This window comes from Rhizobium sp. SRI_017, from assembly GCF_057586295.1.
The window spans coordinates 1-57,671 of sequence record NZ_JBYCZP010000002.1 but is presented as its reverse complement, the minus strand read 5'-3'; the positions used below and the strand labels follow the sequence as shown (position 1 = coordinate 57,671).

The window sequence follows — 57,671 nt, the reverse complement described above, 5'->3', positions numbered from 1 at the left end:
GTCGAAAACAATAATGACCGTCTCGGCAAAACGCACGGCGCGCAGCGCATCGGCGACGGAGAGCTTCTCAAGCTTCTCCACGACACGGGCGCGTTTGCGCATCCCGGCGGTGTCGAACATCTTGATCGTGCGGCCCTTCCATTCCCATTCAACGGAAATGGAGTCGCGCGTGATACCTGCCTCGGGACCGGTCAGAAGCCGATCCTCGCCGATGAACCGGTTGATCAGCGTCGACTTGCCGGCATTCGGGCGGCCGACGACGGCGATACGGAGCGGCTTGGTGTCGTCATACACCGGCTCGAAATCCTCGTCGGCAATCTCTTCATCGGTCTGAGGAACATCGACATCGGTCTCGGCGACGTCTTCATCACCGAATGCCTTTTCCTCGCCGATGGCCGCGACGATCGCATCGCGGAGGTCAATCATGCCCTGGCCGTGTTCCGCCGAAATCGGGCAGGGTTCGCCAAGCCCGAGCGAATAGGCATCGTAGAAACCGGCATCGGAGCCGCGTGCCTCGGACTTGTTGGCCACGAGCACGACAGGCTTGCCGCGACGGCGCAACATCTCGGCCAGCGTGTTGTCGAGCGGCGTCAGCCCGAATTTGGCATCGACAAGGAACAGCGACAGGTCGGCTTGGTCGATCGCGGCTTCGGTCTGCGCGCGCATGCGTCCCTGCAGCGAATCTTCATGCGCCTCTTCAAGGCCGGCAGTGTCGATTATTTGGAAGCGTAGATCGACGAGCTTGGCGTCGCCCGGACGCCGATCACGGGTCACGCCCGGCAGGTCGTCGACCAGCGCCAGCTTCTTGCCGACAAGGCGGTTGAAAAGCGTGGATTTGCCGACATTCGGCCGACCGACAATGGCAACTGTAAACGTCATGTCGCTCTCCAGGCCGCCTGACGGATCAGGTCAGCTTTCCGCTGGCGGTGATCAGGGAGAGGATCATGCGCGCCCGCGTCTTCGCGCCGGCTGGCGCATCATTGTCTTCGGTGATCTGCTGCATCCATTCCTTGGCCTTGGCGTAGTTACCGGCCTTGTAGGCAGCGAGGCCCAGGACTTCGCGCGCACTGTGGCGCACCTGCGAGGAAGCAGCAGCGAGTTCCTCGACCTGGGCCGCGACCTCGTCATAGCTTGCGGTATCGACCATCAGCCAGCCCGCGCGGATCTTGGCCACATTACGCATCGCCTTCGGCACGCCAGCGTCCTGCCCGATGGCGAGGAAGTCGGCGATGGCGGCCTTGGCGTCACCCTTCTCGACCTTGAGCGTCGCAAGCCGCATGCGCGCAAGCACGGGGTAAGATCCGAAGCCGTCCTTGGACAATTGCTCGAACTGCTTGGCTGCCTCGTCGACCTGCTTGTCGTTTGCTGCTTTGATCGCGGTCAGAAAGCGGTCGCCGGATGCGGACGATTCACGCGCCTGCCACCATTCGAACAGCGACGAGCCCGCGACGCCGAGCACGATGAGGACAGCCACAGCGATGATCAACGGACGAAACCGCTTCCAGGCATTCTGGAGCTGCTCGGAACGCAGTTCCTCATTGACCTCGCGGATGAAGGTATCGTCGTTGTTGTTCATTACCATGGCAGTGTCCGTAGAAGCGGCCGATCTCGTGGAAAGGCGCTTCTAACCTATTTTACCGGCAAAGTAAGGGGGGCGGCCGAGATTCTGAAGGACTGCCGGAGACGGTCAGTCCTGCCGCACGGAGCTATTGTGCAGACGCTGCCACCTGGTCGGCACTTTCAATGCCGGTCCAGTGGCGGATCCTGTCTTCGAGCCGCTCCGGGCTGATCGGTTTGGTGATGTAATCGTCCATGCCTGAGGCGAGGCACATTTCGCGATCACCGTCGAGCGCATGCGCCGTGACACCGACGATCGGGACATGTTCGCCGGTCTCCGCCTCCAGCCGCCGAATTTCCTGGGCGGCCTGCAGGCCGTTCATGACTGGCATGGAAATGTCCATAACGATGATCGAAGGCCGCGCCTGCTGCCAGGCTTCGACCGCCTCCGCGCCATTGCCGACGATGCGGTAGCTGATCCCCGCCGCATCGAGGATCTGGCTGAAGACGATGCGGTTGACGTCATTGTCTTCGGCCACGAGCACATCGCCGGTCATCGCTTCCCCAAAACGCGGCGTGGGCGGGGCAACAGGTTTCGGCGGCGGTGGTGGCGCCGGCGGCGGGATGGCCGGCTGTTCCGGTGTTGTCGCCTTCGCCACATGCATCGGCATTGCCGTTCGGCTCGGACCCGCCGGCGCTCCAGACCTGACTTTATTGCCGCGGATCACCTCGATGACTGTATCGCGGAGGATTGCCGAACGGGCAGGCTTCATCAGATGGGCCTGGACCTTGAGATCGGTGAGATTCTCCTCGGAGTCGACAATATCGACCGAGGTGAGGAAAATAATCGCCGTGCAATCATTGGCGGGATTGGCCCGAATGCGCCGCGCCACTTCGGCACCGTTTAACCCTGGCATCTGGCTGTCGAGAATGATGAGATCGAGCGCCAGGTCATGGCCGCGCGCGACGTCGAGGATCGCAAGACCCGTCTCGCCGTCCGGCGCCGCGACGCCCTCGAATCCCCATTCGGTGATTTGCTCGAGCAGGATCGTGCGATTAATCTCATTGTCGTCGATGACAAGAATGCGCGCACCTTCGACACGGATGGGCAACGGCTTGCGGCGGCTGCTGACGGTGGCGACCTGGAGCGGCAGGCTGACCGTGAAGATCGAGCCGACCCCTTCGGTGCTCTTGACCGAGATCGCGCCGCCCTGGAGGTTCGCCAGACGCTGCGAGATCGCCAGCCCCAATCCCGTGCCCTCGTGACGGCGTGTCGATGAACTATCCACCTGCGAGAACTGCTTGAAGATTGCATCGACCTTGTCGGCAGGAATACCGATACCGGTATCCTCGACGATCACATCGAGCTGCACAGTGCCGTCGTCGCAGGGGCAGGCTGTCAGTGTCGTGACGACATGGCCGCTCTCGGTGAACTTTACGGCATTGCCGAGTAGGTTGGTGACGACCTGCCGGAAGCGGCCGGCGTCGCCATTAACCATGGTGGGCACCTCGCCGATGCGGCGGATGATCAGCTCTATATCCTTCTCCGCCGCGCGTGATGCCAGCAGGGTCGCCACGTCCTCCACCGCTTCGAGCGGGTCGAAGGGTGCGAGCTTGAGCTGCATCTGGCCTGCATCGAGACGCGAGAAGTCAAGAATGTCGTTGATGATCGTGAGCAGCGCCGTGCCCGACTTCATGATGATTTCGGTAAACGTCTTCTGGCGCGTATCGAGATTGGATTTCGAGAGCAGTTCCGCCATGCCGAGAATGCCGTTCATCGGCGTCCGGATCTCGTGGCTCATATTGGCGAGGAATTCCGATTTCGCCCGATCTGCCGTCTCAGCCTTCGAGACGAGCTTCTTCAGCTCGTCCTGGCGTTGGACAACGTCGGTCTTGTCACTGCAGATGATGACCGTTTGACCATTGTCCCGCGCCCGCATGTCGAGATGGATCCAGCGGCCACCCTCAAGCGGGAAATCGTAGGACAGGTCCCGGCGATTTTCGACCGCATCCCGAAAGCGGCCCATGCTCTCTTCGGTCTGTGCCGGATCGAAATCCGCCTGCTGCGCGAGCGTCGCGAGATAGGAAGCTTCCCAACTCTGGTTCGGCTCGCAGGTATCCTGCGGGATGTTGAGCAGCAGGGAGAGGCTGCGGTTGGTCAATACGACCTCGTGGCCCTCGAGCACCATGAGACCCTCAGGCATCGTATCGGTCGCGCTCAGGACCAGGCGGTAGGCGCGATCGGCTTCCTCGTGCGCCTTGAGAACTTCGCGGTCGCGCTTGCGCAACTCCGTGAGGTCGACATAACAGAGCAGCGACTTGCCGCCTTCGAGCGGCACGCCGGAGAAGAGCAGCACCTTGCCATCGGTAAGCAGACTCTCGCGGGTATAGGGCTCGCGACTCAGGATTTCGCCAATGCGCCGCTCGTAATATTCCTCGAAACTCGCATTGACCGGGTTCTGATTGGCATCGAACGTGTTCTTGAGCAGTTCTCGGAAGGAGCGGCCAATGATCTCGCCCTCCCAATCCACCTGCGCATTGCCCCAGACCTTGGTCCTGTAGGCTTCGTTCATGAATTCGATGTTGAGGTTCCGGTCGAGCACGATCAGGCCGACATCCATCGACGACATGATGTCCTCGAGATCGCGGCGCATCGACTCGGCCCGCGCATTGGCTTCCTGCAATTGCATCTCGCGCTGCCGCATCGGCGTCACATCGACGATGGTGCCGACCACATACGGGTTCCCCTGCTGGCTGACGATGCGGCTCGCGCTGACGATCGTCGAGGCGATGCGGCCGCCCGCGACCGGAAGGTCTTCCTCGGTCTCAATCTCCTTGCCGGTCAACAGTGTCTCGCGGTTGATCTCCCGTGCCATGATGCCCTCGGCGCCGAAGAGATCAATCTCGTCCAGACCGATAATTTCCTCCTGGCTCCGACCGATGAGATTGGCGTAGGCCTGGTTGGCAAAATAGAGCCGTTGGTCCTGGCCGCGCACGAAGGTGGCCACCGGCAGCCGGTTGAGCAGTTCGCGGAACAGGCCGACCTCATCGATGTGCCGTTTGAGCTGGTCCTCCTGCTCCTTCATCTCGGTAACATCGACGCGCAGGCCGACAAAGACACCGTTTGCGAGCCGTCGATTGATGCACTGCAGCCACTTCCCGTCCGAGAGCGGCATCAAGTCCATGCTATAGGGCAATTGCTGGAGCATCACGCGTTCGGCGATCCAGGGATCGCGCGTGCCGACGTTAAGCTCGGGATCATCAGGCTGGCGTCGGATATTGTCGTCGGCGATCCGGCTCAGCACCTCCTCGATACTCATGCCGATTCGAAGTTGACCGATCAGCGGTGAATAGAGTTCGTCGAGCTTGCGGTTGTAATAGGTGAGGCGGTTGTCGCTGTCATAGACGCAGATGCCGGCAACCATGTTGTCGATGATATACTCGGCAAGTTCTCCGGACAGGGCGCTGCCCTTTGGCCCCGGCTGCACTTGACGAACGTCCGGGGTCCCGCTGGCCGCACGCACGACCGATTGCGGGTTGAAGACGCCATAGACAAAGCTCTGCGCATCGGCGAGCGTGAACCGCTCGAGCTCGACGCTGAACCGTCCACCTCCGAAGGGATCGGAGTGGATCGTACGCTGATCCTCCCCGAAAACCAGACAGGCGCGCTCCTTGTCTTCGAGGTCCATAAGAGCCTCGACCTCGGCATATTCGTCGCGGCCGGTCCCAATCAGGTCGCCAGGCGCAAGATTCAGCAGGCGCGCATAGGCGTCATTGACCGCGACGTAAACCAGCTCGCTGTTCTTGATATAGGCAGGCCGATCCAAATCGGCGATTCGGTCGCAGATCTTGTCCAGCAATGGATCCCGATAATAGATCACTGACGTCCCGAACCTTCGAGTTCCCGGCCGTAGCAGCAGTAGCACTCGCCTCTTGAAGATTTCGTTAACCATGGCACACCAAACATTGGCCCAGGCTTGCCTGCCGCAAGGAGGACAAGATCTTTTCTCCGCGCGTCACACAAATTGGGAAATTGTCGTTTTGGCAGGTGCAGTCACGACCCAGATTTGCTACTATTATGTCTATACAAATCAGCGGACAGGAAGCACATGAGCGTCGAGGGAACACAGGCCGCAATCATTCACGAGGAAAATTCTGGCGATGGTACACGGCGCAGGCGCCCCGGTGGGCGCGGCGGAGATCGCGTTCGCAAGTCCAACAGCTCCTCCTATCTCAATCTGAAGAATACGCGCGTCAAGACCGAGCTCCTGTCGGAAGACCAGCTCGAAGCGATCCACAACGCCTCGCTGACCGTGCTCGAAGAAATCGGCATGGACATCATGCTGCCGGAAGCGCGCGAGCGCATGAAGGCCGCCGGCGCGAAAGTCACTGAAGGCACCGATCGCGTCCGCTTCGATCGCGGCCTGATCATGGAGATGATTGCGAGCGTTCCCAAGCAGTTCACGCTGCATTCGCGCAATCCGATGCGCAATGTCGAGATGGGAGGCAACAACCTCGTTTTCGCGCAGGTCGCCTCAGCCCCATTCTGCTCCGACCTGCATGGCGGCCGCCGCACGGGCAACCAAAAGGACTATCGCGACTTCCTGCGCCTCGCCCAGTCTTTTGACATCATTCATGCCACGGGTGGTTACCCGGTGGAACCGGTCGATATCCACGCCTCGGTGCGCCATCTCGACTGCATTTCCGATCTCATCAAGCTGACCGACAAGCCGTTCCACGCCTATTCGCTCGGCAAGCAGCGCAACACCGACGCGATCGAGATGACCCGCATCGGCCGCGGCATCACCATGGAGCAGATGGAGCGCGAATGCTCGCTCTTCACCATCATCAACTCGTCGTCGCCGCTCCGCCTCGATGGCCCGATGCTGCAGGGTATCATCGAAATGTCATCGACCAATCAGGCCGTGATTCTGACCCCGTTCACGCTGGCGGGTGCCATGGCGCCGGTAACGGTGGCTGGCGCGCTGGTACAGCAGAATGCCGAAGCGCTCTGCGGCATCGCCTTTACCCAGATGGTGCGCAAGGGCGCCCCTGCCGGCTATGGCGGCTTCACCTCCAACGTCGACATGAAAACGGGCGCGCCGGCCTTCGGTACCCCAGAATATATGAAGGCGGTGATCGCCGGCGGCCAGCTCGCCCGCAAATACGGCTTCCCCTACCGCACCTCCAACACCAATGCAGCCAATACGATCGACGCGCAGGCAGCCTATGAGTCCGTCTTCTCACTCTGGGGCGTGGTTGAAGGCGGCGGCAATTTCGTCATGCACTCGGCCGGTTGGACCGAAGGCGGCCTGACAGCTTCCTTCGAGAAGTTCATCCTCGATGTCGATCTCCTGCAGATGGTGGCCGAGTTCCTCAAGCCGCTCGACGTTTCAGAGGATGCGCTGGCGCTCGATGCGATCCGCGATGTCGGCCCCGGCGGCCACTTCTTCGGCACCGCGCACACGCTCGCCCGTTACGAGACTGCCTTCTACTCGCCGCTGATCTCTGACTGGCGCAACAACGAGACCTGGGTAGAGGCCGGCAGCCCGACGGCCTTCGAGCGCGCCAACAAGATCTACCAGGAGACGCTCGCCCACTATGAGCGCCCGCCCATCGACCCCGCTGTCGAGGAAGAACTCGACGCCTTCGTCGCCAAGCGCAAGGAAGAAGGCGGCGTGCCTACCGACTTCTAATCGGCATCATAGGTAACAGCCATCGAAAGCGCCATCCGGACCAAATCTGGGTGGCGTTTTTGTTTTCGAGAAGCTCACGCCATACTGACAAAATCTGGCACCATCTCGCAGTATGTTCATTGTCACGAGATGAGGAGGTGACATGAAGCTCACGGGAAGTTGTCATTGCGGTGCCACGAAGTTCGAAGTCGCCGCGGCGCCCTCAAGCGTTACGCGTTGCACATGCTCCATCTGCTCCAAGCTGGGCGCCCTCTGGGCCTATTACAAACCGGAGGACTTCAAGCTGCAGGAGCGGCCGAGTTGTGAAACGACCTATCGCTGGAATACCAAGGCGGTCGCGTTCAAGTCCTGCTCTGCCTGCGGGTGCAGTACATATGCCGAGACGTTCGGCTGGGCGACCGGCGATGGCGCCAAGCCGATGATCTCCGTCAATGCCCTGCTGTTCGACGATTTCGATCTCGGCGCGGTGCCTGTTGACGTCATCGACGGCAAGAACCAGTGGTAATGCATTTCGCATATGCGAAAGTAACATCTTGACTTTCCGCCGCAAATGAACGACATGAGCCGCAGCTTTCCCCTCCAGGGCGCCGCGTGAGCTGCCCGGACGACTATTGTTTCGTGTTAAGAGGCAGAAGCGCGGTAAAGATCGGCCCGATTGAATTCGAGCCATGGGCGCCGGGAAGCATTTCCAGAAACTAGCAAGTTCCCAAATCACGCGGGGTTCTTGGGCCAGACGAACCGGTAGAGCAATGTCGCTTTACAGGGTGAGCCGTTTGGCACCCCGAAAGGCATACATAAATTGACCAGCTTTGAAACGCTCGGCCTCTCGCAATATCTCATGAATACGCTCGCGGCGAACAGCTTCGAGATCCCCACCCCGATCCAGGCACTCGCCATTCCGCACCTCCTTGAAGGCCGCGACCTGATCGGCCTCGCCCAGACCGGCACCGGCAAGACCTTCGGCTTTGGCCTCCCCATCATCCACCGCCTGATCAAGGAAGGCGCCCGGCCGGAACCCAAGGCTGCACGCGCCCTGATCCTCGCGCCGACCCGCGAACTCGTGAACCAGATCGCCGAAAGCCTGAAGGTCTTCACCAAGAAGTCGCCGCTCAAGATCACCACCGTCGTTGGTGGCTCTTCGCTGAACAAGCAGGCCCAGATCCTCGAAAAGGGCGTTGACATTCTCGTCGCGACACCCGGCCGCCTGCTCGACCTCTGCAACCGCCGCGCCCTGACGCTGACGGCCACCCGCTACCTGGTGCTCGACGAAGCCGACCAGATGCTGGATCTCGGCTTCATCCATGATCTCAAGAAGATCGTGCAGATGGTGCCGAAGCGCCGCCAGACCATGCTGTTCTCGGCCACCATGCCGGAAGCGATCGCCGAACTCGGTGCGAACTACCTGAACGATCCGGTCGAAGTCTCCGTCACGCCGCCCGGCAAGACGGCCGACAACGTGGCCCAGCAGGTCCATTTCGTCGAAGGCCGCGACCATAAGGCCCAGCTCCTCAAGGAACTGCTCCGCAAGGAGAAGGACGCGCTGTCGCTGGTCTTCGCCAAGACCAAGCATGGTGCCGAGAAGCTGATGAAGCATCTCGACCATTCGGGCTTCTCCACCGCCTCGATCCACGGCAACAAGAGCCAGGGCCAGCGTGACCGCGCGCTCAAGGCATTCCGTGACGGAGAGATCCGTATCCTCGTCGCCACCGACGTCGCCGCCCGCGGCATCGACGTCCCCGGCGTCACGCATGTCTTCAATTTCGACCTGCCGCATGTTCCGGAATCCTATGTCCACCGCATCGGCCGCACGGCGCGCGCCGGCCGCGAAGGCATCGCGATCGCCTTCTGCGGACCCGAGGACGTCAAGCTGCTCTATGACATCGAAAAGCTGATCGGCACGCCGATCCCGGTCATGAGCGGCGAGCGTCCCGACTGGCAGGGCAACAAGAAGAAGGCGGCACCCGCTGGTGGCGCTGGTCATCGCGGTCGCCGGCCGACTGGCCACGAGGTGCCCTATGTGAGAAGCGAAGCTTCGAGCGAAGCCGGTGCTGCCGGGCCTGTTGTCAAGGACAGCCGCAATGAGCGCCGCGACGATCGTCGTCCCCGGCGTGACAACGAGGAGCGCCGTCCCCGTCCTGCATCCTCATTCTCCGAGGTCGAGGAACTGAACGGTGGCGAATTCCGCCCGGTCCGCGGCGAGGCCCGCCGTGATGGCAACCGCGAACGCTTCCCGGGCGATAGCCGCACCGGGACCGGCGAGCGTCAGCCCCGCAACGAAAATCGTGGTGAAGAGCGCCGCGCAGGCCGTCCGGAGCGTGCCGAAGGCGCCAAGCGCCAAGGTCAGCGTCCAGGTCAGCCCCAAGGGCAGAAGCCGGGTCCCAAGCCGATCCAGAACCGGCATTCGCCCGCGCGTCACGCAGGCTTTGCCGGCGACGCCAACATCGCAGCAACCGGCGGCGAGCGCGCTCCAGCGCAGGACAACCGTGGCCCGCGCAAGCCCAATGGCGGCAAGAAGCGCTGGCACGGCGGTGGCAACCGCGCAGACAATGGCGGCGGCAATCGCGGCGGCCAGAGTGGTGAGGGCCGTGCCCAGCAGGGCAATCGCCGCGGCTGAAGTCGGGCGTAGATAGAGAGATAGAGGCCCGGCGCTTGGCGACCGGGCCTTTTGCGTGCACTCTTGGTGGGCCGATCAACAGGACCGATCATGAATCTTATCGCCCATGTCGAAATCCCGGCTCGTGACCTCGAGCGTGCGATGGCCTTCTACGCAGCGGTCTTCGCCATCGACTTCGGCCCCGTGGCGAATGTCCACGGCAACCGAATGGCCTTCTTCCCATTCGCCGAAGGCCAGGATGGCGCGAGCGGTGCGCTCTGCGAGGGCGAGGTCTATGTGCCGACGCGCGACGGCGCGATTGTCTATTTGGCGGTCGAGGATATCGACGCGACCATATCGAGAGCAGGAGCACTTGGCAGCGAACTATTGTTTCCCAAGACCGAGGCTATGGCCGGCATGTTCGTGGCCGAGATATCCGACAGCGAAGGAAACCGCCTAGCACTCCAGGGTCGCTGAAGCACTCGCCGCCCATCGCTAGACCGAGACATATGAGCCCTGGCGATTGCACCGGAGTGCGCCGACCGCCATTGCAAAACGATCTGGCAAGCGTCTCCCTGAACTTCGCGCCGATGACAGCGTTATGCTTCGCCAAAAAGCTCCACGGCACTTGCAAAACGTCTGCAACAATCCGACCTTCGCTGGGATGGCCGCCTGCATGCCAATCGGATTGATATGATTGCATTCTTCTCGACCTACTGGCCGCATTTCCTCGCGGCCGTTTCCATTGTGACGGGTGCCGGAGCCATCGCCCATGCGGCGATGACCAAGGAGGACGTGCGGTCTGCCGCCGGCTGGGTCGGCGTGATCCTGCTCTCTCCGATCCTGGGCGCCTTTATCTATTTCATCGCCGGCGTGAACCGAATTCGCCACAAGGCGCTTGCCACGCGGCGCTCGGCACGCCATGCGCTCTTGCAGGAATCTTATGGACTAGCCGTGTCCCGCTCGGTGATCGCGGAATGCTTTTCCACGCAGTTCTTGCCGATGAAGCAGGTGGGCGACACGGTGACCCGCTTCCCGCTTACGGCCGGCAACACGATCGAGATTCTGGCCACCGGCGACGATGCCTATGGCGCTATTGCCAAGGCCATCGAGGAGGCGCGGCACAGCATCATCCTCGAGACCTACATTTTCGATCGCGACCGGATTGGCCTGCGGATCGCCGACCTCCTGATTGCAGCCCATACGCGCGGCGTTTCCGTCCGGGTGCTTGTCGATTCGGTCGGCGCCCGCTATTCGGTCCCCAGCATCGTCAACTATCTGCGCGATCACGCGGTGCGGACCGAGACCTTCAACGGCAAGGTAATCACCGGCCTGCGCCTGCCCTATGCAAACCTGCGTACCCACCGAAAGATCATCGTCGTCGACAACGAGATCGCTTTTACCGGCGGCATGAATATCCGCGAGGCCTTCTCGCAACAACTCCGCGCCGATGCTTTCGCCCACGACACCCATTTCCGCATCACTGGCCCTGTTGTCGCCGACCTTTTTTCCGTCGCTGCCGAGGATTGGCACTTCTCATCCGGCGAAAAGCTGGCGGCCGTCGTCCACCCGCCGGTAACGGCCGTGCCGACCCAGCCCATTTTCGTCCGCGTCGTATCCTCCGGCCCGGATAGCAGCATCGAGACCAATCACAAGATGCTGATGGGCGCTTTCTCAGTCGCCCAGCGCACCATCCGCATCATGTCGCCCTATTTCCTGCCGGATCGCGAACTGATCAGCGCGCTGGTCACCGCCGCCCGGCGCGGCGTCGAGATCGATATCCTCGTGCCCTCTGAGAACAATCTCACCCTGGTCGATCGCGCCATGACCGCGCAATTCGATCAGGTGATCAAGCATGGCTGCCACATCTGGCGCGTTCAGGGGCCGTTCGATCACTCCAAGCTGCTCACCATCGACGGCGAGTGGTCCTATGTCGGCTCATCCAATCTCGACCCTCGCTCGCTGAGGCTAAATTTCGAAGTCGACCTCGAGGTTCTCGATACGGGTTTTGCAAGGCAAATCGAGGACCGTGTGGCGCAGGCTATGGTCGGCGCGCACCAGGTGACGCTGCATGAACTCCGCCATCGCCCGCTATTGCTCAAGCTCGCGGAGAAAATTCTCTGGCTCGGCTCACCCTATCTGTGATCTCATGCGTTGTAATGGACAATAAGACCGACAAGACAGACAGTGGCTTGCCGTCATGATCTTATCCGCAATCCGCGCCCTCCGAAGCCGTGGAAAACATATGTCGCGTGTTGGCGAGGCAAGACCCGACGGCTTGGTGATCGCCTCCTACAACATCCACAAATGCGTCGGCACTGACGGCAAGCGCGACCCTGACCGCATCGTCGATGTCATCGGCGAGATGTCGCCCGATATCATCGCGCTGCAGGAGGTCGATACCCGCTTCGGGGAGCGCAAGGGCCTGCTTCATCTCGAAAGGCTGGAGCGCGAGCATGGGCTCGTACCGGTACCACTTTCCAAGCCGTCCGCCGCGCATGGCTGGCATGGCAATATCGTACTTTTCCGCAAGGGACTGGTGAGCCACGTCCACGAAATCAACCTGCCCGGTCTCGAGCCGCGAGGCGCGCTCGTTACCGAACTCGACTTCGAGAACGAGAAGGGCGTGCGGATCATCGCCGCACATTTCGGCTTGCTCCGCCGTTCCCGTGTACAGCAAGCCCGCATGATCGTCGATCATGTGAAGAAGAACCGGGAGCGGCCGACCATCGTACTTGGTGATCTGAACGAGTGGCGGGTCGGCGCGAAGTCGGCGCTGCACCGGCTCTCACCGGCCTTCGGCGCCCTGCCCCCTTCGGCGCCGAGTTTTCCCTCGCGCCTGCCCTTCCTGGCGCTCGACCGGATCATCTCGAATCGACCGGGACTGATCAGCGACGTTATCGCGCATGAGACGCCGCTGTCGCGCGTGGCTTCAGACCACCTGCCGGTCATGACGACAATGTCCTATGAGGCAGTCTGAGACTTTCGCCCAGCCAACCAGACGCCGATAACGACAATCACTGTGCCGATGATCATCGTCATGTGAAGCGGCTCACCCAGGAAGATGAAGGACTCGATCGCCACGGTCGGCGGCATGAGATAGATCAGCGAAGCAGCCCGCGATACCTGACCACGGCCGATAAGATAGAGCAGCAGGGCGACCGCGCCCATCGACAACACCAGCACCGACCAGCCGAGGGCGAGGAACAGTTCCAGCGTCGGCTCGAACCTGGCCGGCTCGCCCAGCAGCGCCAGTGGCAGCACGACGGCAATAGCGCCAACATATTGCCAGACCGCATTGGTGCGCATGTCGCCGCCGGTGACGAAGCGCTTCTGATAGAGCGTGCCGAGCACGACCCCGACCATGGCGAAGATATTGATGGCGACAGGAACAGCACGCTCGGCGAGCATGTCCGGCGATACGCCTTCGAATGTCGGAATCAACGCTACGATGATACCGGCGAAGCCGAGGAAAAGGCCGACCATCTGGATCGGCGAAAGCCTCTCGCCCACCATCCAGGGCGCAATCGCAGCGGTGATCAAGGGCTGCAATGCGGCGATGACGCCGGAGATCGATGCCGGCACGCCGTGGAAGATCGCCCACCAGACACCGCCGAGATAAACGCCGTGCAGTAGCGCGCCTGAGACAACAGCATGGCCGATCGCCCGCCGATCGCGCGGCCAGGGCGCGTGGAGCACCAGTGATAGCAGGATGAAGCAGGCGGCAGCGCAGGCAAAGCGAACGGAGAGAAAGACCTCGGCGCTGGAATGCCGCGCGGCATAGACTGGTGCGATCCAACCGGACGACCATAGAAGAACGAAAAGGGCTGGCGCGATGCGCTCGAGAGACAAGGGAGGGACTCCAGGGAAGATTTGGCGCCAGCGCGCGCGCCGGACAACTACTGCACCCTGCCCGCTCGGTCAAAGCCCAAATGCAACCGCCAACTTAAAGTCCGAGAAAGGGCTGCACCATCCGGCCAAGCCAGCTCTTGAGCCTCATGGGCCCCTCGATCGCAGCAAGACAGATGCACTCGTCGTCCATGTCGACCATGGGCGAATGATCTGTATCCTCGTCCTCCTGGATCAGATCGCCGACACCAAAGCGCCCGCTCTCATCGCGGAATGAGCCCTTGAGGACCAGCGTGACTTCCTCGCCGGAATGGCTATGCTGGGGGAGCGCTCGGCCAGCCGGCACGCGCAGGAGCACGAGGTTATGATCGGGGTCCTCGGGCATCTCGATACGGGCAAAGCGCATGCCCGGCCCGAGCCACTTCCATCGGCTAATCGCACGGCGCGCGAGCGGCTCCGGCAGCAAAACGCCCATATCGAGTGCCTCATGGCCGCGGACCGGCGGGAAGCTCTCAGGACGGGTAGGCTTGTCTAGCTCGGCCAGTGTGCGCTCGAAGATCCCGGCCGACAGTTCCGCCATCGGTTCGTCATCGAGAAGAGTACCGCCCAGGCTTTCCAACCCGGCGACGAAGCGCCGGCTGGAGGGCGACATTGCGAGATGGCTCGCCACCACCAGCGCCGGGGCCGGACGCAGTTGGCCGGCCGCATAACGCAGCAGCAGCTCTTCACTGGTCTGGTTCACGAAGTTCATAATCCGTCTTCCATCGTCTTGCGGAGACGGGCCAGCGCCAGTCTCACGCGGGACTTCACGGTGCCGAGCGGAATGCCCAGCGTCTTGGCGATCTCCGCCTGCGGATCCTCGCCATAGAATGTCATGCGGATAACGGCTGCCTGTTCGTCCGGGAGCGTCTTGAGCGCGTCACGCACACGGCTTTCGCTTTCCACGATGATCATTCGGGCTTCGACCGACGGATCGGGATCGATCTCCTCAAATGTCGTCAGTTCACGCCAGGTGGTCCCTCGACCATCTCGGCGACGGCGATCGATGCCGAGATTGCGGGCGATTGTGTAGATCCAGGTCGAGGCCCCTGCCTTGACTGGGTCGAAACTTGGCGCCTTGCGCCAGATATTGAGCATCGCCTCCTGGACGAGATCCTCGCACTCGATCTCGCCAAAACCCTGCCGGCCCAGGAAGGACTTGAGGCGCGGCGCATAGAAGCGGAACAGGGCCGCGAAGGCCTGCCGGTCAGCGCTAATCGCCACGCGGCGAATGAGATCAGCCAACTCCTCGGGCGAGGGAATAGCGGCGCGATCACCCGCCAGCGTCATGTAAGACGCCCTGGATGTCTTCGCGCCACGGCCACCGCCGCCGGAAAGGCTGTCGCTATCAGCATTCATGTCCTCATCTACGGCCATGGATGTGGCCGGGATCACCGACGCCAACGATAAATTCAGCGCGGCTGATATGAGTGATAGCGCAGCCTTCGGGAGATTGCCAACTGCCGTCATCCTCTCGCGCAGGCTTCGGCCAGCATGCGCTTGAGTTCATTGCGGTAAAGAAGGGACTCCGCGCCGGCCGCAATGTCGAGCGCCGCTCGTTCGAAGGCCGCGGAAAGCAGCCGCCCCAGCACCAGAATCTCGGCATCCGGCTCTCGCTCCAGTGCCGCGCTCAGGCCGACGACGATCGTGCCACCCGATGTCTCGCGGTCGATCTGGTCCATCGTATCGTGACCCAGCACCGCAGGGCCATCGACGAGCAGCAGCCGGGTACGGCCGGGTTCGATCATCGCGTCGAGATAAGCGTCGGTGCCGGTATTCAACGCCTCGGCGGCGCTGGTGCAGTCCTGTGTCGCAGTGTTGATTTGCTCCGCCACACGCTCGGATTCGGCAACGATCACGGCGCGAAAGAGCGCCGCCTTGTCCTCGAAGTGATGATAGAGCGCACCGCGTGTGACATTCGCGGCCGCGACGATTTCGGGCGTCGATGTCTCCGCATAGCCTCTGCCGATGAAAAGCTCGCGGCCCGCCGCGATCAACGCGTCCCGCATCGCCTGGCTTCGGTCTGCATTGCTTCGCCGTTCTTTTTTCTCTTGCATACATACAGCCTGTATGTTAATTACAAACCTACATGCAGATTGTATGTAGGTTTACGAAAGGAGACAAGTCATGAAAATCACCGGATATTATCCCGTCCTGCTCGTCGACGAGGTCGAGACGTCAGCCGCCTTTTACCAGACCCATTTCGGCTTCAAGTCGCTCTTCACATCGGACTGGTACATCCATCTGCAGCAAGCCGATCATCCGAATGTCAATCTCGCCTTCGTCTCCCGCACACACGAGACCGTGCCCGAGGACAGCCGCAAATCGGCGGCCGGCATGCTGATCAATTTCGAGGTCGATAATCCCGATGAGATCTATGATCGACTCCGCGCCGCCGGTGTCCCCGTCCTGCGCACGCTGCGCGACGAGGACTTCGGCCAGCGCCATTTCATCGTGGCCGATCCGAATGGTGTGATGGTCGACGTGATCAAGCCGATCCCGCCATCAGCCGAATATGCCGCGCAATATGCCGCAGAGGCTCTACCGACCTGATGCGACTGAGGACATCGCGGGACGAACCGGTGCGCCCCGCATGCCTTCCAAGCCTCCAGAAAAATTCGATTTCCCCGATTGAGCATGGTTCTTGCATTGCAACGAACATTGGTTTCAAATGCTCGAATAAAAGAATGGGGAACGACAATTTGGCCTTCGATGAAATGCTGCTCGCGGACGGCAGTCCGCGTGAACCCTACAAAAAGTATTTCCAGTGGTTTGAGGAGCAGGAGCCTGCGCATCTACGGGCTAAGGCGCAGGACGCGGAGAACATTTTCCGCAAGACCGGCATTACCTTTGCGGTCTATGGCCACGAGGACGCGGCCGAGAAGATCATCCCCTTCGACCTGATCCCGCGCATCATCTCGGGCAAGGAGTGGCGAAAGCTCGCCCAGGGCATCGAACAGCGCGTCCTCGCGCTCAACGCCTTTCTCGAAGACATCTATCACAAGCAGGAAATCATCCGCGCCGGCCGCGTGCCGCGGGAACTGATCGAGCGCAACTCCGCCTTCCTGCCTGAGATGATCGGCATGAAACCGCCCGGCGGCGTCTATACCCACATCATCGGCACCGACATCGTCCGCACCGGCGAAGACCAGTTCTATGTGCTGGAGGACAATGCGCGCACCCCCTCCGGCGTGTCCTACATGCTGGAAGACCGGGAAACCATGATGCAGATGTTCCCCGAACTCTTTCATCAGGTGCGCGTGCGCCCGGTCGAGGATTATCCGACCAAGCTGCGCCAGAGCCTGGATTCGCTCGCGCCCCCAGGCTGCAAGGGCAAGCCGCGCGTGGCCGTCCTGACCCCCGGCATCTTCAACTCCGCCTTCTATGAACATGCCTTCCTGGCCGACCAGATGGGCGCCGAACTTGTCGAGGGATCAGATCTTCGCGTCATCAACGGCAAGGTCTGCATGCGCACGACCTTGGGCTACGAGCCGGTCGACGTGATCTATCGCCGGGTCGACGACGACTTCCTCGACCCCCTCACCTTCCGCCCGGATTCCGCGCTCGGCGTCGCCGGCATCATGGATGTCTACCGCGCCGGCAACGTGACCATCGCCAACGCGCCCGGCACCGGCATCTCCGACGACAAGGCGATCTATTCCTATATGCCCGAGATCGTCGAGTTCTACACCGGCCGCAAGGCGATGTTGGAAAATGTTCCGACCTGGCGTTGCTCGGAAGCCGATAGCCTCAAATACGTGCTCGACAACCTTGCCGACCTCGTCGTCAAGGAAGTGCATGGCTCCGGTGGCTACGGCATGCTGGTCGGCCCGACAGCGAGCAAGAAGGAAGTCGAGGCCTTCGCCGACAAACTCCGCGCCAAGCCGGGCAACTACATCGCCCAGCCGACGCTTTCGCTCTCCACCGTGCCGATCATGGTCAAGAAGGGCATTGCGCCCCGGCATGTCGACCTCCGGCCCTATGTGCTGGTTTCCGACAAGGTCCATATCATTCCTGGCGGGCTCACCCGCGTTGCGCTCAAGGAGGGGTCGCTGGTGGTCAATTCCAGCCAGGGTGGCGGCACCAAGGACACCTGGGTGCTGGAGGACTGAGCATGCTGGGAAGAACTGCAAACGGACTTTTCTGGATGTCGCGCTATCTTGAGCGCGCCGAAAACGTTGCCCGGCTCGTCGATGCCGGGTTCCGCATGTCGCTGATCCGCCAGACCAACACCGAGGAAGATTGGGGCGGCGTGCTGGAAAGCGCCGGTGTGCGCGAGGTCTATGGCGAGAAGTCGGACACCGTGCCCGGCGCCGCAGCCATCGACTTCCTGATGCGCGACAAGGCCAATCCCTCGTCAGTGATCAATTGCATCGAAAATGGGCGCAACAATGCCCGTATGGTGCGCACCGCGCTGACGCGTGAGAGTTGGGAGGCGGTCAACGAAAGTTGGCTGCAAATCGGGCAGGTTCTGTCGAAGAAGATCACCCATGCCACGCTGCCCGACGTGATCGATCTCATCAAGCGCCGCATCGGGCTGATGCGCGGCACCTTCTCCGGCACCCAGTTGCGTGACGAGCTCTACAATTTCGCCATGCTCGGCTCTTTCATGGAGAGGGCCGACAACACAGCCCGTATCCTCGACGTCAAATATTACGTGCTTCTGCCGTCGCTGATGCATGTCGGCGGCTCGATCGACAATTTTCATTGGCAGTCGATCCTGCGCTCGGTCTCTGCCCATCGTTCGTATTCCTGGGTGTATGAGACGGAATACAAGGCGGCCAACATCGCCCACTTCCTGATCCTGAACCGCCGCATGCCGAGGTCGCTCGCCTTCTGTTACGAGGCAATCAATTCCAACCTCGCCCACCTCGCCCGAGATTACAAAGGCCAGATTCCGGCGCATGAAACGGCGGCCCGCACGCGCAATTCGCTGCTGACTGCCTCGATCGACCAGATCATGGAGACGGGGCTCCATGAATATCTCGAGGATTTCATCATCGCCAACGACAAGCTGGCGAGCGAGATCACCGACGGCTACCGGTTCTACAAGTGAGTTCAACATGCGCCTGAAAATCAGCCACATGACCGAGTACAGCTATGCCGAGCCGGTGGAGTTCGCGCTTCAGCGGCTGAGGCTGACGCCGCAGGATTGCCCCGGCCAGCACGTCGTAACCTGGCAGACCTCGGTGACCGGTGCGGGCCGAGAAGCGGTCTACACCGACCATTTCGGCAACCGCGTCGAACTCGTCAGCATCAATGACGGCGGACAATCGATCAGCATCATGGCGATGGGCGAGGTCGAAACCCAGGAGCGCAACGGCATCTTCGGGCCCCATATCGGCTATGTGCCGCTCTGGCTCTATCTGCGCGAAACGCCGCTGACCAAGGCAGGCAAGCTGGTCAAGGACCTGGCACGCGGAATCAAGGGCGACGGCGATCTCGCCAGGATGCACAGCCTGATGATGACGATCACGCAAGCCATCGAGTACAAGAAGGACGCCACGGATATCGACACGACGGCGGAACAGGCGCTGGAGCTCAAGGCCGGCGTCTGCCAGGACTTCGCCCATATCTTCATCTCCACCGCCCGCCATCTCGGCCTGCCCGCACGTTATATCTCGGGCTACATGCTCGACGACAGCAGCATGGATGCCGCAAGCCATGCCTGGGCGGAGGCACATATCCAAGGCCTGGGCTGGGTCGGCTTCGATCCGGCGAACGATATCTGCCCCGACGAGCGCTACGTGCGCCTGGCATCCGGGCTGGACTATGCTGATACGGCGCCGGTGTCAGGCATGCGAATTGGAGACAGTCCGGAGATGATCACGGTTTCGGTAAGCGTCGAGCAGTAGATCTCACTCACGCCTCGCTTGACGCCTCCACCACGGCCAGTGCCGCCATGTTGACCACGCCGCGCGAGGTCACCGACGGTGACAGGATATGTGCCGGGCGGGCGGTGCCGAGCAGGATCGGGCCGACATGCAGCGCGTCCATCATCGTCTTCAGCAAGCCCAGCGAGATGTTGGCGGCGTCGATATTGGGGAAGACGAGCAGGTTGGCTTCGCCTGACAGCGTCGAATTCGGCATCACGCGCTTGCGCAGGATTTCCGAGATCGCGGAATCACCATGCATCTCGCCATCGGCTTCGAGGTCTGGCGCCTGGTCCTTTACAAGGCAGATGGCCTTTCGCATTTTCTCCGCGCTTTCGGAATCGCGGGAGCCAAAATTGGAGTGCGAGACCAGAGCCGCCTTGGGGGTCATGCCGAAGCGGCGGATCGCGGCCGCCGACATGATCGTCATTTCGGCAATCTCTTCCGCGGTTGGCACCATCTTCACGTAGGTATCAGTAAAGAAGGTCGCGCCCCGCTGGGAGATCAGCAGGCTGAGTGCCGAGAATTGCAGCACGCCCGGACGCTTGCCGATGATTTGCGAGACATCGCGGAGGTGGCGGGCATAGCGGCCTTCGACGCCGCAGATAAGAGCATCGGCATCGCCACGACGAAGCGCCAATGCGCCGATGACGGTCGTGTTGGTGCGGACGATCGTGCGCGCGGCTTCCGGGATCACGCCTCGGCGACCGACCAAAGCAAAATAGTCGTCGACATAGTCCTTGTAGCGCGGGTCGTCCTGCGGGTTGACCAGTTCGAAATCCGTTCCCGGCCGAATGCGCAGGCCGTAACGCTTGAGCCGCGCATCGACGATGCTGGGGCGGCCGATCAGGATAGGCTGGGCGATCTCTTCTTCCAGCAACACCTGTGCGGCGCGGAGCACCCGCTCGTCCTCGCCTTCCGCGAAGATCACACGCTTCTTCTGCGCGCCGCGAGCGGCAGCGAAGATCGGCTTCATCAGGAAGCCGGAGCGGAAGACGAAGCGGTTGAGCTGGTCGAGATAGGCTTCGTAGTCGGTGATCGGCCGGGCCGCGATGCCCGAGAGCTCGGCGGCCTTGGCCACCGCCGGCGCGATGCGCAGGATCAGCCGCTGGTCGAAGGGCGACGGAATGAGATAATCCGGCCCGAAAATCGGCGTCTCGCCGCCGATGGCCTTGGCGGCCACCTCGTTCACTTCCTCGCGGGCGAGCGCGGCGATGGCCTTGACCGCGGCCATCTTCATTTCCTCATTGATCTCGCGGGCGCCGCAATCGAGCGCGCCGCGGAAAATGTAGGGGAAGCAGAGGACGTTGTTGACCTGATTGGGAAAATCGGAGCGGCCGGTGCAGATCATCGCATCGGGGCGCACGGCGCGCGCCTCCTCCGGCATGATCTCCGGGTTCGGATTGGCGAGCGCCATGATCAGCGGCTTCGCGGCCATTTCCTTGAGCAGTTCGGGTTTCAGCACCCCTGCTGCCGAGAGGCCGAGGAAGACATCCGCGCCACCGATGGATTCGGCGAGCTTCCGCTTGTCGCTCGGCTGCGCATAGATCGATTTCCACGGGTCCATCAGTTCCTTGCGGCCCTCATAGACGAGGCCTTCGAGGTCGTGCACCCAGATGTTCTCGCGCTTCGCGCCGAGAATGACGAGAAGGTTGAGACAGGCAAGCGCCGCAGCACCCGCGCCGGAGGCGACGATCTTCACGTCGGAGAGCTTTTTGCCGGCGAGTTCCAGCCCGTTGAGGATCGCGGCGGCGACAATGATCGCCGTGCCGTGCTGATCGTCGTGGAACACCGGGATGTTCATCTTCTCGCGCAGCTGGCGTTCGACCTCGAAGCATTCCGGCGCCTTGATGTCCTCGAGATTGATGCCGCCAAAAGTCGGCTCAAGCGCGGAGATCACCTTGACCATGTCATCGATGCCGGGACTGTCAATCTCGATATCGAAGACGTCGATGCCGGCGAATTTCTTGAACAGCACCGCCTTGCCTTCCATGACAGGCTTGGAGGCGAGCGGGCCGATGTTGCCGAGGCCGAGCACGGCGGTGCCGTTGGAGATCACGGCTACGAGATTGGCGCGGGACGTGTAGTCGGCAGCAAGGTCCGGATTGTCACGGATGGCGAGACAGGGGGCGGCCACGCCGGGCGAATAGGCAAGCGCCAGGTCGCGCTGGTTACCGAGCGGCTTGGTGGCCATGACCTCGAGTTTGCCGGGGCGCGGATATTTGTGGAAGAAAAGCGCCTGTTCGTCGAGATCGCCGCTCGCGGGCACAGGTTTGGTCTTTTCTTCGCTCATGATCGACTCCTCCGGGGAAACGTCGAGAGGTTTAACGGATTTCTCCGGCAAATCCAGACGCGTTTTGGTTTAAAAGTCATACTAATCAAGATTCAGGCACGCGGTAGCATTGCCGCGCGGTGGCCCGCCGGGTTGTGAGGCATGCAAGTCCGGAGAGCCGCGCGCATGCGTTGCCTCGGGAAATATTAAAGTATGGCTTCGCATTCGCGCGGCCATCGAGGTGTTCTTCGGAGCCTCTCTCGCTCCTTCAGGCGCGGCCTGCCTCGCTGCACGGAACGCATTTGCGCATACCGCTTGCATGGTGGACCCAAACCGGACCGTGGACGGCGGCCCGGGGGAAGCCTGTGACGGCGGCATCGTAAGATCCTTTCGGACCCCAAAGTGCCGCAGCGTCCGCGCCTCTCCCGCCTCGCGCCACACGTTACGGCGAAAGACGGAAGCACCCCATTCCGCCTGCCCGCGAACGTCTCGCGAAACACTCCGGCGACGGAACGAGGGTGATTGTCTCACGGCTGAAAAGGGCGGGGATGAAAATTCGTAAATTTTTTTTCGATGCGGTCGCCACCGCCATTCACGCCGGTGAGGTCAGGATCACGCAAAGTCATTTGATCTCATCCCCGGCCGTCTTTATCGAGAAAACGGACATTCAAGGAGACGAGACAGATCGCTGATTTCCTGACAGAAATCGTGACGCAGGCCCGGGCGCCGATGGTGCCGCTGGCGCTGGTCGCCACATTCCTGGCCGGGCTTGCGCGCGGCTTTTCCGGATTCGGCAGCGGCCTCATCTACATGCCGATCGCCTCGGCGGCGCTCGGCCCGCGCGTGGCGGTCGCCTCGCTGCTGGTCTTCGATTTTCTCGTCACCGGCCCACCGATGCTGCGCAGGATCCGCGAAATCGAGCTCCACGGACTTGTTCCGATCGCAATCGGTATATCGCTTTGCACCCCGGTCGGCGGATGGCTTGCCGCGCATGGCGATCCGGTGGTAATCCGCTGGTGCCTCTCCACCGTCGTTTTTGTCGCCATTACGCTTCTGACCGTCGGGTTGAAATGGCATGGCCGGGAGACTCTGCCGATCACGCTCGCGGTCGGCGCCCTGGCGGGTGTCCTGGGCGGCATGGCGGCGCTATCGGGCATCGTCGTCGTCATCTACTGGCTGGCGCGGGATATTGCGCCGGACAAGTTGCGACGGAATATGTTCACGCTGATGTTGCTGACGGTCGTGGTGCAGGCCGCGACCTTCGCGCTGAACGGCATGCTGACGCAACAAGTCTTCGTCATCGCGGTCTTGATGCTGTTGCCCTATGTGGCGGGCACATGGATTGGCTCGATGTTGTTTCCACTGGCTTCGCCGCAGACTTTTCGCAAGATCGTCTATGTGATGATCCTGTGCTCGGGGGTCGTTGGGTTGCCGGTGTTTGATGGATGGTTTGGGCGTTAGAGAGATAAGAACCCGTCTTTACGGGGAGCAATTGCGAGGAGTGTTCGCCAGGTGAGATGCCCTTAGATGGTGACACTCGACCAGCGCCGAATGCCGATCGACCGAGCGTTCCGCAACTAGTCATTGCGCGCAATATTTTCCGATCTTCTGGCAGATCAGCGCCGAAATTTTGCGAGATTTCTCCGAATCTTGCCCATCAATGCGCACCCTTGGCGTCGGAAATATGTGATGGTCTAATCCTTCCGGGAGACAAGATCATGTGTCGCTTTCTAGCCTATGGCGGCTCGCCGATTTACCTCGACACATTGCTGACAGAACCCGAATCCTCGCTCGTCAGACAGTCTCTTTCGGCGCTTGAGGCAAAGACCCAGGTCAATGGGGATGGGTGCGGTGTCGGCTGGTACGGCGCGCGGTCGCGGCCCGGTCTTTACCGCGGCACACTGCCGGCTTGGTCAGACGCCAACCTTGCCTCGCTGTGCCACCAGGTGGAGGCACCGATGTTTCTTGCGCATGTGCGCTCCGCAACGTCAGGTGAAGTGTCGCTGGCCAATTGTCATCCGTTTTTGCATGACCGCCACCTCTTCATGCACAATGGCCAGATCGGCAATTACTCGAAGATTCGGAGAGCCATAGAAGGATTGATCCCTGAACGGGTCTACGACTCTCGCCGGGGCAATGGCGACAGCGAAGCAATCTTCCTCATCGCCATGGGCATTGGAGGCGGACTGGTCGAAGCCGTCGCACGGGCGCTCGGCTTGTGCCGGGAGGCGATGCGAGCAGCGAGCATCAAGCAACCGCTGCGTTTTAGCGCCATACTTTCTGACGGGGAGACGATGCATGCTTTCCGCTGGGCCAGCGACGCCCGACCGCCATCGCTCTATTGGCGGACCGTTGGCAGCGGGACGGCGATCGCGTCAGAACCGTTCGGCTCGGCTCGGGACGAATGGACTCCGATCGCGCCCGCCACCGTAATGACCGTCAGCCGAAATAGCACACGCATTGGTCCCTTCGAGCCGTGTTGATGCAATAGCCGATGACGCCACGCTCGGACCAAGCGCACAGCGATCGAAACGATAGTTGGCGCCATTGCGCGCCGACGCCAGAGGCGCAACTCTTGCCTGTTGCGCCTCCGTCAATTTTTGCCACCAGTTCGGGCTGAACGCGGGTGCTTTTGGTCGCCCAATGCTGGTTGGAATCCCGAACCCGGATGGGCTTCAGCGCCGACTCAGCCGACCGTCACCCTTTTGCCTGTTGTCGCACTCTCCAGCGCCGCATCTGCGAGCTGCAGCGCGATCAGGCCGTCGGTGCCGGAGGGGCTGATCTTCGTGCCCTTCTCCACCGCCGAGATGAAGGCGGCGATCTCGTTGGCATAGGCTTCGGTGTAGCGGGTCATGAAGAAATCATGCAGCGGCGGCCGGGTGTAGCCCTCGCCATTGGCGATCTCGATCGACACGGGGCGCTGGTTTTCGGCGGACACGACACCCTTCGAACCATGCACTTCGATGCGTTGGTCGTAGCCGTATGTGGCGCGGCGCGAATTGGAGATCATCGCCTGCTTGCCCGATTTGGTCTCGAGGATGAGGGAGACTGAGTCGAAATCGCCGGCCTCGCCGATCGCGGGATCGACCAGAACGGCGGCGTGCGCGGAAACCGAGGTCACTTCCTCGCCGAGCAGGAAGCGGGCCATGTCGAAATCGTGGATCGTCATGTCGCGAAAGATGCCGCCGGAGCGCTTGATGTAATCGACCGGCGGGGCGCCGGGATCGCGCGAGGTGATGGTGACCATCTCGACGTCACCTATCTTGCCGGCATCGATCGCGGCGCGGACCGCCATGAAATGCGGATCGAAGCGGCGGTTGAAGCCGACCATGAGCTTGGCGCCGGTCTCTTCCACGACCTTGAGGCAGGCCTTGACGCGCTCGGCGTCGAGATCGACGGGCTTTTCGCAGAAGATCGCCTTGCCGGCGCGCGAAAAGCGCTCGATGAGATCAGCATGGGTGTCGGTCGGTGTGCAGATGACGACGGCATCGATGTCGTTGGCTGCTTCGATCTGGCTGATCGAGCGGACCTCGGCGCCATACTGCGCCGAAAGCGCATTTGCCGCGTCGGCCATGGCATCGGCCACGGCAACGAGTTTTGCATCCGGGTTCGCGCTCACGGCCTTGGCATGTACCTTGCCGATGCGACCTGCGCCCAGCACTCCGAATCTGACTGTCATTGGTTTGTCCTCACCTGGAATTTGATGCTGGTTTAGCAAAACGGAACAGGCGGATCAATTGGAACAAATTAGAATATTTGTTCTATTGCAATCTCTTTGATCGTCGCGTTCCGCCTTGCGCCATCAGGTGCGAAATGGCATCAGTCAAAAAGCCTGGAGGACCGATGACCGACAAGAAGAACAGAACGCCCTTCTATTTGATCGATACCGATGCGGATTTCTATCGGCCGTTCGGTGTGCGTCTCGCGATCTGCATCTCGGTCGTGGGCTGGGCAGCCCTCGAAATCTACAATCGCGACGGCTTCTGGGGCGTGCTTTCCGGGGCTGCGGCGGTCTATTGCGTCTACACGCTGTTCGTCAGCTACAATCCCCCGCCGAAAGAAGAACCTGTTGTTCGACCGCCTGATCCCGAAGACGACGATGAAATCGCGGAAGAGAACGGCAAGTCGCCCATTGCGATCGAGGACGAGAAAAGCAAGATCGACGACAAGGCTTAGGCCCGGCGCAAAGCACTCTCGACCAGCCGGTTGGCGATCGTCATGCGAATTGTCGCCGCCACACGGAATTCTTCTGCTACGCGATCTGGATGATTGCCGCGTGCAAACGCGCGTCGCTTCTCCCTTATCTCGGATTTGGTCATGCTAGACGCAAGTCCGAGGTCGTCGGCGACATCCCGCTCGGATAAGCGATCGAGCCATGCGGGGGGTTGGTGTGATGGCGGAGCCTCGGGCTCAGCGGACGGAGGCTCGCCGAAATCCTCGTAGAGTTCGCCGAGCGGCCGCTGATCGGCGCGGTCGCTGAACGAGGTGTCCGCCAGGAAATGAACGGTAACGCGCGGATGTCGGACAGGAGCTTCCTCCTCGTCTTCATCGAGGTCTTCCACGTCCATGCCGTCGAGAACCGTCTCGAAAAGCGTTTTGCCGAATACCGGCATGCGAGGCATCTCCTGTTCGGCAGCGTCATAGCGTGCGAGGCTGGACCCGGCCATTCTCCTCGAAAATCAGATCGTGCAGCAAGCGCGCCGAGGGTGGCAGCCCGCGGCCCCGGGCGGTGATCAGGCTATAGGGTTCGAGCCCGATCTCGAAATCGGTTTCGAGGATCGCGATCTCGCCGACGCGCCCAGCGGTGCCGGCGATGAAATCAGCCACGTCACGCGCAATCGGAGCCACTGCATCGCTCCTCACCACCATCGCCATGGTGAGCAGGACAGAGGGCGTGCTGACGATGTTCTCGGGCAGCGGCACGTTGGAATCGATGAACATCCGTTCGATCGAGCGTCTGAGCAGCGCGCCATGCGGCTGGAATACCCATTCATAATGCCTGAGATCATCAAGTCCCGGCGACGGCTTGTCGAGCAGCGGGTGCCCTGCCCGGACGATCAGGCAGGATTTCTCGAAGCCGAGCGGCTTGGCCTCGAAATCGCGCGGATTGAACTCGTCGGGCAGCCGGCCGATGACAAAATCGTAGCGTGCGGAAAGCAGTTCGCGCGCCAGCATGTTGCTGGCCTCCACATGGCAACTGATCTGGATCGCCGGATACATGCCGCGCACCCGCCGGATCGCTGGCACGGCCAGACTGATCGCCGGACCGGTCACCGATCCCATATTGACCGATCCGCCATAACCCGTCTTGAGCTCGGTGATCTCGCGGCTTGCCTCGCGAATCTCGAGCAGGATGGCACGGGCGCGCTTGGCCATCGCCTCCCCGAAACGGGTCATCTCAACCCCGCGTGCCGCCCGCTGGCAAAGCGGCGCCTTCAGAAGCGATTCAACTTCATGGAGCATGCGCGATGCGGCAGGTTGGGATATGTTGAGCACCTCCGCCGCAGCGCTCACCTGACCCGAGTCAGCGATGGCCAGAATGAGCCTCAGATGGGAGAGTTTAAGCCCTGCCTTGATTAGAAAATCGCCCTCTTTTTCAGGGTGATAGCTCGATCCGCGGCCCGAAAAGTAACCATCCGCCGCTTTTTCACGTTCGTTCAACATAGTGCTACCATTTGAAAAGTATGACTTTTTAACAATTATACCACATTCGGTATAATGATCTATGCGTATTTTATTTGACAGGTATATGAGTTTGAATGCAGTTTGCAGCCGGCGCGTGGGAGGAAAATCTGACTCATAGCGAATTTCGGCCGTCATAAGCCCTTGAAAAGGCACGGCCGCAATGTCGGTGAACTTGACGACCTCCGGTGCTGCCGGAAGAGGGGCCGCGCCAACCGACTACAACCCAGGGAGAGAACCCAAATGAAACTTCTAACCTCGCTGCTTGCTGCCGCAGCCATGTCGATCGCGTCCTTTGTCGCGCCTGTTTTCGCGCAGGACAAGGGCGTCGTCGGCATCTCGATGCCGACCAAGACCTCCACACGCTGGATCTCGGACGGCGAAACCATGGAGAAGCTGTTCAAGGACGCCGGCTATACCCCGGACCTTCAGTTCGCCGATGACGACATTCCGAACCAGCTCGCCCAGATCGAGAACATGGTCACCAAGGGCGCCAAGGTTCTCGTGGTTGCCGCCATCGACGGCACGACGCTTTCCGACATCCTGCAGAAGGCCCATGACGCTGGCGTCAAGGTCATCGCTTACGACCGCCTGATCCGCGATTCCGGCAATGTCGACTATTACGCCACTTTCGACAACTTCCAGGTCGGCGTTCTCCAGGCAACCTCGCTCGTCGATGGCCTCAAGGCCAAGTTCCCGGGCGTCAAGCCGTATAACGTCGAACTCTTCGGCGGTTCGCCCGACGACAACAACGCCTTCTTCTTCTACGACGGCGCGATGAGCGTCCTGCAGCCGCTGATCGACTCGGGCGACATCGCCATCAAGTCGGGCCAGATGGGCATGGACCAGGTCGGTACGCTGCGTTGGGACGGCGCTGTTGCCCAGGCCCGCATGGAAAACCTGCTCTCCTCGACCTATACCGATGCCAAGGTCAACGGCGTTCTGTCGCCCTATGACGGCCTCTCCATCGGTATCCTGTCGGCTCTGAAGGGCGTTGGCTACGGCTCCGGCGACATGCCGATGCCTGTCGTCACCGGCCAGGACGCCGAACTGCCCTCGGTCAAGTCGATCCTCGCTGACGAACAGTACTCGACCGTGTTCAAGGATACCCGCGAACTCGCCAAGGTCACCGTCGGCATGGTCGATGCGATCATGAGCGGCAAGGAGCCCGAGATCAACGACACCAAGACCTACGACAACGGTGTCAAGATCGTTCCGTCCTACCTGCTCAAGCCTGTTGCTGCCGACAAGTCCAACGTCAAGGACATCCTGACGAAGTCCGGCTACTACACCGCCGAGCAGATCGACAACTGATCCTGATCTGAGCAAGACAGGGGTCCGCACGATGTGCGGACCCCTTCTCACTGACTAGGTGAAATCCTATAGTCCCCGGCGGTTTCAGTGTGACCTCCGCGGTGGAATGACGGAATTATGAGTAACATTATCCTTGAAATGCGGGACATCACGAAGACCTTCCCTGGCGTCAAAGCGCTTGACCAGGTGAGCTTCAAGGTCCGGGAAGGCGAGATTCACGCGCTCGTCGGCGAAAACGGCGCCGGCAAGTCGACCCTGATGAAGGTCCTGAGCGGCGTCTATCCGGCCGGAACATATGACGGCGAGATCATCTATGACGGGGAAGCGCGCCGCTTCTCCACGATCTCGGACAGTGAACATCTCGGCATCATCATCATCCATCAGGAATTGGCGCTGGTACCGCTTCTATCGATCGCCGAAAACATCTTCCTCGGCAACGAGGTCGCCAAATCCGGCGTTATCGACTGGCCGGCGACCTATTCCCGCACCAAGGAACTTCTCGGCAAGGTCGGCCTCAAGGAGCCACCGACGACCCTCATCACCGATATCGGCGTGGGCAAGCAGCAGCTTGTCGAAATCGCCAAGGCGCTGTCCAAGAAGGTCCGCCTGCTGATCCTCGACGAGCCGACGGCTTCGCTCAACGAAACGGATTCCGACGCGCTCCTGAAGCTGCTCATGGAATTCCGCAAGCAGGGCCTGACCTCGATCATCATTTCCCACAAGCTCAACGAGATCCGCAAGGTCGCCGACCAGATCACCATCCTGCGCGACGGCGGCACGGTGGAGACGCTGGATACCCAGACCGGCGATGTCAGCGAAGACCGGATCATCAAGGGCATGGTCGGCCGCGACATGGAGGACCGCTATCCTCCGCGCGACGTGCCGATCGGCGACACACTGCTCGAAGTCAAGAACTGGAACGTCTTCCACCAGAACCACCGCGACCGTCAGTTCCTGCACGATGTGAATTTCAACGTCCGCGCCGGCGAAGTCGTCGGCATTGCTGGCCTGATGGGCGCCGGTCGCACCGAGACCGCGATGAGCATTTTCGGCAGGGCCTGGGGTCACAAGATCACTGGTGAGGTCTTGATGCGCGGCAAGCCGGTCGATGTCAGCACCATCCCGAAGGCGATCGATGCCGGCCTCGCCTATGTGACCGAAGACCGCAAGCAGCTCGGCCTCGTGCTGATCAGCAACATCATGCACAACACGACGCTGGCGAACCTGAAGTCGGTCGCCAGTGCAGGCGTGATCGACGAGCACCAAGAGCGCAAGGTCGCGACCGACTATCGTTCGCGGCTCCGCATCCGTTCGCATTCGATCTATCAGGAGGCCGTCAATCTCTCTGGCGGCAACCAGCAGAAGGTCGTGCTGTCGAAATGGCTGTTCACCAGCCCGGAAGTACTGATCCTGGACGAGCCGACGCGCGGCATCGACGTCGGCGCGAAATATGAAATTTATACGATCATCAACCAGCTTGCCGCTGAAGGTAAGGGCATTCTGATGATATCATCGGAAATGCCCGAACTGCTCGGAACCTGCGACCGCATCTATGTGATGAATGAAGGTCGCATCGTCGCCGAGCTGTCCAAGCAGGAAGCAAGCCAAGAAACAATCATGCGCGCCATCATGCGCTCCGGGGAGAAGCACTAATGGTCTCCGATACCACCCAAGAAAAATCGACACCGGCCTTCGGAGAATATTTCCGCAAGAACATCCGCGAATACGGCCTGCTGATCGCACTGGTCGTCATCATGGTGTTCTTCCAGATTATCACCGGCGGCGTGCTGTTCCGCCCGGTCAACCTGACCAATCTGATTCTGCAGAACTCCTTCATCGTCATCATGGCGCTCGGCATGCTGCTGATCATCGTGGCGGGACACATCGACCTGTCGGTCGGTTCGATCGCGGCCTTCATCGGCGGCATATCGGCGATCATGCTGGTAAAGTTCGGCTGGCATTTCGCGCTGGTCATTCCGCTGTGTCTCATTATCGGCGGCCTGGCGGGCGCCGCGCAGGGCTACTGGATCGCCTACCAGAAGATCCCGGCCTTCATCGTGACGCTGGCTGGCATGCTCGTCTTCCGCGGCCTGACCTATCTGGTGCTCTCCAACCGTCCGCTAGGCCCTTTCCCGAAGGACTTCGGCCTGCTGTCGACAGGCTTCATTCCGGATTTTCTGTCGATCACCGATCCGGCGACGAGCCTGATCAAGAACTACCTGGCGCTGATTGTCGTGCTGGTCCTGGTTGGCCTCGCCATCTACTACGGCCTTCGTGACCGCCGTCGCAACGAAGCGCACGGCACGGAGAATGAACCCTATGTGTTCTTCGCCGTGCAGATGGGCATCATCAGCGTGGTTGCCGTCCTGCTCGGCTACCAGCTCTCGACCTATCGCGGCCTGCCCAACGTGCTTGTCGTCATGGGCGTGCTGATCGCTCTTTACGCATTCATCACCACCCGCTCGACGATCGGCCGCCGCATCTATGCGATGGGCGGCAACGAGAAGGCGGCCAAGCTCTCGGGCATCAACACCGAGCGGCTGACCTTCTATGCCTTCGTTAATATGGGGGTGCTTGCGGCACTGGCCGGCATGATCATCGCGGCCCGCTTGAACTCGGCAACGCCGAAGGCGGGCGTCGGCATCGAGCTCGACGTCATCGCAGCCTGCTTCATCGGCGGCGCTTCGGCTTCAGGCGGTGTCGGCAAGATCACCGGCGCGGTGATCGGCGCATTCATCATGGGCGTCATGAACAACGGCATGTCGATCATGGGTCTCTCGATCGATTACCAGCAGCTGGTCAAGGGACTGGTCCTGCTGCTCGCCGTCTACTTCGACGTCTATAACAAGAGAAAAGGCTGAGGATTTAGGGGCCGTTCGGCCCCGCCTCTCACATTTCAGGCCTTCCAGCGCGGATTTTGGTCCTGCGTATGCCGGAGGCATGCCACGGAAAGGATACTAACGTGCTGATTTCCCAGATCAGGAATGCCAACGGCACCGTCATCGTTGCCTGCAGAGAAGTGGGTGGCGAAGCCCGTGCAGTGAACGGCGCCGAGAGTGTTTACGCTCTGGCGCTCGAAGCTGCTGAAGCGGGCAAGTCGCTTGCCGACGTCATCAAGGCACATGGTCTTGGCGATGCCGTCGATCTCGCCAAGGCGCGGGACGAAGGCCGCTTCCTGCCGCCGATCACCCATCCGGACCCTGCGCATGTCCACCTGACCGGCACTGGCCTGACCCATCTCGGCTCGGCCGCAACCCGGGACTCCATGCACAAGAAGACGACGGAGACCGCCGAGGAAACCCTCACGGACTCGATGAAGATGTTCAAGATGGGCCTCGAGAACGGCAAGCCGAAGGCCGGCGAGAAGGGCGTGCAGCCCGAATGGTTCTACAAGGGCAATGGCAGCCAGGCCGTCGCAGGCGAGCAGCCCCTTGTCTCCCCCTCCTTCGCGCTGGACGGCGGCGAAGAACCTGAAATGGCCGGTATCTATGTGATCGCCAAGGATGGCTCGCCCTTCCGCGTCGGCTTCGCTGTCTCCAACGAATTTTCCGATCACGTGACCGAGCGGATCAACTATCTCTACCTTGCCCATTCCAAGCTGCGCCAGGCGAGCTTCGGTCCGGAAATCCGCATCGGCGCGCCGCCGGAAGATATTCGCGGCACGTCTCGCATCCGCCGCAAGGGTGAAGTGATCTTCGAAAAGCCCTTCCTGTCGGGCGAAGCGAACATGTCGCATACCTTCGCCAATCTCGAATATCACCACTTCAAATACGGCCTCTTCCGCCAGCCGGGTGACGTGCATGTCCACATGTTCGGCACCGCCACCCTCTCCTTCGCAGATGGCATCAAGCCTGAAGAAGGCGATGTCTTCGAAATCGAGGTGCCGGAATTCGGTCTGGCGCTTCGCAACCCGTTGAGGATTGCCGTCGAGGAGCAGATATCCGTCCGGCAGCTTTAGGCACCCAAGAATCTGGAGAATAAATATGGCTCTTCATCAGAACCTGATCGCCGGCGAATGGACTGGCGCCGACCCGATCGCCAACATCAATCCGTCCGACACCAACGAAGTCGTCGGCGAATATGCGCGCGGTACAGCGCAGGACATGAAGGATGCGATCGCCGCCGCCAAGGCCGCCTTCCCGGCCTGGTCGCGCTCGGGCATCCTCGAACGCCACGCGATCCTCAAGAAGACCTCCGACGAGATCCTTGCCCGCAAGGACGAACTCGGCGCGCTGCTGTCTCGCGAAGAAGGCAAGACCCTGCCTGAGGGCACTGGCGAGGTGATCCGGGCAGCCCAGATCTTCGACTTCTTCGCCGGCGAGACGCTGCGCCTGACCGGCGAAGTCGTGCCGTCGGCCCGCCCGGGCATCGGCGTCGAGATCACCCGCGACCCGCTCGGTGTCATCGGCATCATCACGCCCTGGAACTTCCCGATCGCGATTCCCGCCTGGAAGATCGCCCCGGCGCTGGCCTATGGCAACACCGTGGTTTTCAAGCCCGCCGATCTCGTGCCGGGCTCTGCCTGGGCGATCGTCGATATCCTCCATCGCGCCGGCCTGCCCAAGGGCGTGCTGAACCTTGTCATGGGCAAGGGCTCGGTCGTCGGCCAGGCAATGCTCGATAGCCCTGACCTCGCCGGTATCACTTTCACAGGCTCGACCGGTACGGGCAAGCGGGTCGCTCTGGCCTCGATCGAGCATAATCGCAAGTTCCAGCTCGAAATGGGCGGCAAGAACCCCTTCGTCGTACTCGACGATGCCGATCTCGGCGTCGCAGTCGAAGCGGCCGCCAATTCCGGCTTCTTCGCCACTGGCCAGCGCTGCACGGCGTCTTCGCGCATCATTGTCACCGAAGGTATCCATGACAAGTTCGTCGCGGCGCTGACCGAGCGACTCTCCAAGATCAATGTCGGCCACGCCATGGAGAAGGACACTCATGTCGGCCCGGTGGTCGATGCCGGCCAGCTCAAGCAGGACACCGACTATATCGAGATCGGCAAATCGGAAGGCGCCAAGCTCGCTTTCGGCGGCGAGCTCGTGACGAAGGCAACGCCCGGCTTCTACCTGCAACCGACCTTGTTCACCGAAGCGACCAACCAGATGCGGATTTCCCGCGAGGAAATCTTCGGACCGGTCGCATCCGTGATCCGCGTCAAGAACTATGACGAGGCGCTCGCCACCGCCAATGACACGCCTTTCGGCCTGTCCTCGGGCATCGCGACGACCAGCCTGAAATACGCCACCCATTTCAAGCGCAATGCCGAGGCCGGCATGGTGATGGTCAACCTGCCCACCGCCGGCGTCGATTTCCACGTGCCCTTCGGCGGCCGCAAAGGCTCGTCCTTCGGTTCGCGCGAACAGGGCAAGTACGCCAATGAATTCTTCACGACAGTGAAGACCGCATACACGCTGCCCTGAACGGGCTGAAGGACGATGAAATGACTGACAAGAAAGCGGAATGGCCACGCAGGCTGAGATCGCAGGAATGGTATGGCGGCACGAGCCGTGATGTCATCTATCACCGTGGCTGGATGAAGAACCAGGGCTATCCGCACAACCTTTTCGACGGGCGTCCTGTCATCGGCATCCTCAACACCTGGTCGGACATGACGCCGTGCAACGGCCATCTCCGCGAGCTTGCTGAGAAGGTAAAGGCGGGCGTGTGGGAGGCCGGCGGCTTCCCGATGGAAGTGCCGGTATTCTCGGCATCCGAGAATACTTTCCGTCCGACGGCGATGATGTATCGCAACCTCGCCGCACTCGCGGTCGAGGAGGCGATCCGTGGCCAGCCGATGGACGGTTGCGTGCTGCTGGTCGGCTGCGACAAGACCACGCCGTCGCTGATCATGGGTGCGGCCTCCGTCGACCTGCCGTCGATCGTCGTCACCGGCGGGCCGATGCTGAACGGCTATTTCCGCGGCGAGCGGGTCGGCTCGGGCACGCATCTGTGGAAGTTCTCCGAAATGGTCAAGGCCGGCGAGATGACGCAGGCCGAGTTCCTCGAGGCGGAGGCCTCGATGAGCCGGTCTTCGGGCACTTGCAACACCATGGGCACCGCTTCGACCATGGCCTCCATGGCCGAGGCGCTCGGCATGGCGCTGTCGGGCAACGCCGCAATCCCGGGCGTCGATTCCCGACGCAAGGTCATGGCGCAGCTCACCGGCCGACGCATCGTCCAGATGGTCAAGGACGACTTGACGCCATCGGACATCTTGACCAAGCAGGCCTTCGAGAACGCCATCCGCACCAACGCGGCGATTGGCGGTTCGACCAACGCCGTTATCCACCTGCTCGCCATGGCCGGCCGGGTCGGCATTGATCTCACGCTTGACGATTGGGACCGCTGCGGCCGCGACGTGCCGACCATCGTCAACCTCATGCCATCGGGCAAATACCTGATGGAAGAGTTCTTCTATGCCGGCGGCCTGCCGGTGGTGCTGAAGCGCCTCGGCGAAGCGGGCCTCCTGCACAAGGACGCGATCACCGTCTCCGGCGAAACCGTGTGGGACGAGGTCAAGGACGTCGTCAACTGGAACGAGGACGTCATCCTGCCCGCCGAGAAGGCGCTGACGCAATCGGGTGGCATCGTCGTGCTGCGCGGCAACTTGGCACCCAAGGGCGCGGTGCTGAAGCCGTCGGCGGCCACACCGGAACTGCTGGTGCATCGCGGCCGGGCCGTGGTGTTCGAGGATATCGACGACTACAAGGCCAAGATCAATGACGACAATCTCGACATCGACGAGACCTGCGTCATGGTCATGAAGAACTGTGGTCCGAAGGGCTATCCCGGCATGGCCGAGGTCGGCAATATGGGCCTGCCGCCCAAGGTGCTCAAGAAGGGCATTACCGACATGGTGCGCATCTCCGACGCGCGCATGTCCGGCACCGCCTACGGCACCGTCGTGCTGCACACTTCGCCGGAAGCAGCCGTCGGTGGACCGCTCGCGGTCGTGCAGAATGGCGACATGATCGAAATGGACGTTCCCAACCGCCGCCTGCATCTCGACATTTCCGACGAGGAACTGGCCCGGCGGCTGGCGGCCTGGCAGCCCAATCACGATCTTCCGACGTCCGGCTATGCCTGGCTGCACCAGCAGCATGTCCAGGGCGCCGACACCGGTGCCGACCTCGACTTCCTCAAGGGATGTCGCGGAAACGCCGTCGGCAAGGACAGTCACTAAAGGTTTCGGGGCGCGATTATTTTCGCGCCCCTTGAAACAATTCCTATTCGACCTATATCCTGTTCAGCGATGTCATAATTTCTTAACCATAAGACACTATTGATATCACATTCGATTTTCCGGTGACCACGGATGTACTGGCACCGTTGAGGATCGAATTTCGGGAAGGTCAGGCTGAAATCGCCTGGCCTTTTTGTTTTTCCGGATCCTTCCGGTCAAACGCCCTTCGAGGCGATGTAATCCCGCGCCACCTGCTGCATCTGTCTCTTGTCCATGACCTCGCCATGGCCCGCATAGACACAGCCGACATCGAGTTCGGCCAAGCGGTGCATTGTCTTCAGATAGGTTTCGACATCGGCGCCGGGAATGTCGTCGACCAGCCCCTCGTCATAGATTGCGTCTGCGCTGAAGAAGTCGCCGCTGTGCTCATCAAGGAGCCCGATCGAGCCCGGCGAATGACCGGGCAGATGCAGCACGGTGAAGCGCCTGTTGCCGAGGTCGACCGTGTCGCCCTCGCCGAGTTGTTCGGTGAGCGGTGCGGGCTTGAGCGCATAGTCGGCCATGGTCCAGCCGGCAGACGGCAGTGCTGTCAGGGGGTTGTCGGTCGTAACGAAGGCCGAGGCCAGCGTTCCCGGATCGTCCATACCTGCAAAAGTATGCGCTTCGCGCTGATGCCCTGCCCTACGCGCGTAGAGATGGAACGAGCCGACATGATCGACATGGGCATGCGAGGCGATCGCCAGCACCGGCTTGCCATCGGCCGGCGAGACTTCTGTGAGAGGACGCACGCCGACGCCGAAATCGAGCTGGATATCGAAATCCCTGCCCTCGATCCGATAGAGATTGGCGCGGAAGAACCCATGCACATGCAACTCGCGGAAACGCGTGATGCCGGATGCCATGGGAACGACTTCGAACCAGTTCATACCGGCCATCTCATTGCGCAGGATGCGCAAAAGTGAGCCTCTGCCCGACCTCGCTCGCGGGGATATTGGCATCGAGGAATGTCAGAGCGCTCATCAGATTTCCCGCCTTGGTGAGCGTGACATTGTCGGGCTCTTCGTCGATGACGCTGATGGTCACGGGCAGGCCGTAGCTGGGATTGTCGAGCGCCCGGATGATGCTTTCCTTCATGAGGTCCAGAAACTGCACGCCCGGCCCGGTGAAGACGAGCGGTATCGGATCAAACATGCTGAACAGATTGGACAGGCCGGTGCCGATCGCGCGGCCGGCTTCCCGAAATGCAGCCCGTTCGGGACCGTCCCGCAACCGCGCGATCTCAGCCAGCGCCTCCATGGCCCCCGTCGGCGGTTCTTCAGCCAGCATCTTGGTCGTGTCAGCACCCATGGCAGCGCGCAGTATGGAGTGCTGGCCGGCATAGGCTTCGATGCAGCCGCGCCGCCCGCAGCGGCAGAGCGCCCCCTCCGGCTTGTAGCAGAGATGGCCGAACTCCACGGCAGAGGAGGCGATGCCCGAGAAGAGCTTGCCATTGAGATAAAGTCCCATGCCGATGCCGATCGTCATCAGTACGGCCGCAAAATTCCGGCCGTAGCGCTCAGGCGCGCGCCAACGCAACGCTTCGGCGATCATGTTGCACTCGTTGGCGAGCTCGGCCGGCGCCATGAATTCGCGCTCGAGCGCTTCACCCAGGGGGATGTCCTGAACATCGATGACAGGCGAGGACAGGAAGACACGCCCTGCCCCGTCGACGATGCCTTCGACCCCGACGGAGATCCGGGCGAGCGGGCCGACCTCCCGTTCCTGTTCGTCGAGCAGCGACCGAAGCGCGGAAACGGTGGCGTCGATGAGTTCCTGACCGGTCATCGACTTGGTCTTGATGTTGACGGCCTTGGACGCGATGAGACCGCCGCGGTAATCGTAGATATCGGCAGTGACCTTGTTGAGCGCGAGAAGGAGGACGGCGATCGAGGCATAATCGGCGTTTGGCAGCAGCCTTACCTGCGGCCGGCCGCGGCGCTGAGTAGCCTGTTCGGAGACCTGTTCGGACTCGAGCACGCCGCGTTCGATCAGGCTGTTGGTGATGACGGTGACGGTCGATGCGGAGAGGCCGGTGGCGGCGCTGAGCTCCGTTCTCGACAGATTCCCATGACGCCGCAGCGCCAGCAATATTCCAAGCTGGTTCTGTCGGCGCACGTCGTCCGGCCGAACGATGTTGCTCACGACGAAACTCCTCCCATTCCCTGCTGCAATGCAAAATTTCTCTTGCATTGCAGCGACTTAGGAACACCTCAAAATCCATCTTGACACAGCTTGTATTGTGCGTCACTACTTTTTTCGAACCTCGAAAAAAAGAGGCTCAAGAGCGGCCGGGCTTGATAGTAGAGTTGGGTAGAGGTTACGCTCGCTGTCAATCGGCCAAGATTGGTTGATGCATTCAGCATCGGGAGGGAAATATGAAGAAATTTGCAATGGCGCTCGCCAGCGCCGTATTTGTCATGAGCGCCGCCGGCTCGGCCATGGCTGCCGGCAAGACGATCGCAGTGTCCTGGAAGATCTTCCAGGAAGAGCGGTGGAAGACTGACGAAGCGATCATCAAGAAGATCGTCGAGGACAACGGCGACAAGTATATCTCCGCCGACGCTCAGGGCTCCGCTTCCAAGCAGCTGACCGACATCGAGTCGCTGATGTCGCAGGGCGCCAATGTGCTGCTCATCGTTCCGTGGGACTCCGAAGCGATCCTGCCGGCCGTTGAAAAGGCAGCCTCGGAAGGCATTCCGATGATCGCCTACGACGTCCAGATCGAGCATCCCTCGGTTCTCTACATGACCTTCGACAATGTCGGCGTCGGCCGTCTGATGGCGCAGGAACTGCTGAAGGTTAAGGACTCCGGCAACTTCGCCATCATCAAGGGCGACCCGGGCGACCCGAACGCAACCTTCCTCTACAACGGCATGATGGAAGTCCTCAAGGCGAACATCGACGCCGGCAAGATCAAGATCGTCGGCGAAGCTTCGTCGGACGGCTGGAAGCCGGAAAATGCCCAGAAGAACATGGAACAGATCCTGACCGCCAACGACAACAAGGTCGATGCGGTTCTGTCCGAAAACGACGGCATGGCCGGCGGCGTCGTGGCAGCGCTACAGGCCCAGGGTCTCCAGGGCACTGTTCCGGTCACCGGTCAGGACGGCGACAAGGCCGCTCTGAACCGCGTCGCCCAGGGCACGCAGCTCGTGTCAATCTGGAAGGACTCCCGCGCGCTCGGCAAGATCGCTGCTGAAGCAGCCCTCATGCTGGCCGACGGCAAGTCCATGGAAGAAGTGCCGAATGTCGGCAAGTTCAAGGACGGCGCGCGCAAGGTCGAGATGAACGCTGTTCTGCTCGCGCCGACCCCGATCACCAAGGACAACCTGAACCTCGTGATCGATGCCGGCTGGGTTGACAAGGCCACGATCTGCGCCGGCGTCGACGCCGCGGCGGTCGCTGTCTGCAAGTAACCGACTATTGACAGGAAATGAGATGCGCCGTCCTTTGCAAGAAGGGCGGCGCATTTTACAGATAGATATAGGTGCCGGGCGCTTCGGGGAGCCCTGGCACGGGCGGCAATGAAGAACAGGGATCCGGGCAAGATCCCGTCAGGGAGGCGAGCGATGAGCGACGCACAAACATTGAGTGGACCGACTTTCGTCCAGGAAGGACCGATCAAGACATTCCTCAGAGCGACCGAGATCGACACCCGCATGCTCGGCATGATCGGCGCGCTGATCGCGATCTGGATCGGCTTTCATTTCTACGGCTATTTCGTCAATGGCTTTGGCGCGTTCCTGACCTTCCGTAACCTGTGGAACCTTTCCGTTCAGACCTCGTCGATAACCGTCATGGCGACCGGCATGGTGCTGATCATCGTCACCCGCAATATCGACCTTTCCGTGGGCTCCATGCTTGGCGTCGTCGCCATGCTGATGGGTGCGCTTCAGGTCTGGATCCTGCCCAGCATGCTCGGTATCGGACATCCCTCGATCTGGATCATCACCGTGCTCTTCGGCCTCGTCATGGGCGTTCTGGTCGGCACGTTCCACGGCTATATGATTGCCTATCTGGAAATCCCGTCCTTCATTGTGACGCTCGGCGGCATGCTGGTCTGGCGCGGCGCCGCATGGTGGGTGGCCCGCGGTGAAACCATCGCCCCGATCGATGCAAATTTCTCGCTCATCGGCGGTGGACCCTATGGCTCGATCGGCGTGACCTGGAGCTGGATCGTCGCGGTTCTCGCCTGCATCGGCATCGTCGCCTTGCTGATATCGGCCCGTCGCCAGCGCATCCGCTTCGGCTTCCCGATGCGACCGATCTGGGCCGAATATACGATCGGCATCATGAGCGCGGTCATTGTGCTCGGCGCCACCTTCGTGATGAATTCCTATGTCTGGCCGAAGGGCATCGTCAACGAATATGCCAAGGCGAATAGCCTCGATCCCGCGACACTGGGCGCCATCGGCCACGGCTGGGCAATCCCGGTTCTCATAGCGCTCTTCGTCGTTCTCGCCATGACCTTTGTCACCACGCGCACCAAGTTCGGCCGCTACGTCTTCGCCATGGGCGGCAATCCGGAAGCCGCCGATCTCGCCGGTATCAACACCAAGCGCCTGACGATGATGATCTTCTCGCTGATGGGTTTCCTGGTCGGCATCTCGGCCTGCATTTCCTCGGCTCGCCTCAAGGCCTCGACGGTGGCGCTCGGCCAGTTCGACGAGCTCTATGTCATCGCGGCGGCCGTCATCGGCGGCACGTCGCTGGCCGGTGGTTCGGGCACGATCTACGGTGCCATGATCGGTGCACTGATCATGCAGTCGCTCTATTCGGGCATGGTGCTGATCGGCTTCGATGCGGCCATCCAGGCCATGGTCGTTGGCGCGGTCCTCGTGCTGGCCGTCTATATCGACACTGTCTACCGCAAGCACGCCAAGTAAGGGAGGGCGAAAAAATGGACGCAGTTGCGAAGTACCAGAAGCCCTCCGGCACCCCGCTCGTCGAGATGAAGGACATCTCGATCGCCTTCGGCGGCATCAAGGCGGTCGATCATGCGTCGATCGACCTCTTTCCTGGCGAAGTCGTGGCCCTTCTCGGCCATAACGGTGCGGGCAAGTCGACGTTGATCAAGGTGCTCTCCGGCGCCTACCAGCGCGACCACGGCGATATCTTCATCAATGGCGATACTGTGGAGATCAACAATCCCCGCCAGGCCAAACGCCACGGCATCGAGACGATCTACCAGACGCTCGGTCTGGCCGACAATGTCGATGCCGCCGCCAACCTTTTCCTCGGCCGCGAGATCCTCACAAAATGGGGCACGCTCGATGACGTCGCGATGGAAGCGGAGGCCCGCAAGGTCATGGGCCGCCTCAATCCGAACTTCCGCCGCTTCAAGGAGCCGGTGAAGGCCCTCTCGGGCGGTCAGCGCCAGTCGGTCGCCATCGCCCGCGCGATCCTGTTCAACGCCCGCATACTGATCATGGACGAGCCCACGGCGGCACTCGGCCCTCAGGAAACGGCACAGGTCGGCGAACTCATCAAGCAGCTCAAGAAGGATGGCATCGGCATCTTCCTGATCAGCCACGACATCCACGACGTCTTCGACCTCGCCGACCGCGTGTCTGTCATGAAGAACGGCAAGGTCGTCGGCCATGCCCGCACCCAGGACGTGACCAAGGATGAAGTGCTCGGCATGATCATCCTTGGCAAGGTGCCACCGGGCGCCGAGCCTGGTCCCGGCGCGATGGTCTGAACGTTCAATCCGGCAGCAAATCGAGGGCGGCCCTTGTGCCGCCCTTTTTCACTCATTGGCCGAATCGGTCGAATACAAGGGCGCATTTTCCCGCCGAAGCCGCCTCAAGTGCAGCGGCAGGTGCGCACGCTCGTCGGTATTTGCTCATGGATTTCAAGGTTTCACATTGAAGTGAATGATTCGAGGTTGCCTTGTGGGCTGATGCGCTCATTCTGGTTTCCGGAGGACGCCGGACATGAGGATGCGGCAAGGTGGGAGGCAAACCGATGCTTCGCTAAAATGCGGACTATCGGGCGAAAGCTTTCTTAGAAGGTTTCATGCAATCTCCAGGCGGTATCGCGGGCTCTGGAGAGACGGATGATCTTTGTGACAGCATTGGCGACGGGTTTGTTTACAGCGATGCAGCGCTCCGCATTCGCCGTCATCGCCGTTGCTTTCATGATCGGACTCGTCTTCCTGACGGCGTTCCTGATCTCCAGCGCCAGCATTTTGGGCCTGATACTATCTATCGTCGGCTTCAATGCCGGCCTTGCGACTTTCGGCCTGGGCCTGTTCCTGACGTCGGGCGGATCAACCCACTGAGACCGTCTGACAGCGGCACCCTGCGCTTTTCGCATGCCGCCGTAATTGATTTTCGCATTTGCAAAATAACTGAATATTCGGCTGCGGCATTGACCGGGCCCGTGGTTCCGGCAATATCGCACCCGCCAAACCTGCTGTCCAAGGCAGGAACGAAGAAGGGAAGGAGCTCGCGATGGCGCGTATCACATTGAGGCAATTGCTCGATCACGCCGCGGAACACAGCTATGGCGTTCCAGCATTCAATATCAACAACATGGAACAGGGCCTCTCCATCATGGAGGCCGCTGCGGCGACCAATTCGCCCGTCATTCTTCAGGCCAGCCGCGGTGCGCGCTCCTATGCCAATGACATCGTGCTCGCCAAGCTGATCGATGCGCTGGTCGAGCTTCATCCCGAGATCCCGGTCTGCATGCATCTCGATCACGGCAATAACGAAGCGACCTGCACCACCGCGATGCAGCATGGCTTCACGTCGGTCATGATGGATGGCTCGCTCAAGGAAGACGGCAAGACGCCCGCCGACTACGCCTATAATGCCGGTATCACCCGCCGCGTTACCGACATGGCCCATTGGGGCGGCGTGTCGGTCGAAGGCGAGATCGGCGTTCTCGGCTCGCTCGAGTCGGGCGAAGGCGAGCAGGAAGACGGCCACGGCGCCGAGGGCGTGCTGAGCCATGACCAGCTTCTCACCGACCCCGAACAAGCCGCCCAGTTCGTGCGCGACACCCAGGTCGATGCGCTCGCCGTCGCCATGGGCACCAGCCACGGCGCCTACAAGTTCTCCCGCAAGCCCGACGGTGCGGTGCTGGCGATGAATGTCATCGAGGAAATCCACCGTCGTCTGCCCGACACACATCTGGTGATGCACGGCTCGTCCTCGGTTCCTGTCGAGTTGCAGGAGATCATCAACAAATATGGCGGCCAGATGAAGCCGACCTGGGGCGTGCCGGTCGAGGAAATCCAGCGCGGCATCAAGCACGGCGTGCGCAAGATCAACATCGACACCGACAACCGCATGGCGATGACCGGCGCGATCCGCAAGGTGCTGACCGAGAACCCTTCGGAATTCGACCCGCGCAAATATCTTGCGCCCGCCATGGCCGCGATGAAGAAGCTCTGCATCGAACGCTTCGAAGCCTTCGGCACGGCCGGCAATGCCGACAAGATCAAGGTGATCTCACTCTCGGAAATGGCCAAGCGCTACAAGTCCGGCAGCCTGGCGCCGAAGATCGCCTGATTACGGCGCGACTGAGCGAAAACGTTCAACGCGGCCTCGCAAGGGCCGCGTTTTTCTTTGCCTCAACGCACAGTCCCGCTCTTCTCGATATCGCGCTCCAGCGCTTCGGCCTGATGCCGATGACCGAGAACTTCATAGCCGATCACGGTGACGATCGGTGCGAACATCAGGATGATGAGCGCATAGGTGAGGTTGAGCCCGGCCGCCGCCGCGGCAATGGAGGCCGCGATCACAACCAGCGTGGCGGCGATGAGCCAGGCGTGAAAGCGGTCACGCTCCCCGACGAGATAGGTATAGAGCGCATAGATCGCCGTGAGATAGACGAGTACCGGCACGGCGACAGTGAGCAAAGTCGCCACCGGTCCGATATGCGCCTTGTGATCGATATAATAAGCCGCGACATGCAGCCCCGCCCCGGTTGCCACGATCGCCGCGAAGATGATCATGTGGCTATAGCCCCAGACGAATGAACGTTCGCGGTGCATATGCAGCACATGGGCGCTCGGCATGATGTAATAGACCCACCACATGGCGAAGGTCAGCCCCGTGCCTGATATGCAGATCAGTGCCGCATCCACGGTCCAGCCCTGGCCATCCACGGCGGCCGACAGGCTCGCCACCGTGCCGACCACGCCCTCGCCCAAGGCGATGATCGCGAGCAGGCCATAGCGCTCGACGATGTGATGGGCATGCCATGGCGTACCGCCGAACCGCCTCTCGGCGATATAGGGACCGGTCATTTCCACGACGACCAGGACCGCCGACATGAGGAATGTCACCAGCAGCGAGAAGTCGATGAAGATCAGGACGACCCAGCCGAGTTGCGCGATGGTGACCGCGACAACATAGGCCATGCAGGCGCTCCGTCGCGCCGGATCCTGTTTCGCGGCCCTCAGCCATTGGAAGATCAGCGCTACCCGCATGATGACATAGCCGAGCACCATGATGCCGTTGTCGAACTGCTGACCTTGTTCGATCGAGGCGAACATCCGCGGCAGTCCGATGGCCAGCACGATGACGCCGATCATCTGCACCATGGTGACCGTTCGAAAAATCCAGTCGTCGGTGTCATAGGCCGAGGCGAACCAGGAGAAATTGATCCAGGCCCAGCATATGGCGAAGCAGGCGAAGCCGAAGCCGACCAGTGCGGTGAAATAATGCGCCTCGGCCAGGGCATGGGCGAATTGCGAGGCGGCAAGTCCGAAGGCGATGACGAAGGTCAGATCGAAGAGCAATTCCAGCGGGGTTGCCGTACGGTGCTCCTCATGCGGATCACGGCCGCCCATGGCGGTGGCGTGATGATGGAGCTCTTCCGGCGTCGGCGGCTTCGGGGTGGACGACATTCTATTCCCTCTCTTGTCAGGGGCGAGAGTAGTAAGCCGCAAATGCGACGGTCAATATACCGGTCGCAAGGCCGGCCCTTATCCCACAGGCTAGGTCCAGCCTATTTCTTGCCTTGATGGCCGTAGCTGCCGAAGCTCTCGACGACACCAGCGATCTCGTCGTCGGGCAGGATCACCGGTCCGCCTATCAGCAGCGTGTGGTAATATTGCTTGGCGATGGTCTCGAGCTCGATCGCCGCCCACATCGCCTTGGGAAGGCTGGAGCCGGTCGCCAGCATGCCGTGATTGGCCATCAGGCAGGCGCTGCGCCCGTCGAGTGCCTTGAGAACGTTGATCGAAAGCGCCTTGGTGCCATAGCGTGCATAGTTGCAGACCCGGACATTGTTGCCGCCGAACGCCGCGATCATGTAGTGGCAGGCCGGGATCGGCTTGCGCGCCATGGCGAGGATCGTGGCATAGGTCGAATGGGTATGGACGATCGAACCGACCTCCGGCCGCGCGCGCATGATGTCGAGATGGAAGCGCCATTCGACCGAAGGCTTCTTCGGCCCCTCCCAGGCGCCGTCCGTACTGTCGACGGCGAGAGAGGCGATCATCTCGGGCTCCATCTCGTCATAGGGAATGGCGCTCGGCGTGATCAGCATCCGGTCGCCATGGCGCACGCTGATATTGCCGGCCGTGCCCTGGTTCAGCCCCGTCGCATTCATCTGGCGGCAATGGTCGATGATCGACCGGCGGATGTCCAATTCACTCATGGGGGTCCTCAATATCGGAGTCGTTTCAACACCATAGGACAATCACACCGGATCCGGCACGCGCAAATTCCGACTCTCCGCACGATTCCAACAAGTTACCGAAATGATTCTGCTTTTGCCGCCAGGATCGGAAGACTCCGCTTGTCAATGTTCTCTTTTTGTTCTAGTTTTTTCGAATGTCCATTCCTCTTGATCCAGCGGCGTTGCGTCTCGTGCGGGTGACCGAAAAGGCCCCGTCCGATCTCACATTCGACGGGTTGCGAAAAGCCATTACCCCTGCCCCACTGATCGAAGTGATGCCAACGGCCTATGGCGACCACGTCTCGGCGCTGGGCTTCGCGCTTGCCTGGGCGCTGATGGCATCCGAAGGCGGGCTGATCTTCTGGGCGGCGCCGGAAGAGGATTTCTTCGAGGACGGGCTGCCCAATGCCGAGGGGCTTGCCCAATTCGGCATGCCGCTCGAACGGCTCCTGCTCGTCCGCGCCCAATCGCAGAAGGATGCGCTCTGGGCCACCGAGCAGGCACTCTCGACCCCCGGCATCTTCGCACTCTGTGCGATCACGCCGTCGAAGAAGGGATTGAGCCTCACCGATACCAGGCGGCTCTTGCTGATGGCCGAGCATTACCGCACGCGATGTCTGCTGCTTCGGCTCGATGCCGCTGGATCGAGTGCCGCCCGCGCCCGCTGGCGGGTCAGCGCCGCACCCAGCCCGGGCGAGGAGGATGAACTCGGGCCGCCTGCCTTCTCCGTCCATCTCGCCCGCAATCGCGCCGGTCCCCACGGTCTCTCGTTCAATCTTCGCTGGAGCGTTCACGATCATGCTTTCCACCTCCTGGAAGACCGGATCACGCTTGATGTCCCGCTGGTTGGCCCTGTGGCTGCCGAGGCTCCCCTCAGATCGGCTGATCCGCTCCGGTCAGGTCTCGCCCGGTGACAAGCCGCTGATCGTCTATGCCAAGACGGGCAATGCCTACACAATCACCTCGCTCGATCGCCGGGCCTCTGCGCTGGGCCTCCGGGTCGGCATGCCGGTCGCCGATGCGCGTGCGGTGCAGCCGCATCTCGTGGCGGTCGAGGCCGACGAGGAAGCCGATGGCATGCTGCTCGACCGGATCGCCAGCTGGTGCGACCGCTATTCCCCCATCGTCGTCAAGGATCCGCCGCATGGGCTGTTCATCGACCTGACCGGCTGTTCACATCTCTTCGGCGGCGATGGCGCAGTGCTCTCGGATATCGAGAAGCGATTGACGAAGCAGGGCTTCATCAGCCGATCGGCCATCGCGCCGACACCGGGCGCCGCCTGGGCCATGGCGCGCGCCGGCCGCGCCCGCCTCGCCGACGAGGACACACTGGGCGATATTCTCTCCCCGCTCCCCGTCACAGCCCTTCGGCTCGAGGACAGCGCGATCACGCTGATGAAACGGCTTGGACTCGAAACCATCGGCCAGATCATGAATGGGCCGCGCAAACCCTTCACCGCCCGCGCCGGCAGGCATGCCATGATGCGTCTCGACCAGGCCTTCGGCCGGACGCGAGAGGCGCTGACACCACACCGCCCGCCGCCCGAGCAATTCGCGCTTCGCCGGCTGGTCGAGCCTATAACAAGCATGGAAGCGGTCATGACCGTGGCGGAGAGCCTGACCGAAGAGCTCTGCAGCCGCCTCCGACAGGATGGCAAAGGCGCGCTGATTTTCCGCCTCCATCTCTTCGGCGTCGACAACCGGACGCGCGCGGTCGAGCTCGGCCTCAGCAGGGCCGAAAGCGATCCCGGCATCGTGCTCCGCCTGCTCGGCGAACGCATCGGCCTGACGCCCCAGGCGCTGGACGCCGAATTCGGCTTCGACGCGATCCGCCTCGACGCCCACGAGATCCTGCCCGTCATCCTCCGCCCGATCGATCTTGCACCCGTCTCCATCCGCGACCGGGAGGCCGAGGCACGGCTGGTCGACCGCCTGGCCATCCGTCTCGGTGACCAGAGCATCGGCCGCCCCTCGGTCCGCCTCGTCCATGCCCCGGAGCGCACCAACCGCTGGACCAAGCTGCCGGTGGCCGCCAATGCACCGCCCCTCGCCGAAGACGGCGTGGTCCGGCGCCCTCTCACCTTGTTCCGCAAGGCCCAGCCGGTCACCGCCATCTCCCCCATGCCGGATGGCCCGCCCAAACGCTTCACCTGGCGGCGCATTGCCCACGATGTCATCCGTGCCGAAGGCCCCGAGCGCATCGCCCCCAACTGGCTGCGTGCGCCTGATGACCGGACGCGGGATTACTATCGCGTCGAGGACAAGGATGGCCGCCGCTTCTGGCTCTACAGCGAAGGCCCGCGCGACGGCATGACGCCGCAATGGTACCTGCATGGCATCTTCCCATGAGTGGCTTCGTCGAACTCTGCACCACGACCAACTTCTCGTTCCTGCGGGCGGGATCGCATCCGGAGGAGTTCGTCGAGCAGGCTTGGGCGCTCGGCTATACCGGCATCGGCATCGCCGACCGCAACACGGTCGCCGGCGTGGTGCGAGCCTATGCCAAATCGAGGGAGATGCATGTTCAGGCAAAGGCCGAAGGATCAAGCCAGACCGTCAAGCTTGCGATCGGCGTCAGGCTCGTCTTCCGCGACGGCACGCCCGATATCGTCGTTTATCCCAAGGACAGAGCAGCCTATGGCCGGCTTACCCGCCTGCTGACACTTGGCAACGAACACGCACCAAAAGGCGAGTGCTGGCTGACTTTCAAGATGTTCCTTGAACATGCCGAGGGGCAGCAGGCGATCGTCATCCCCGATCTCGCCGAAGGTGCGCTACCAGAGCAAAGGCTTCGGGACGTGCTCGCCGCCATCCGCAACCGCTGCCGTTCGGTCTGGCTTGCCGCCCGCTTCGTTTTCGATGGCGAGGACAGGCGCAGGCTTCGAATATTGAGCGACCTGGCCTTCGAAACCCGCGCCCGACTGATCGCGACAACCGAACCGCTCTGCCATGTGCCGCAACGGCGGGCGCTGCTCGACGTCATGACCTGCATCCGCGAAAAGACCACGCTGGAGGAAGCCGGCCGCCTGCTTGCCCCCAATGCCGAACGGCATCTCAAGCCGCAAAAGGAAATGGAGCGTCTCTACAAGCTCGCACCAGGCGCCGTGGCGGAGACCGAGCGGTTCCTGAGCGGGCTTTCCTTCAAGCTCGACGATCTCAAATTCAACTATCCCCTGGAAACAGTCCAGGGCTATGGCTCGGCCCAGGAAGCGCTGGAGGACATGACCTGGAAGGGCGCAGCAAAGCGTTATCCCGGAGGCATTCCCGACCAGGTCTCGGCCACCGTCAGACGCGAACTCGATATCGTCCGGCATCTCAAATATGCGCCCTATTTCCTCACCGTCGCCGACATCGTCCGCTTTGCCCGCTACGAGCGCGGCATACTCTGCCAGGGGCGCGGTTCGGCCGCCAATTCCTCGATCTGCTATTGCCTTGAAGTCACTGAAGTGAACCCGGCGAAGAACAAGCTCCTCTTCGACCGCTTCATCTCGACCGAGCGAAACGAGCCGCCAGATATCGACATCGATTTCGAGCATGAGCGCCGCGAGGAAGTCATCCAGTATGTCTTCAACAAATACGGAAACCGGCGAGCCGCCCTGACTTCGACCCTGATCTGTTATCGTCGGCGCAGCGCGCTGCGTGATGTCGCCAAGGCCTTCGGCTATTCGGAAGACCATATCATGGCGATCTCGCGTACACTGCATTGGTGGTCGAAGGGGATCAGGCAGGAAGATCTCAAGGCACTGGGCCTCGATCTCGACGACAGCAAACTGTTCATATGCCTGCAACTGGTCGAGGAATTGCAGGATTTCCCGCGACATCTCTCCCAGCATGTCGGCGGCATCGTCATCACCCATGACAATCTCGACGAGATCGTGCCGATCCAGAACGCCCGTATGGACGACCGCATCGTCGTCGAATGGAACAAGGACGACCTGCAGGTTCTCGAAATCCTCAAGGTCGACATGCTGGCGCTCGGCATGCTGACCTGCCTGAAGAAGGCTTTCGACATGGTCGATGCGGCCTATCCCGACTGGAGTCCCGAACGGAAGCCGCTGACCCTTGCAAGCCTGCCCAAGGAGGATCCCGCCGTCTACGGCATGCTCTGCCGCGCGGATTCGATCGGCGTCTTCCAGGTCGAAAGCCGGGCGCAAATGTCTATGCTCCCGAGGCTGAAGCCGAGGGAATTCTACGATCTCGTCATCGAGGTCGCCATCGTTCGGCCTGGCCCGATCCAGGGCGGCATGGTGCATCCCTATCTCAAGCGCCGGCAGGGTATCGAACAGGTCGTCTATCCCAAGGAGGCCCTCAAGGGCGTGCTCGAGCGAACGCTGGGCATCCCGCTCTTCCAGGAACAGGCCATGCAGATCGCCATTGTCGCAGCCGGGTTCAGCGCGCCGGAAGCAGATCGCCTCAGGCGCGCCATGGCGACATTCCGCCGGACCGGGATCATTCACACTCTCAAGGAGAAATTCATCCAGGGCATGCTGGACAATGACTATGAACTCGAATTCGCCCAGCAATGCTTCAAGCAGATCGAGGGTTTTGGCGAATATGGATTCCCTGAAAGCCATGCCGCGAGCTTCGCGCTTCTCGTCTATGCCTCATCCTGGCTGAAATGCCATTATCCGGACATTTTCGCGGCCGCCCTGCTCAATTCCCAGCCGATGGGTTTCTACGCCCCCTCGGAAATCGTCCGCGATGCGGTCGAACATGGCGTCGAGGCCCGCCCGCCCGATATCAACCATTCCGACTGGGACAACGGACTGGAGCGCGGGCCGGTCGCCGCCGAGCATCTTCATCCGCGCAATGCCGCAATGACCTATATGCTCCAATCCGATCATGCCCTCCGGCTCGGCTTCAGGCAGATCAAGGGATTGCGTGAGGAGGAGATCAAGGCCTTCGTCGCCAGCCGTGGTGCCGGCTACGATTCAGTCCGCGACGTATGGCTGCGCGGCGGGCTCGAGCCTTCGACGATCGAGCGGCTCGCGGATGCGGATTGTTTTCGTTCGCTCGGTCTTGAGAGGCGGGATGCACTCTGGGCTGCGCGGGGCCTGAACCGGGTTGGCGGGCAGGAAGATCTGCCGCTCTTTTCGATCCGCAAGGCGCACAATCTCGAACCGGATTTTCGCCTGCCACCGATGATCATGGGTGAACATATCGTCGAGGATTACCGCACGCTCGGCCTGTCGTTGAAGGGGCATCCCGCCGCCTTGCTGCGCCCCTGGCTCGAGGCAGAGCGGGTATTGCCGTCTGCCCGCCTTGCCGATGACGATATCAGGAATGGCAGCAAGGTCAGGGTCGCGGGCCTAACGCTCGTTCGGCAACGGCCCGGCACGGCCTCGGGCGTCATCTTCATGACGCTGCAGGACGAGACCCATATCGCCAATGTGATCGTCTGGCCGAAGGTTTTCGAGAGGTTCAGGGCGGAGGTGTTGGGAAGCCGGCTCTGCGCGGTCGATGGAATTGTTCAGAAGGAGAGCGGGGTGATTCACGTCATCGCCAACAGGCTTTACGACTATAGCCCGATGCTCGCAAAGCTCTCAGGCACCGAGTTCGACATCACGGCCACCAATGCCGACGAGGTCCGCAGACCGGTCGAGGCGGACAGCCGCTCTCATCCGCGCAATGTCAGGCACAATCTGAGCTACAAGCCCGCAGCCGGAGTCATGCCCAAGGGCCGAAACTTCCACTAAGGTGGAAGCGCTTTGTTTTCAGTGCTTTGGCGGGATGGCCGGAGCCGGCGCATCGATGGCTTCCATGTGATACCAGGCCGGGTCGAGGGCCGCAGCGACGCGCGGATCGACAACCTGCGCCACATCCGGCCGATGAGTTTCGAACCGTCTATTCAAGGGGAATTGTATGATCTGGGCGCTCTCGCGCTTCTCGTTCAGCCGCATTTCGAAATTACTCCAGTCGTCAATAAGAGTCTGTCCTGAATTCCTTATACACGATCTCGTTCCACATTGCACAAAAAAAATTCACACTGATTAAAATATAGGCAGTATTTTTGCACGCTCATGCTTCCAGCGTTTGCAATCCGGCAGGGCACTCTGTGAAAATGCCTCGAAATCACGCAACAGAGCAAAAATGATGGACAGAATGCCGCACTGCGGTCGGTTGGCACGCCACATGCATCTCCATGTGCGGCCCATGGCGACCGGCTGTGCCGGTAGCCAGAAGTTCGGGGAGCCAGGGAGGCTCCGCTATACCTATGAGAGGTCTGAAATGACGAAATACAAGCTCGAGTACATCTGGCTCGATGGCTATACCCCGGTACCGAACCTGCGCGGCAAGACGCAGGTCAAGGAATTCGAAGCCTTCCCGACGCTCGAGCAGCTCCCGTTCTGGGGCTTCGACGGCTCGTCGACCATGCAGGCCGAAGGCCGCAGCTCCGATTGTGTACTCAAGCCCGTCGCGCTGTATCCGGATCCGGCCCGCACCAACGGCGTGCTCGTGATGTGCGAAGTCATGATGCCCGATGGCGTCACCCCGCACGCCTCCAACGCTCGTGCGACGATCCTCGATGACGAGGGCACCTGGTTCGGCTTCGAGCAGGAATATTTCTTCTACAAGGACGGCCGCCCGCTCGGCTTCCCCGAGCATGGCTACCCCGCTCCGCAGGGCCCCTACTACACCGGCGTCGGCTATTCGAACGTAGGCGATATCGCCCGCGAGATCGTCGAAGAGCATCTCGACCTCTGCCTCGAAGCCGGCATCAACCACGAAGGCATCAATGCCGAAGTGGCCAAGGGCCAGTGGGAATTCCAGGTGTTCGGCAAGGGCTCCAAGAAGGCCGCCGACGAAATCTGGATGGCTCGTTACCTGCTGCAGCGCCTGACGGAAAAATACGGCATCGACATCGAATATCACTGCAAGCCGCTCGGCGACACCGACTGGAACGGTTCGGGCATGCACTGCAATTTCTCGACCAAGTACATGCGCGAAGTCGGCGGCAAAGCCTATTTCGAAGCACTGATGGCTGCGTTCGAAAAGAACTGGAAGGACCATATCGACGTATACGGTCCGGACAACCATCTGCGCCTGACCGGCAAGCACGAAACCGCTCCGTGGAACAAGTTTTCCTATGGCGTGGCCGACCGCGGTGCCTCGATCCGCGTTCCGCACTCGTTCATCAAGAATGACTACAAGGGCTATCTGGAAGATCGCCGCCCGAACTCCCAGGGCGACCCCTACCAGATCGCTTCCCAGGTCCTGAAGACGATCGCGGAAGTCCCGCTGGCCGGTTCCGCTTCGGCCGCCGCTTAATCAGATCATCGTGGCGCGGTCATTCATGTCCGCGCCACGATTGCGTCTGGGCGATGCCTGAGACGCCCCCCTTCAGACGCCACGCGGCCGCAAGTGATAGGTCAGCGCTCGCGAAAGCATCATTTCGAGCGGTGCACGTGCCATGCCGCCGCTGACCGGCAGGAGTACGGCGCGCGTGCCCTCAAACTGGAAGTCATCCCCGAACGGCTCGCGGAATTCATCGACCAGCGTCGTGCGGCAGATGAAATAGAGCGCGGCGCGACCTGGCGGCTGACGCGACCAGCCGAGGCGGATCGTGCTGCCGCTCCCGGTGGCTTCGGTCAGATAGGCCGGCTCGCCCCATTTCAGCGTTTCGGTGATGGCGCCGATGCACGGATCCGCAGCGGCAATGTCGAAAATCATCGCCCGGATCTCGGCGAGCCGATGCCGCACCTCTGGCGGAAAGGCATCGAATGCGGCTTGCACATCCCGCGGCATCGGCTGCATCTTGGCCCCTCAGGTCACATGGCCTCGATCGGCAGGTGGATGTCGGTGCGCAGGTCCGGGGGCGCGGTGTCGGCCGGGCTGTTGAGATATTCCTCCAGCATCGGCCCGTCGGCGGCCTCATGGCCTGATGCCGGCAGCCAGACGCCCATCAGCCAGCGATAGGCGTCGCGCATGTCCGCATAGGGCCCTTTGTATGAAAGCTTCGCAAAGGCTCCGCCCCTGGTATCGACGACCTCAAGCCCGGACGGCAACGCCACGCCTTCGGCCATGGCAATGCAGGCAGCCGAGCGCAGTTCATCGGTATCGACGGCATCGGGGTCGTCATAATAGACGCCGATCATCCGCGACTGGCGCGTCACCAGGCCGGCCGGACCGGCGGCGGCGAAGAGCCGCTCGAAGGCGCGACTGATCAGCATATAGCTGCCTTTGTGCGGCAGGGACGCACAGTGTATCGCCGGCAGCGTCACGATCTCAACCGGGAAACCGGTCGCATCGCTCGCCCGGTTGGCCGCCTTGAAGAGCGCATGGCTGCCGCCCTCGCGATAGGCGCCCGGGGTCAAGCCGTAGGACTGCTTGAAGGCCCGGCCGAAGGCCTCAGCTGTCGTATAGCCGGCGCGCCGGGCGATCTCGCCGATATCGGCCTCGGAATTGGCAAGCCGGTCGGCCGCGCGGCTGAGCCTCAGTCGCCGGACGGTCGCAGCAACAGTCTCGCCCTGCATGGCCGTATAGACCCGGTGCCAATGCCAGCGCGACATGGCCGCGATATCGGCCAGCAGATCGAGATTGAGCTCCTCCTCGAGATGATCGTGGAGATAGTCCACCACCCGGCCGATACGGGCCGCATAGCTGTTCCTGGTGTTGTCGGTCTTCATGAGCATTTGTCGTCTCCCTTTCGATGAAAGACAACATGGCATGCCGCCGACTGACAGATATTGCTGACTTCAGGCCCGGCTCCGGCCAAAAACGGCGGCGGCCCGCATCATGCGGGCCGCCTCTCGATTGACGTTATGGTGCCACGCGCTCAGTAGACCTCGGGCACATAGAGCTCATCCGGCACCTCGGAGCGACGATAGTCCGCGTGCCGCACCCGCTCAGGCAGTTCGATCGACGGCTTGGGCACGTCGCTATAGGGAATCTGCGCCAGCAGATGGGCAATGCAGTTGAGACGCGCCCGCTTCTTGTCCACCGCCTCCACGACCCACCACGGGGTTTCGGCCGTGTGCGTGCGGGCCAGCATCTCTTCTTTGGCCTTGGTGTAGTCCTCCCAATGGACGCGGCTTTCCAGGTCCATCGGCGAGAGCTTCCACTGCTTGAGCGGATCGTGGATGCGCATGCGAAAGCGGAACTCCTGCTCCTCGTCGGTGATCGAGAACCAGTACTTGATCAGGATGATGCCAGAGCGGACGAGCATGCGCTCGAATTCCGGTACCGAGCGGAAGAACTCTTCCAGCTCGTCGGGTGTGCAGAAACCCATCACGCGCTCGACGCCGGCACGGTTATACCAGCTGCGGTCGAAAAGTACCATTTCGCCGGCGGTCGGCAGATGGGCGGTATAGCGCTGGAAATACCACTGGCTGCGCTCGCGCTCGGTCGGCGCCGGCAGCGCCACGACGCGGCAAACACGCGGATTGAGCCGCTGCGTCACTCGCTTGATCGCACCGCCCTTGCCGGCGGAATCGCGGCCCTCGAAGATCACGACGACCTTCAGCTTCTGGTACTGCACCCAGTCCTGCAGCTTGACCAGTTCGTGCTGCAGGCGGAAGAGCTCGCGGAAATAGATCTTGCGATCCAGCGTATCGGCCGCGGGCCCGCTCATGCCTTCGACGACAAGTTCGTCGAGCCGGTCTTCCTCCAACTGCATCTCCAGTTCCTCGTCGAAACTGTCGGCGATCTCCGCCTTGATGCGCTCGAGCTGTTCGCGATGGTCGATGGTCATGGCCGACTCCCTGTCATTGGGGCGCAAAGAAGCAGGTCTCTGCGACAGGTTTGTGACAGTTGCGAGACAGTTGGGAAACCGGCCGCTCCGGTGGTTGCTCCAAGCCGGCCGCGCGTCCTACTTGGCGGACAGAACGACCGCTCCAGCGACTGCATCCGTGACGCCTAGCCCACCGCCGAGATCCTCGAGCGTCGCGCGGAAACTGTCGAGCGTGGCGATCATCTGCGATCGGCTGCCCGCCAGCGCCTCCATGCTCTCCCATTCCGCGATGAGGCAGTAGCGTCCCTCGCCGGTCTTGACGATGTTGGCATGACGCAAGCCGGCCCAGCTCTCGCCGATACCACGATGCGCATCAAGGAATGCATCCTCCATTCCCGCCTTGACCTTGAAACGCACGACATTGAACGCGACCATGACTGCCTCCCCGCGTGAACAAGTGATTGGAATGCTGAAATTTGCGCGAGGCGGGCAGTTGGCCGAACCAATCCCTGTCCGCTCCTCTGATAGCATCAAGGCTAGCATAGCCGAGGAATACACGGAAGCTAAAATAGGCGAGCGGAATAAGAGTCAAAGTCTGCCCCATCAACACGATATTGTCCGAGAAACGGGGCCGCTCGCCGGCATCGCGCGATGATTGCCGTTGGTGGTATTGAGATCCTGAGCGACGAGGCGATCCGGTTCCTATCGTAAGAATAACATCCATCGGGCAACGCGGACATCACATCTTTGATGAACGATACACACGTTCTTGAATACCCTACCGCTAGTATCCGGCGTAGAATATTGACATTTTAGTATTTGTTTATACTATGTGCCTGAAAGGCAAATCAAGCAAAACTGGAGGGGAAACATCATGCTGGCCAATGCAACTTCCAGGGGTGTAGCAAACATCTTCAGTTCCGGCAGTGCTTTTGTTGATGGCGTTCTGAGCGGTTTTGCCTGGTCCCAGAATTCCGTCGAATATGCGTTTCCGACCAACGCCAAGAGCTACAGTTATAACGGCTATCCGGACCACGGCTTTAATTCCGTCTCCAGCGCCCAGCGAGAGATGGCGATGTTCGCGCTCGACAAGGGCTTCGGGAGCGCGGCCAATGATGGATTTTCGGTGGAGGGTTTCACCAACCTCGATATCTCCAAGGGATCGGACAAATCGGCGGAGCTCCGTCTGGCGGAAACCAGCCACCAGACGCCGACCGCCTGGGGATTTTATCCGTCCAACGACTCGAGAGGCGGCGACGTCTGGTTCGGGATCCAGGAGAATTACCGCAATCCTGTCGCCGGCACATTTGCCGGAGCGACGATGCTCCACGAACTCGGCCATGCCCTTGGATTGAAACACGGCCATCAGCCGGAAGCGAATTTTGGGACCATTCCCTTTGACTGGGATTCCCAAGAATACTCTCTGATGACCTATACCAACTATGTCGGCGACACCGGCGGCGCTGCGTCCTACGAACATTTCGGTGCCCCGCAGACCTATATGATGGCCGATATTGCTGCCCTGCAGCACATGTACGGTGCCGATTACTCGACCAATAGCGGCCGGACCGTCTACAGCTGGAAGCCCACAGGAGGCGAGACCTACGTCAATGGCAAGGTGGCGATCGATCCTGGTGGCAACAGGATCTTCGCCACCATCTGGGACGGAGGCGGGGAGGATACCTATGATCTCAGCGCCTACAAATCCGACATGGTGATCGATCTGGCGCCGGGAGGCTTCTCGAAATTTTCAAACAGCCAGTTGTCTGATCTCGGAGGCGGGCCCAACAATGGCCATGCCCGCGGCAACATCTTCAACGCTCTGATCCACAACAATGACAGGCGTTCGCTCATCGAAAATGCGAAGGGCGGCAGCGGCGATGATATCATAAGCGGAAATACCGGGGACAACCGTCTCTATGGCAATGGCGGCAGTGACGTCCTTTATGGACTTCCGGGCACGGACACTTTGATCGGCGGCGGCGGCGCGGACTACTTCGGCTTCGCCTCCGGCTACGGCAAAGACACGATCCAGCGTTTCGACGACGACCTCGACAAGATCTACCTGTCCAGTTCGCTGGGCATCTTCGACGGCAGCCAGGCTCTGTTCTTCGCCGCCAATTCGAATGGCGACGTGGTGTTCAGCTTCCAAACCGGCGACATTCTCGTCGTCAAGGACATCCAGTTGGGCCAGCTAGACGCATTCGATATCGTGATGTAGCGGCCGCCAGAGTGATCTCCCCGCCTATCATGACGAACCCGATCCGC

The 57,671-nt window shown here is 61.2% G+C and carries 49 protein-coding genes (1 of these 49 running past the window's edge); 29 read left to right on the top strand and 20 right to left on the bottom strand.

The features are described from left to right. From der to AC2YI2_RS05005, 3 genes are all read right to left on the bottom strand, one after another. Positions 1-879, bottom strand: partial view of a ribosome biogenesis GTPase Der gene (gene der / locus AC2YI2_RS05015; RefSeq protein WP_487385343.1) — the 5' portion only. It extends 546 nt beyond the left edge of the window; the window shows 879 of its 1,425 coding nt (coding positions 1-879); it begins with the start codon at positions 877-879; the stop codon falls past the left edge of the window. Between the two features lie 25 nt (positions 880-904). Beyond that, complete coding sequence (locus tag AC2YI2_RS05010; RefSeq protein ID WP_487385851.1) at positions 905-1,576, bottom strand: tetratricopeptide repeat protein; 672 nt, start codon at positions 1,574-1,576, stop codon at positions 905-907. 130 nt (positions 1,577-1,706) lie between these two features. Continuing rightward, positions 1,707-5,438, bottom strand: a complete 3,732-nt coding sequence (locus AC2YI2_RS05005) for a PAS domain-containing hybrid sensor histidine kinase/response regulator (RefSeq protein WP_487385342.1) — start codon at positions 5,436-5,438, stop codon at positions 1,707-1,709. A 228-nt stretch (positions 5,439-5,666) separates the two neighbouring features. Here AC2YI2_RS05005 and AC2YI2_RS05000 point away from each other — a divergent pair, with 228 nt between their 5' ends. The 6 genes from AC2YI2_RS05000 to AC2YI2_RS04975 all read left to right on the top strand — a co-directional run bounded on the left by AC2YI2_RS05000 (position 5,667) and on the right by AC2YI2_RS04975 (position 12,826). Then, a complete protein-coding gene (locus AC2YI2_RS05000; RefSeq protein WP_487385341.1) occupies positions 5,667-7,253 on the top strand; it encodes a trimethylamine methyltransferase family protein in 1,587 nt (528 codons plus the stop codon). A gap of 142 nt (positions 7,254-7,395) precedes the next feature. Next, complete coding sequence (locus AC2YI2_RS04995; RefSeq protein WP_487385340.1) at positions 7,396-7,758, top strand: GFA family protein; 363 nt, start codon at positions 7,396-7,398, stop codon at positions 7,756-7,758. A gap of 294 nt (positions 7,759-8,052) precedes the next feature. After that, on the top strand, positions 8,053-9,867 hold the full coding sequence (locus AC2YI2_RS04990) for a DEAD/DEAH box helicase (protein ID WP_487385339.1): 1,815 nt from the start codon (positions 8,053-8,055) through the stop codon (positions 9,865-9,867). Between the two features lie 90 nt (positions 9,868-9,957). After that, positions 9,958-10,323 (top strand): VOC family protein, encoded by a 366-nt coding sequence (locus AC2YI2_RS04985; RefSeq protein WP_487385338.1) that lies wholly within the window; start codon positions 9,958-9,960, stop codon positions 10,321-10,323. 216 nt (positions 10,324-10,539) lie between these two features. Then, positions 10,540-11,991, top strand: coding sequence for a phospholipase D-like domain-containing protein (locus AC2YI2_RS04980; RefSeq protein ID WP_487385337.1), 1,452 nt, complete (start codon positions 10,540-10,542; stop codon positions 11,989-11,991). A gap of 100 nt (positions 11,992-12,091) precedes the next feature. After that, positions 12,092-12,826, top strand: a complete 735-nt coding sequence (locus tag AC2YI2_RS04975) for an endonuclease/exonuclease/phosphatase family protein (protein WP_487385336.1) — start codon at positions 12,092-12,094, stop codon at positions 12,824-12,826. On the opposite strand, the gene AC2YI2_RS04970 is transcribed toward AC2YI2_RS04975, so the two are convergent. The 4 genes from AC2YI2_RS04970 to AC2YI2_RS04955 form a co-directional block, all read right to left on the bottom strand. Beyond that, a complete protein-coding gene (locus tag AC2YI2_RS04970; RefSeq protein WP_487385335.1) occupies positions 12,811-13,698 on the bottom strand; it encodes a DMT family transporter in 888 nt (295 codons plus the stop codon). The two genes, AC2YI2_RS04975 and AC2YI2_RS04970, sit on opposite strands and share 16 nt — an antisense overlap. Before the next feature lie 94 nt (positions 13,699-13,792). Beyond that, positions 13,793-14,446 carry a ChrR family anti-sigma-E factor gene (locus AC2YI2_RS04965; RefSeq protein WP_487385334.1) on the bottom strand — a complete coding sequence of 218 codons (654 nt, stop codon included), beginning with the start codon at positions 14,444-14,446 and terminating at the stop codon, positions 13,793-13,795. Next, positions 14,443-15,111 (bottom strand): sigma-70 family RNA polymerase sigma factor, encoded by a 669-nt coding sequence (locus AC2YI2_RS04960; protein WP_487385333.1) that lies wholly within the window; start codon positions 15,109-15,111, stop codon positions 14,443-14,445. The genes AC2YI2_RS04965 and AC2YI2_RS04960 overlap by 4 nt, the downstream gene beginning before the upstream one ends. An 89-nt stretch (positions 15,112-15,200) precedes the next feature. Further along, entirely contained in the window at positions 15,201-15,791 is a 591-nt protein-coding gene (locus AC2YI2_RS04955) for a TetR/AcrR family transcriptional regulator (RefSeq protein WP_487385332.1), read from the bottom strand. Positions 15,792-15,861: 70 nt separating this feature from the next. Here AC2YI2_RS04955 and AC2YI2_RS04950 point away from each other — a divergent pair, with 70 nt between their 5' ends. From AC2YI2_RS04950 to AC2YI2_RS04935, 4 genes are all read left to right on the top strand, one after another. Continuing rightward, positions 15,862-16,287, top strand: a complete 426-nt coding sequence (locus AC2YI2_RS04950; RefSeq protein WP_487385331.1) for a VOC family protein — start codon at positions 15,862-15,864, stop codon at positions 16,285-16,287. 149 nt (positions 16,288-16,436) lie between these two features. Then, complete coding sequence (locus tag AC2YI2_RS04945; RefSeq protein ID WP_487385850.1) at positions 16,437-17,846, top strand: circularly permuted type 2 ATP-grasp protein; 1,410 nt, start codon at positions 16,437-16,439, stop codon at positions 17,844-17,846. Between the two features lie 2 nt (positions 17,847-17,848). Then, complete coding sequence (locus AC2YI2_RS04940; RefSeq protein ID WP_487385330.1) at positions 17,849-18,790, top strand: alpha-E domain-containing protein; 942 nt, start codon at positions 17,849-17,851, stop codon at positions 18,788-18,790. A gap of 7 nt (positions 18,791-18,797) precedes the next feature. Next, a complete protein-coding gene (locus AC2YI2_RS04935) occupies positions 18,798-19,589 on the top strand; it encodes a transglutaminase family protein (protein ID WP_487385329.1) in 792 nt (263 codons plus the stop codon). Positions 19,590-19,596: 7 nt separating this feature from the next. Here the strand turns inward: AC2YI2_RS04935 and AC2YI2_RS04930 are convergent, their stop codons facing one another. Continuing rightward, on the bottom strand, positions 19,597-21,900 hold the full coding sequence (locus tag AC2YI2_RS04930) for an NADP-dependent malic enzyme (RefSeq protein WP_487385328.1): 2,304 nt from the start codon (positions 21,898-21,900) through the stop codon (positions 19,597-19,599). A gap of 687 nt (positions 21,901-22,587) precedes the next feature. Here AC2YI2_RS04930 and AC2YI2_RS04925 point away from each other — a divergent pair. After that, complete coding sequence (locus AC2YI2_RS04925) at positions 22,588-23,340, top strand: sulfite exporter TauE/SafE family protein (protein WP_487385327.1); 753 nt, start codon at positions 22,588-22,590, stop codon at positions 23,338-23,340. A 257-nt stretch (positions 23,341-23,597) separates the two neighbouring features. Continuing rightward, positions 23,598-24,362, top strand: coding sequence for a class II glutamine amidotransferase (locus AC2YI2_RS04920; RefSeq protein ID WP_487385849.1), 765 nt, complete (start codon positions 23,598-23,600; stop codon positions 24,360-24,362). A gap of 203 nt (positions 24,363-24,565) precedes the next feature. Here AC2YI2_RS04920 and iolG read toward each other — a convergent pair whose 3' ends face one another. Then, positions 24,566-25,558 (bottom strand): inositol 2-dehydrogenase, encoded by a 993-nt coding sequence (iolG, locus tag AC2YI2_RS04915; RefSeq protein WP_487385326.1) that lies wholly within the window; start codon positions 25,556-25,558, stop codon positions 24,566-24,568. Positions 25,559-25,722: 164 nt separating this feature from the next. Between iolG and AC2YI2_RS04910 the strand changes: the two genes are divergently transcribed. Next, positions 25,723-26,055, top strand: coding sequence for a hypothetical protein (locus tag AC2YI2_RS04910; RefSeq protein WP_487385325.1), 333 nt, complete (start codon positions 25,723-25,725; stop codon positions 26,053-26,055). On the opposite strand, the gene AC2YI2_RS04905 is transcribed toward AC2YI2_RS04910, so the two are convergent. Together AC2YI2_RS04905 and AC2YI2_RS04900 are read right to left on the bottom strand one after the other, a co-directional pair. Beyond that, entirely contained in the window at positions 26,052-26,492 is a 441-nt protein-coding gene (locus AC2YI2_RS04905) for a hypothetical protein (RefSeq protein ID WP_487385324.1), read from the bottom strand. The genes AC2YI2_RS04910 and AC2YI2_RS04905 overlap by 4 nt on opposite strands. Before the next feature lie 25 nt (positions 26,493-26,517). Beyond that, positions 26,518-27,699: a LysR family transcriptional regulator gene (locus tag AC2YI2_RS04900; RefSeq protein ID WP_487385323.1), complete on the bottom strand. Its 1,182-nt coding sequence runs from the start codon at positions 27,697-27,699 to the stop codon at positions 26,518-26,520. 105 nt (positions 27,700-27,804) lie between these two features. Here AC2YI2_RS04900 and chvE point away from each other — a divergent pair, with 105 nt between their 5' ends. From chvE to araD, 6 genes are all read left to right on the top strand, one after another. Beyond that, the gene (gene chvE, locus AC2YI2_RS04895) at positions 27,805-28,875 is read left to right on the top strand and encodes a multiple monosaccharide ABC transporter substrate-binding protein (RefSeq protein WP_487385322.1); all 1,071 of its coding nucleotides are present in this window, start codon (positions 27,805-27,807) and stop codon (positions 28,873-28,875) included. 117 nt (positions 28,876-28,992) lie between these two features. Beyond that, entirely contained in the window at positions 28,993-30,528 is a 1,536-nt protein-coding gene (gene mmsA / locus AC2YI2_RS04890) for a multiple monosaccharide ABC transporter ATP-binding protein (RefSeq protein ID WP_487385321.1), read from the top strand. Further along, complete coding sequence (gene mmsB, locus AC2YI2_RS04885; RefSeq protein WP_487385320.1) at positions 30,528-31,736, top strand: multiple monosaccharide ABC transporter permease; 1,209 nt, start codon at positions 30,528-30,530, stop codon at positions 31,734-31,736. The genes mmsA and mmsB overlap by 1 nt, the downstream gene beginning before the upstream one ends. Positions 31,737-31,837: 101 nt before the next feature. After that, a complete protein-coding gene (gene araD1 / locus AC2YI2_RS04880; protein WP_487385319.1) occupies positions 31,838-32,833 on the top strand; it encodes an AraD1 family protein in 996 nt (331 codons plus the stop codon). Positions 32,834-32,858: 25 nt separating this feature from the next. Then, the gene (locus tag AC2YI2_RS04875) at positions 32,859-34,292 is read left to right on the top strand and encodes an aldehyde dehydrogenase family protein (RefSeq protein ID WP_487385318.1); all 1,434 of its coding nucleotides are present in this window, start codon (positions 32,859-32,861) and stop codon (positions 34,290-34,292) included. Positions 34,293-34,312: 20 nt separating this feature from the next. Further along, the gene (gene araD / locus AC2YI2_RS04870; protein WP_487385317.1) at positions 34,313-36,055 is read left to right on the top strand and encodes an L-arabinonate dehydratase; all 1,743 of its coding nucleotides are present in this window, start codon (positions 34,313-34,315) and stop codon (positions 36,053-36,055) included. A gap of 215 nt (positions 36,056-36,270) precedes the next feature. Here araD and AC2YI2_RS04865 read toward each other — a convergent pair whose 3' ends face one another. Together AC2YI2_RS04865 and AC2YI2_RS04860 are read right to left on the bottom strand one after the other, a co-directional pair. Then, positions 36,271-36,981 carry an MBL fold metallo-hydrolase gene (locus AC2YI2_RS04865; protein WP_487385316.1) on the bottom strand — a complete coding sequence of 237 codons (711 nt, stop codon included), beginning with the start codon at positions 36,979-36,981 and terminating at the stop codon, positions 36,271-36,273. A 10-nt stretch (positions 36,982-36,991) separates the two neighbouring features. Beyond that, a complete protein-coding gene (locus AC2YI2_RS04860; RefSeq protein ID WP_487385315.1) occupies positions 36,992-38,236 on the bottom strand; it encodes an ROK family protein in 1,245 nt (414 codons plus the stop codon). 233 nt (positions 38,237-38,469) lie between these two features. Between AC2YI2_RS04860 and AC2YI2_RS04855 the strand changes: the two genes are divergently transcribed. From AC2YI2_RS04855 to fba, 5 genes are all read left to right on the top strand, one after another. Next, on the top strand, positions 38,470-39,510 hold the full coding sequence (locus AC2YI2_RS04855) for a substrate-binding domain-containing protein (RefSeq protein ID WP_487385314.1): 1,041 nt from the start codon (positions 38,470-38,472) through the stop codon (positions 39,508-39,510). A gap of 153 nt (positions 39,511-39,663) precedes the next feature. Beyond that, positions 39,664-40,980 carry a sugar ABC transporter permease gene (locus AC2YI2_RS04850; protein WP_487385313.1) on the top strand — a complete coding sequence of 439 codons (1,317 nt, stop codon included), beginning with the start codon at positions 39,664-39,666 and terminating at the stop codon, positions 40,978-40,980. A gap of 14 nt (positions 40,981-40,994) precedes the next feature. Then, positions 40,995-41,795 carry an ATP-binding cassette domain-containing protein gene (locus AC2YI2_RS04845; protein ID WP_487385312.1) on the top strand — a complete coding sequence of 267 codons (801 nt, stop codon included), beginning with the start codon at positions 40,995-40,997 and terminating at the stop codon, positions 41,793-41,795. Positions 41,796-42,152: 357 nt separating this feature from the next. Continuing rightward, positions 42,153-42,377, top strand: a complete 225-nt coding sequence (locus AC2YI2_RS04840; protein WP_487385311.1) for a hypothetical protein — start codon at positions 42,153-42,155, stop codon at positions 42,375-42,377. Between the two features lie 172 nt (positions 42,378-42,549). After that, positions 42,550-43,614 carry a class II fructose-bisphosphate aldolase gene (fba, locus tag AC2YI2_RS04835; RefSeq protein WP_487385310.1) on the top strand — a complete coding sequence of 355 codons (1,065 nt, stop codon included), beginning with the start codon at positions 42,550-42,552 and terminating at the stop codon, positions 43,612-43,614. A 62-nt stretch (positions 43,615-43,676) separates the two neighbouring features. On the opposite strand, the gene AC2YI2_RS04830 is transcribed toward fba, so the two are convergent. Further along, on the bottom strand, positions 43,677-44,957 hold the full coding sequence (locus tag AC2YI2_RS04830) for a low temperature requirement protein A (protein WP_487385309.1): 1,281 nt from the start codon (positions 44,955-44,957) through the stop codon (positions 43,677-43,679). A gap of 101 nt (positions 44,958-45,058) precedes the next feature. Beyond that, on the bottom strand, positions 45,059-45,712 hold the full coding sequence (locus tag AC2YI2_RS04825; protein WP_487385308.1) for a class II aldolase/adducin family protein: 654 nt from the start codon (positions 45,710-45,712) through the stop codon (positions 45,059-45,061). 176 nt (positions 45,713-45,888) lie between these two features. Between AC2YI2_RS04825 and AC2YI2_RS04820 the strand changes: the two genes are divergently transcribed. From AC2YI2_RS04820 to AC2YI2_RS04810, 3 genes are read left to right on the top strand one after another with little or no spacing between them, the layout of a single operon-like run. Continuing rightward, complete coding sequence (locus AC2YI2_RS04820; protein WP_487385307.1) at positions 45,889-46,647, top strand: ImuA family protein; 759 nt, start codon at positions 45,889-45,891, stop codon at positions 46,645-46,647. Then, positions 46,568-48,082 carry a Y-family DNA polymerase gene (locus AC2YI2_RS04815; RefSeq protein ID WP_487385306.1) on the top strand — a complete coding sequence of 505 codons (1,515 nt, stop codon included), beginning with the start codon at positions 46,568-46,570 and terminating at the stop codon, positions 48,080-48,082. Before AC2YI2_RS04820 ends, AC2YI2_RS04815 begins: the two co-directional genes overlap by 80 nt. After that, complete coding sequence (locus AC2YI2_RS04810; RefSeq protein WP_487385305.1) at positions 48,079-51,429, top strand: error-prone DNA polymerase; 3,351 nt, start codon at positions 48,079-48,081, stop codon at positions 51,427-51,429. The genes AC2YI2_RS04815 and AC2YI2_RS04810 overlap by 4 nt, the downstream gene beginning before the upstream one ends. 18 nt (positions 51,430-51,447) lie before the next feature. On the opposite strand, the gene AC2YI2_RS04805 is transcribed toward AC2YI2_RS04810, so the two are convergent. Then, a complete protein-coding gene (locus AC2YI2_RS04805) occupies positions 51,448-51,633 on the bottom strand; it encodes a DUF2735 domain-containing protein (RefSeq protein WP_487385304.1) in 186 nt (61 codons plus the stop codon). Between the two features lie 328 nt (positions 51,634-51,961). On the opposite strand from AC2YI2_RS04805, the gene AC2YI2_RS04800 reads away from it, so the two are divergent. Beyond that, positions 51,962-53,002 (top strand): glutamine synthetase beta-grasp domain-containing protein, encoded by a 1,041-nt coding sequence (locus tag AC2YI2_RS04800; protein ID WP_487385303.1) that lies wholly within the window; start codon positions 51,962-51,964, stop codon positions 53,000-53,002. Positions 53,003-53,074: 72 nt separating this feature from the next. Here AC2YI2_RS04800 and AC2YI2_RS04795 read toward each other — a convergent pair whose 3' ends face one another. The 4 genes from AC2YI2_RS04795 to AC2YI2_RS04780 all read right to left on the bottom strand — a co-directional run bounded on the left by AC2YI2_RS04795 (position 53,075) and on the right by AC2YI2_RS04780 (position 55,838). Continuing rightward, on the bottom strand, positions 53,075-53,488 hold the full coding sequence (locus tag AC2YI2_RS04795; RefSeq protein WP_487385302.1) for a DUF1801 domain-containing protein: 414 nt from the start codon (positions 53,486-53,488) through the stop codon (positions 53,075-53,077). A gap of 14 nt (positions 53,489-53,502) precedes the next feature. Beyond that, positions 53,503-54,366, bottom strand: coding sequence for an AraC family transcriptional regulator (locus tag AC2YI2_RS04790; protein WP_487385301.1), 864 nt, complete (start codon positions 54,364-54,366; stop codon positions 53,503-53,505). A 143-nt stretch (positions 54,367-54,509) separates the two neighbouring features. Beyond that, positions 54,510-55,424, bottom strand: a complete 915-nt coding sequence (gene ppk2 / locus AC2YI2_RS04785) for a polyphosphate kinase 2 (protein WP_487385300.1) — start codon at positions 55,422-55,424, stop codon at positions 54,510-54,512. A 117-nt stretch (positions 55,425-55,541) separates the two neighbouring features. Next, positions 55,542-55,838: an antibiotic biosynthesis monooxygenase gene (locus AC2YI2_RS04780; RefSeq protein WP_487385299.1), complete on the bottom strand. Its 297-nt coding sequence runs from the start codon at positions 55,836-55,838 to the stop codon at positions 55,542-55,544. A gap of 439 nt (positions 55,839-56,277) precedes the next feature. Between AC2YI2_RS04780 and AC2YI2_RS04775 the strand changes: the two genes are divergently transcribed. Then, on the top strand, positions 56,278-57,624 hold the full coding sequence (locus tag AC2YI2_RS04775; RefSeq protein WP_487385298.1) for a M10 family metallopeptidase: 1,347 nt from the start codon (positions 56,278-56,280) through the stop codon (positions 57,622-57,624). The last annotated feature ends 47 nt before the right edge of the window (positions 57,625-57,671 follow it).

Coding starts and splice junctions, on each gene's coding strand:
- AC2YI2_RS04780 (WP_487385299.1), bottom strand. CDS start 55,838: ATGGTCGCGTTCAATGTCGTGCGTTTCAAGGTCAAGGCGGGAATGGAG.
- ppk2 (WP_487385300.1), bottom strand. CDS start 55,424: ATGACCATCGACCATCGCGAACAGCTCGAGCGCATCAAGGCGGAGATC.
- AC2YI2_RS04800 (WP_487385303.1), top strand. CDS start 51,962: ATGACGAAATACAAGCTCGAGTACATCTGGCTCGATGGCTATACCCCG.
- AC2YI2_RS04855 (WP_487385314.1), top strand. CDS start 38,470: ATGAAGAAATTTGCAATGGCGCTCGCCAGCGCCGTATTTGTCATGAGC.
- AC2YI2_RS05000 (WP_487385341.1), top strand. CDS start 5,667: ATGAGCGTCGAGGGAACACAGGCCGCAATCATTCACGAGGAAAATTCT.
- AC2YI2_RS04815 (WP_487385306.1), top strand. CDS start 46,568: ATGTCCCGCTGGTTGGCCCTGTGGCTGCCGAGGCTCCCCTCAGATCGG.
- AC2YI2_RS04960 (WP_487385333.1), bottom strand. CDS start 15,111: ATGGCCGTAGATGAGGACATGAATGCTGATAGCGACAGCCTTTCCGGC.
- AC2YI2_RS04840 (WP_487385311.1), top strand. CDS start 42,153: ATGATCTTTGTGACAGCATTGGCGACGGGTTTGTTTACAGCGATGCAG.
- AC2YI2_RS04820 (WP_487385307.1), top strand. CDS start 45,889: ATGTCCATTCCTCTTGATCCAGCGGCGTTGCGTCTCGTGCGGGTGACC.
- mmsB (WP_487385320.1), top strand. CDS start 30,528: ATGGTCTCCGATACCACCCAAGAAAAATCGACACCGGCCTTCGGAGAA.
- AC2YI2_RS04830 (WP_487385309.1), bottom strand. CDS start 44,957: ATGTCGTCCACCCCGAAGCCGCCGACGCCGGAAGAGCTCCATCATCAC.
- AC2YI2_RS04795 (WP_487385302.1), bottom strand. CDS start 53,488: ATGCAGCCGATGCCGCGGGATGTGCAAGCCGCATTCGATGCCTTTCCG.
- AC2YI2_RS04940 (WP_487385330.1), top strand. CDS start 17,849: ATGCTGGGAAGAACTGCAAACGGACTTTTCTGGATGTCGCGCTATCTT.
- AC2YI2_RS04920 (WP_487385849.1), top strand. CDS start 23,598: ATGTGTCGCTTTCTAGCCTATGGCGGCTCGCCGATTTACCTCGACACA.
- AC2YI2_RS04905 (WP_487385324.1), bottom strand. CDS start 26,492: ATGCCGGTATTCGGCAAAACGCTTTTCGAGACGGTTCTCGACGGCATG.
- chvE (WP_487385322.1), top strand. CDS start 27,805: ATGAAACTTCTAACCTCGCTGCTTGCTGCCGCAGCCATGTCGATCGCG.
- AC2YI2_RS04805 (WP_487385304.1), bottom strand. CDS start 51,633: ATGCGGCTGAACGAGAAGCGCGAGAGCGCCCAGATCATACAATTCCCC.
- AC2YI2_RS04935 (WP_487385329.1), top strand. CDS start 18,798: ATGCGCCTGAAAATCAGCCACATGACCGAGTACAGCTATGCCGAGCCG.
- AC2YI2_RS04845 (WP_487385312.1), top strand. CDS start 40,995: ATGGACGCAGTTGCGAAGTACCAGAAGCCCTCCGGCACCCCGCTCGTC.
- AC2YI2_RS04910 (WP_487385325.1), top strand. CDS start 25,723: ATGACCGACAAGAAGAACAGAACGCCCTTCTATTTGATCGATACCGAT.
- AC2YI2_RS04875 (WP_487385318.1), top strand. CDS start 32,859: ATGGCTCTTCATCAGAACCTGATCGCCGGCGAATGGACTGGCGCCGAC.
- AC2YI2_RS04930 (WP_487385328.1), bottom strand. CDS start 21,900: ATGAGCGAAGAAAAGACCAAACCTGTGCCCGCGAGCGGCGATCTCGAC.
- AC2YI2_RS04985 (WP_487385338.1), top strand. CDS start 9,958: ATGAATCTTATCGCCCATGTCGAAATCCCGGCTCGTGACCTCGAGCGT.
- AC2YI2_RS04825 (WP_487385308.1), bottom strand. CDS start 45,712: ATGAGTGAATTGGACATCCGCCGGTCGATCATCGACCATTGCCGCCAG.
- AC2YI2_RS04865 (WP_487385316.1), bottom strand. CDS start 36,981: ATGAACTGGTTCGAAGTCGTTCCCATGGCATCCGGCATCACGCGTTTC.
- AC2YI2_RS04950 (WP_487385331.1), top strand. CDS start 15,862: ATGAAAATCACCGGATATTATCCCGTCCTGCTCGTCGACGAGGTCGAG.
- AC2YI2_RS04955 (WP_487385332.1), bottom strand. CDS start 15,791: ATGCAAGAGAAAAAAGAACGGCGAAGCAATGCAGACCGAAGCCAGGCG.
- AC2YI2_RS04810 (WP_487385305.1), top strand. CDS start 48,079: ATGAGTGGCTTCGTCGAACTCTGCACCACGACCAACTTCTCGTTCCTG.
- AC2YI2_RS04900 (WP_487385323.1), bottom strand. CDS start 27,699: ATGACGGCCGAAATTCGCTATGAGTCAGATTTTCCTCCCACGCGCCGG.
- fba (WP_487385310.1), top strand. CDS start 42,550: ATGGCGCGTATCACATTGAGGCAATTGCTCGATCACGCCGCGGAACAC.
- AC2YI2_RS04995 (WP_487385340.1), top strand. CDS start 7,396: ATGAAGCTCACGGGAAGTTGTCATTGCGGTGCCACGAAGTTCGAAGTC.
- mmsA (WP_487385321.1), top strand. CDS start 28,993: ATGAGTAACATTATCCTTGAAATGCGGGACATCACGAAGACCTTCCCT.
- AC2YI2_RS04975 (WP_487385336.1), top strand. CDS start 12,092: ATGTCGCGTGTTGGCGAGGCAAGACCCGACGGCTTGGTGATCGCCTCC.
- AC2YI2_RS04775 (WP_487385298.1), top strand. CDS start 56,278: ATGCTGGCCAATGCAACTTCCAGGGGTGTAGCAAACATCTTCAGTTCC.
- AC2YI2_RS04790 (WP_487385301.1), bottom strand. CDS start 54,366: ATGCTCATGAAGACCGACAACACCAGGAACAGCTATGCGGCCCGTATC.
- araD (WP_487385317.1), top strand. CDS start 34,313: ATGACTGACAAGAAAGCGGAATGGCCACGCAGGCTGAGATCGCAGGAA.
- AC2YI2_RS04850 (WP_487385313.1), top strand. CDS start 39,664: ATGAGCGACGCACAAACATTGAGTGGACCGACTTTCGTCCAGGAAGGA.
- AC2YI2_RS04965 (WP_487385334.1), bottom strand. CDS start 14,446: ATGAACTTCGTGAACCAGACCAGTGAAGAGCTGCTGCTGCGTTATGCG.
- AC2YI2_RS04980 (WP_487385337.1), top strand. CDS start 10,540: ATGATTGCATTCTTCTCGACCTACTGGCCGCATTTCCTCGCGGCCGTT.
- AC2YI2_RS05010 (WP_487385851.1), bottom strand. CDS start 1,576: ATGAACAACAACGACGATACCTTCATCCGCGAGGTCAATGAGGAACTG.
- iolG (WP_487385326.1), bottom strand. CDS start 25,558: ATGACAGTCAGATTCGGAGTGCTGGGCGCAGGTCGCATCGGCAAGGTA.